39 protein-coding genes (1 of these 39 only partly in view) are annotated in these 50,319 nt (G+C 75.4%); 28 read left to right on the top strand and 11 right to left on the bottom strand.

Annotated features, from left to right (window positions below):
* Positions 1 to 196 precede the first annotated feature (196 nt).
* From ACFU9A_RS15515 to ACFU9A_RS15485, 7 genes are all read left to right on the top strand, one after another.
* A complete protein-coding gene (locus tag ACFU9A_RS15515; RefSeq protein ID WP_430576174.1) occupies positions 197 to 919 on the top strand; it encodes a metal-dependent transcriptional regulator in 723 nt (240 codons plus the stop codon).
* Positions 920 to 1,031: 112 nt separating this feature from the next.
* Positions 1,032 to 2,237: an MFS transporter gene (locus tag ACFU9A_RS15510; RefSeq protein WP_430576173.1), complete on the top strand. Its 1,206-nt coding sequence runs from the start codon at positions 1,032 to 1,034 to the stop codon at positions 2,235 to 2,237.
* A 102-nt stretch (positions 2,238 to 2,339) separates the two neighbouring features.
* On the top strand, positions 2,340 to 3,005 hold the full coding sequence (locus ACFU9A_RS15505; RefSeq protein WP_430576172.1) for a vitamin K epoxide reductase family protein: 666 nt from the start codon (positions 2,340 to 2,342) through the stop codon (positions 3,003 to 3,005).
* Between the two features lie 43 nt (positions 3,006 to 3,048).
* Complete coding sequence (leuS, locus tag ACFU9A_RS15500; protein WP_430576171.1) at positions 3,049 to 5,985, top strand: leucine--tRNA ligase; 2,937 nt, start codon at positions 3,049 to 3,051, stop codon at positions 5,983 to 5,985.
* A gap of 2 nt (positions 5,986 to 5,987) precedes the next feature.
* Positions 5,988 to 7,574: a DUF3375 domain-containing protein gene (locus ACFU9A_RS15495; RefSeq protein WP_430576170.1), complete on the top strand. Its 1,587-nt coding sequence runs from the start codon at positions 5,988 to 5,990 to the stop codon at positions 7,572 to 7,574.
* Positions 7,571 to 8,293, top strand: coding sequence for a DUF4194 domain-containing protein (locus ACFU9A_RS15490; protein ID WP_430576169.1), 723 nt, complete (start codon positions 7,571 to 7,573; stop codon positions 8,291 to 8,293). The genes ACFU9A_RS15495 and ACFU9A_RS15490 overlap by 4 nt, the downstream gene beginning before the upstream one ends.
* Positions 8,290 to 11,691 carry an ATP-binding protein gene (locus ACFU9A_RS15485; protein ID WP_430576168.1) on the top strand — a complete coding sequence of 1,134 codons (3,402 nt, stop codon included), beginning with the start codon at positions 8,290 to 8,292 and terminating at the stop codon, positions 11,689 to 11,691. The genes ACFU9A_RS15490 and ACFU9A_RS15485 overlap by 4 nt, the downstream gene beginning before the upstream one ends.
* 25 nt (positions 11,692 to 11,716) lie before the next feature.
* Here ACFU9A_RS15485 and ACFU9A_RS15480 read toward each other — a convergent pair whose 3' ends face one another.
* The gene (locus ACFU9A_RS15480; RefSeq protein WP_430576167.1) at positions 11,717 to 12,358 is read right to left on the bottom strand and encodes a TetR/AcrR family transcriptional regulator; all 642 of its coding nucleotides are present in this window, start codon (positions 12,356 to 12,358) and stop codon (positions 11,717 to 11,719) included.
* A 190-nt stretch (positions 12,359 to 12,548) separates the two neighbouring features.
* On the opposite strand from ACFU9A_RS15480, the gene ACFU9A_RS15475 reads away from it, so the two are divergent.
* Complete coding sequence (locus ACFU9A_RS15475; protein WP_430576166.1) at positions 12,549 to 14,057, top strand: MFS transporter; 1,509 nt, start codon at positions 12,549 to 12,551, stop codon at positions 14,055 to 14,057.
* Positions 14,058 to 14,156: 99 nt separating this feature from the next.
* Complete coding sequence (locus tag ACFU9A_RS15470; RefSeq protein WP_430576165.1) at positions 14,157 to 16,628, top strand: glycogen/starch/alpha-glucan phosphorylase; 2,472 nt, start codon at positions 14,157 to 14,159, stop codon at positions 16,626 to 16,628.
* A 6-nt stretch (positions 16,629 to 16,634) separates the two neighbouring features.
* Here the strand turns inward: ACFU9A_RS15470 and ACFU9A_RS15465 are convergent, their stop codons facing one another.
* The gene (locus ACFU9A_RS15465) at positions 16,635 to 18,521 is read right to left on the bottom strand and encodes a helicase HerA-like domain-containing protein (protein WP_430576164.1); all 1,887 of its coding nucleotides are present in this window, start codon (positions 18,519 to 18,521) and stop codon (positions 16,635 to 16,637) included.
* A 183-nt stretch (positions 18,522 to 18,704) separates the two neighbouring features.
* Between ACFU9A_RS15465 and aztD the strand changes: the two genes are divergently transcribed.
* From aztD to holA, 5 genes are all read left to right on the top strand, one after another.
* Positions 18,705 to 20,057, top strand: coding sequence for a zinc metallochaperone AztD (gene aztD / locus ACFU9A_RS15460; RefSeq protein ID WP_430576163.1), 1,353 nt, complete (start codon positions 18,705 to 18,707; stop codon positions 20,055 to 20,057).
* 60 nt (positions 20,058 to 20,117) lie between these two features.
* A complete protein-coding gene (locus ACFU9A_RS15455) occupies positions 20,118 to 20,996 on the top strand; it encodes a DegV family protein (protein WP_430576162.1) in 879 nt (292 codons plus the stop codon).
* An 82-nt stretch (positions 20,997 to 21,078) separates the two neighbouring features.
* Positions 21,079 to 22,176: a ComEA family DNA-binding protein gene (locus ACFU9A_RS15450; protein ID WP_430576161.1), complete on the top strand. Its 1,098-nt coding sequence runs from the start codon at positions 21,079 to 21,081 to the stop codon at positions 22,174 to 22,176.
* Positions 22,173 to 24,794 carry a ComEC/Rec2 family competence protein gene (locus ACFU9A_RS15445; protein WP_430576160.1) on the top strand — a complete coding sequence of 874 codons (2,622 nt, stop codon included), beginning with the start codon at positions 22,173 to 22,175 and terminating at the stop codon, positions 24,792 to 24,794. The genes ACFU9A_RS15450 and ACFU9A_RS15445 overlap by 4 nt, the downstream gene beginning before the upstream one ends.
* Positions 24,795 to 24,829: 35 nt before the next feature.
* Positions 24,830 to 25,864 (top strand): DNA polymerase III subunit delta, encoded by a 1,035-nt coding sequence (gene holA, locus ACFU9A_RS15440; protein WP_430576159.1) that lies wholly within the window; start codon positions 24,830 to 24,832, stop codon positions 25,862 to 25,864.
* A 166-nt stretch (positions 25,865 to 26,030) separates the two neighbouring features.
* Here the strand turns inward: holA and rpsT are convergent, their stop codons facing one another.
* From rpsT to ACFU9A_RS15420, 4 genes are all read right to left on the bottom strand, one after another.
* The gene (gene rpsT / locus ACFU9A_RS15435) at positions 26,031 to 26,291 is read right to left on the bottom strand and encodes a 30S ribosomal protein S20 (RefSeq protein ID WP_380315990.1); all 261 of its coding nucleotides are present in this window, start codon (positions 26,289 to 26,291) and stop codon (positions 26,031 to 26,033) included.
* 240 nt (positions 26,292 to 26,531) lie between these two features.
* On the bottom strand, positions 26,532 to 27,080 hold the full coding sequence (locus ACFU9A_RS15430; RefSeq protein ID WP_430576158.1) for a type II toxin-antitoxin system PemK/MazF family toxin: 549 nt from the start codon (positions 27,078 to 27,080) through the stop codon (positions 26,532 to 26,534).
* 21 nt (positions 27,081 to 27,101) lie between these two features.
* On the bottom strand, positions 27,102 to 27,932 hold the full coding sequence (locus tag ACFU9A_RS15425; protein WP_430576157.1) for an alpha/beta fold hydrolase: 831 nt from the start codon (positions 27,930 to 27,932) through the stop codon (positions 27,102 to 27,104).
* Positions 27,933 to 27,997: 65 nt separating this feature from the next.
* Positions 27,998 to 28,801 carry a maleylpyruvate isomerase family mycothiol-dependent enzyme gene (locus ACFU9A_RS15420; protein ID WP_430576156.1) on the bottom strand — a complete coding sequence of 268 codons (804 nt, stop codon included), beginning with the start codon at positions 28,799 to 28,801 and terminating at the stop codon, positions 27,998 to 28,000.
* Positions 28,802 to 28,925: 124 nt separating this feature from the next.
* On the opposite strand from ACFU9A_RS15420, the gene lepA reads away from it, so the two are divergent.
* Positions 28,926 to 30,800 carry a translation elongation factor 4 gene (gene lepA / locus ACFU9A_RS15415; protein WP_430576155.1) on the top strand — a complete coding sequence of 625 codons (1,875 nt, stop codon included), beginning with the start codon at positions 28,926 to 28,928 and terminating at the stop codon, positions 30,798 to 30,800.
* Positions 30,800 to 32,056, top strand: coding sequence for a radical SAM family heme chaperone HemW (gene hemW / locus ACFU9A_RS15410; protein ID WP_430576154.1), 1,257 nt, complete (start codon positions 30,800 to 30,802; stop codon positions 32,054 to 32,056). The genes lepA and hemW overlap by 1 nt, the downstream gene beginning before the upstream one ends.
* A gap of 24 nt (positions 32,057 to 32,080) precedes the next feature.
* Here hemW and ACFU9A_RS15405 read toward each other — a convergent pair whose 3' ends face one another.
* Positions 32,081 to 32,542: a DUF4870 domain-containing protein gene (locus tag ACFU9A_RS15405; protein ID WP_430576153.1), complete on the bottom strand. Its 462-nt coding sequence runs from the start codon at positions 32,540 to 32,542 to the stop codon at positions 32,081 to 32,083.
* 122 nt (positions 32,543 to 32,664) lie between these two features.
* On the opposite strand from ACFU9A_RS15405, the gene ACFU9A_RS15400 reads away from it, so the two are divergent.
* Positions 32,665 to 33,228, top strand: a complete 564-nt coding sequence (locus tag ACFU9A_RS15400) for a DUF4282 domain-containing protein (protein ID WP_430576152.1) — start codon at positions 32,665 to 32,667, stop codon at positions 33,226 to 33,228.
* A 39-nt stretch (positions 33,229 to 33,267) separates the two neighbouring features.
* Here the strand turns inward: ACFU9A_RS15400 and ACFU9A_RS15395 are convergent, their stop codons facing one another.
* From ACFU9A_RS15395 to ACFU9A_RS15380, 4 genes are all read right to left on the bottom strand, one after another.
* The gene (locus ACFU9A_RS15395) at positions 33,268 to 34,149 is read right to left on the bottom strand and encodes a DUF3097 domain-containing protein (RefSeq protein WP_430576151.1); all 882 of its coding nucleotides are present in this window, start codon (positions 34,147 to 34,149) and stop codon (positions 33,268 to 33,270) included.
* A 158-nt stretch (positions 34,150 to 34,307) separates the two neighbouring features.
* Positions 34,308 to 34,502, bottom strand: coding sequence for a hypothetical protein (locus tag ACFU9A_RS15390; protein ID WP_430576150.1), 195 nt, complete (start codon positions 34,500 to 34,502; stop codon positions 34,308 to 34,310).
* Positions 34,503 to 34,626: 124 nt separating this feature from the next.
* Complete coding sequence (locus tag ACFU9A_RS15385) at positions 34,627 to 37,626, bottom strand: ATP-binding protein (protein WP_430576149.1); 3,000 nt, start codon at positions 37,624 to 37,626, stop codon at positions 34,627 to 34,629.
* Positions 37,623 to 37,823 (bottom strand): hypothetical protein, encoded by a 201-nt coding sequence (locus ACFU9A_RS15380; RefSeq protein ID WP_430576148.1) that lies wholly within the window; start codon positions 37,821 to 37,823, stop codon positions 37,623 to 37,625. The genes ACFU9A_RS15385 and ACFU9A_RS15380 overlap by 4 nt, the downstream gene beginning before the upstream one ends.
* A gap of 255 nt (positions 37,824 to 38,078) precedes the next feature.
* Between ACFU9A_RS15380 and ACFU9A_RS15375 the strand changes: the two genes are divergently transcribed.
* The 11 genes from ACFU9A_RS15375 to leuA all read left to right on the top strand — a co-directional run.
* The gene (locus ACFU9A_RS15375; RefSeq protein ID WP_430576147.1) at positions 38,079 to 39,167 is read left to right on the top strand and encodes an HrcA family transcriptional regulator; all 1,089 of its coding nucleotides are present in this window, start codon (positions 38,079 to 38,081) and stop codon (positions 39,165 to 39,167) included.
* A 72-nt stretch (positions 39,168 to 39,239) separates the two neighbouring features.
* A complete protein-coding gene (gene dnaJ, locus ACFU9A_RS15370; protein ID WP_430576146.1) occupies positions 39,240 to 40,364 on the top strand; it encodes a molecular chaperone DnaJ in 1,125 nt (374 codons plus the stop codon).
* A gap of 1 nt (position 40,365) precedes the next feature.
* On the top strand, positions 40,366 to 41,157 hold the full coding sequence (locus tag ACFU9A_RS15365; protein ID WP_430576145.1) for a 16S rRNA (uracil(1498)-N(3))-methyltransferase: 792 nt from the start codon (positions 40,366 to 40,368) through the stop codon (positions 41,155 to 41,157).
* Between the two features lie 76 nt (positions 41,158 to 41,233).
* Positions 41,234 to 41,584, top strand: coding sequence for a histidine triad nucleotide-binding protein (locus ACFU9A_RS15360; protein WP_430576144.1), 351 nt, complete (start codon positions 41,234 to 41,236; stop codon positions 41,582 to 41,584).
* A 94-nt stretch (positions 41,585 to 41,678) separates the two neighbouring features.
* Positions 41,679 to 42,776, top strand: a complete 1,098-nt coding sequence (locus tag ACFU9A_RS15355) for a PhoH family protein (RefSeq protein WP_430576143.1) — start codon at positions 41,679 to 41,681, stop codon at positions 42,774 to 42,776.
* Positions 42,773 to 43,225: an rRNA maturation RNase YbeY gene (ybeY, locus tag ACFU9A_RS15350; protein ID WP_430576142.1), complete on the top strand. Its 453-nt coding sequence runs from the start codon at positions 42,773 to 42,775 to the stop codon at positions 43,223 to 43,225. The genes ACFU9A_RS15355 and ybeY overlap by 4 nt, the downstream gene beginning before the upstream one ends.
* A 16-nt stretch (positions 43,226 to 43,241) precedes the next feature.
* Positions 43,242 to 44,609 (top strand): hemolysin family protein, encoded by a 1,368-nt coding sequence (locus ACFU9A_RS15345; protein ID WP_430576141.1) that lies wholly within the window; start codon positions 43,242 to 43,244, stop codon positions 44,607 to 44,609.
* On the top strand, positions 44,606 to 45,574 hold the full coding sequence (gene era / locus ACFU9A_RS15340) for a GTPase Era (RefSeq protein WP_430576140.1): 969 nt from the start codon (positions 44,606 to 44,608) through the stop codon (positions 45,572 to 45,574). Before ACFU9A_RS15345 ends, era begins: the two co-directional genes overlap by 4 nt.
* 126 nt (positions 45,575 to 45,700) lie before the next feature.
* Complete coding sequence (locus tag ACFU9A_RS15335) at positions 45,701 to 47,266, top strand: alpha/beta hydrolase family protein (RefSeq protein WP_430576139.1); 1,566 nt, start codon at positions 45,701 to 45,703, stop codon at positions 47,264 to 47,266.
* Between the two features lie 128 nt (positions 47,267 to 47,394).
* Entirely contained in the window at positions 47,395 to 49,086 is a 1,692-nt protein-coding gene (locus ACFU9A_RS15330) for a hypothetical protein (RefSeq protein WP_430576138.1), read from the top strand.
* 190 nt (positions 49,087 to 49,276) lie between these two features.
* Positions 49,277 to 50,319, top strand: partial view of a 2-isopropylmalate synthase gene (gene leuA, locus ACFU9A_RS15325; RefSeq protein WP_430576137.1) — the 5' portion only. The gene runs 727 nt beyond the window's last position; 1,043 of the gene's 1,770 nt are visible here — the first part of the coding sequence; it begins with the start codon at positions 49,277 to 49,279; its stop codon lies off the right edge, out of view.

Below are 50,319 nucleotides of genomic sequence, written 5' to 3'. Positions count from 1 at the left end.
GGGCCCCGGGCCCCCGGGCCCCTAGCCCGCGCCGCCGCCGCCCCCCGCGCGGCCCCGGGCCCCGCACCCCGGCTCGCGCGGCGGCTGTCCGGGTGCGGGTCGGCAGTTCGAACTGCCGACCCGAACCCGAACTGCCGCGCTGGATAGGCGGCTCCCACCGGGGACGTGTCCGGAACGCGCCGGATAGGCTCGGGACGTGCCCGAACCTGCGCTGCCCGCCCGTGCCGAAGACCCCGCCGTCGACCCCGACGAGCTGACCCCCGTCGCCCAGGACTACCTCAAGGCGGTCTGGTCGGCCCAGGAGTGGTCCGACGAGAAGGTGACGACCGGGCTGCTGGCGGACCGGCTGGGCGTGGGGCCGTCGACGGTCTCGGAGACGGTGCGCCGCCTCACGACGCAGGGCCTGCTGGGTCACGAGCCGTACGGCGGCGTGTGGCTGACCGAGCTGGGCCGCCGCTACGCGCTGGTGATGGTGCGGCGCCACCGGCTGCTGGAGACGTGGTTGGTGCGCGACCTCGGGTACGGCTGGGACGAGGTGCACGACGAGGCCGAGGTGCTGGAGCACGCGGTGTCCGAGCGGCTGGTCGAGCGCATCGCGACGCGCCTCGGCCACCCGGAGCGGGACCCGCACGGCGACCCGATCCCGTTCGCCGACGGCCGCGTGGTGCGCCCGGACGCCGTGCCGCTGGTCGACCTCGCGGCGGGCGCCGGGGGAGTCGTGGCGCGCATCTCGGACGCCGACCCGGAGGCGCTGCGCTACCTGGCGGACCTGGGCATCGACCTGGACCTGCCGGTGCGGCTGACGTCGCGGCGCGAGTTCGCGGGCACGGTCGGCGTCGCGTGGGAGGCCGACGGCCGCGAGGTGTCCGTGGACCTCGGCCTGCTGGCGGCCTCGCGCATCTGGGTCGTGCCCGCGTAGGCTGACCCGGTTCCCCGACGACGTGCTCACGGCTCATCCGTGTCACGTCGTCGAATCGTTTCGAGCCGCGACGTGTCCCGGCTCGGGCCCGACCGCCGAGAGCGAGTGCACCGTGACCCAGACGACCGTTCCCCGGGAGGCGACCTCCCGCGGACCCCGCCCGGAGCACGTCGGGGCGGCGCTGTTCGCGCTCGCCGTCGGCGGGTTCACCATCGGCACCACCGAGTTCGCCACGATGGGCCTGCTGCCCCAGATCGGGGCGGACCTGGGGGTCAGCGACCCGGTAGTGGGCCACGCCATCACCGCGTACGCGGTCGGCGTGGTGGTCGGGGCTCCGCTGCTGACCGTCGCGGCCGCGCGGATGTCCCGCAAGCGCCTGCTGCTGTGCCTCATGGGCTTCTACACCGTGGCCAACGTCGTCTCGGCGGCGGCACCGGGCATCGAGTCCCTCGTCGTGGGCCGGTTCCTCGCCGGGCTGCCGCACGGCGCCTTCTTCGGCGTCGGTGCGGCCGTCGGCGCCGCGGTGGCCGGGCCCGGGCGGCGCGGGCACGCGGTGGCGATGATGATGACCGGCCTGACGGTCGCGAACGTCGTGGGCGTGCCCCTGTCCACCGCCGTCGGCCAGAGCCTGGGGTGGCGCGCCGCGTTCGTCGTCATCGGGGCCCTCGGGGCCGTGACGCTGCTGGGCATCTGGCGCTTCGTCCCCGAGCGCGGGCCGGTCGACTCCAGCGTCCGCCAGGAGCTCGCGACGCTGCGCAACGGGCCGCTGTGGATCTCGTTCGCCGCCGGCGCGATCGGCTTCGGCGGGCTGTTCGCCGTCTACACCTACGTGGCGCCCACGGTCACCCGCGTGGCCGGCCTGTCCGAGAGCGCCGTCCCGTGGGTGCTCGCGGTGTTCGGCGTCGGCATGACGGTGGGCACCCTGCTCGGCGGCCGCCTCGTGGACCGGAACGTGCTGCGCACCGTGGTGGGCGGGTTCGTCGCCACCGCCGTCTCCCTCGTCGTGTTCGCCCTGACCGCGACGTCCCCGGTGGCCGCCGTGGCGGGCCTGTTCCTGCTGGCCGTCGCGTCGCAGGTGCTGGGCCTCGCGATGCAGACGCGGCTCATGGACCTCTCGCCCCGGGCCCAGTCGCTCGGCGCCGCGCTGTGCCACTCCGCGCTGAACATCGGCAACGCGAGCGGCGCGTTCTTCGGCGGCCTCGTCATCGCCGCCGGGTACGGGTACCTCGCGCCCGCCTGGGTCGGACTCGCACTCACGGTCATCGGCCTGGCGATGGTGCTCGCGTTCGGCCGTCAGCGGGTCGCGCACGCGGGCTGACCTGCGCCGCGGACCGTGCCCGGCACCCTGCCCGGCACCCTGCCCGGCACCGTGCCCGACGTCGGTCCGCCGCCCCCAGGATCGTGCGGTACGGTCGCGCTCGTGAGCCCGAGCGTGCGCGACGAGACCCACGACACCCCTGACGGCGACGCGGCCGAGGTCGCGCCCGCGGCCGGCCCCCGCGGCCTGTCGTCCCGTGCCTACGGCACGCTGCTGACGGTGCTGGGCGCGATCGGATTCGGCGCCGCGTCGTGGCTCGCCATCGAGGAGTACCTCAAGCTGCTGGACCCGAACCGGGTCACGACCTGCAGCTTCAACGTCTTCCTCGACTGCGGCGTCGCGATGATGTCCTGGCAGGGCACGTTGCTCGGCTTCCCGAACCCCTACCTGGGCGTCGCGGCCTTCCCCGTGGTGGTCACGACCGGCGTCGTGCTCCTGGCGGGCGCGCGGCTGCCGCGGTGGTACCACCTGGCGCTGCTCGCCGTGACCGCGGTGGCGCAGCTGCTCATCTTCTTCCTCATGTGGACGAGCTTCTACGCCCTCGTCCGCCTGTGCCCCGCCTGCATGGTCGTGTGGACCATCCTCTGGCCGCTGCTGTGGTTCCAGGTGGTGCACGCGGTCCAGGAGCGGCACCTGCCCGTGAGCGACGGCCTGCGCCGCGCCGTCGTGCGCAACCGGGGCCTGGTGCTGATCATCGGCTACGTCGTGGCGGTGGGCTGGCTGCTCGCGGCCGTCGGCGGCCCGCTCGTCGAGTCGTTCGGGGTGTGAAATACCGGCCGGGGGCGACAGCCCCGGCCGGTAGACTCGCCGGGTGAGCACGCCCGACACCGCACCCGCCCGAACCGAGGCTCCGACCGAGCCCACCTTCCGCTACACGCCCGCCCTCGCCCAGCAGATCGAGGAGCGCTGGCAGGACCTGTGGGAGGAGCGCGGCACCTTCTGGGCGGCGAACCCGACCGGCGCGCTCACGGACGGCGACGGCGAGCACGGCTCCGGCAAGCCGTTCTTCATCATGGACATGTTCCCGTACCCCTCCGGGGCGGGGCTGCACGTGGGCCACCCGCTGGGCTTCATCGCGACGGACGTCGTGGGCCGGTTCCGCATGATGAGCGGCGACAACGTGCTGCACGCGCTGGGCTACGACGCGTTCGGCCTGCCCGCCGAGCAGTACGCGGTGCAGACGGGCCAGCACCCGCGGGTCACCACCGAGCAGAACATCGTCACGATGAAGCGCCAGATGCGCCGCCTGGGCGTCGCGCACGACGAGCGCCGCACGTTCGCCACCATCGACCCGGACTACGTGCGCTGGACGCAGTGGATCTTCCTGCAGATCTTCGACTCCTGGTACGACACCGAGGCGGACGGCGGCACGGGCCGCGCCCGCCGCATCGCCGAGCTGGAGGCGGAGTACGCCTCGGGCTCCCGCGCGCTGGAGGACGGCCGCGCCTGGTCCGCGCTGACCGACCTGGAGCGCCGCGACGTGCTGGACGCCCAGCGCCTGGCGTACGTCGACGAGTCCGTCGTGAACTGGTGCCCGGGCCTGGGCACCGTGCTGGCCAACGAGGAGGTCACGGCGGACGGCCGCTCCGAGCGTGGCAACTTCCCCGTCTTCCAGCGCGAGCTGCGCCAGTGGAAGATGCGGATCACGGCGTACGCCGACCGCCTGACCGACGACCTGGCCCTGATCGACTGGCCCGAGAAGGTCAAGTCGATGCAGCGCAACTGGATCGGCCGCTCCACCGGCGCCAACGTCCGGTTCGACGTCGTCGGCACCGCCGACCACGACGCGGTCGGCGCGGGCGCGCAGGTCGAGGTCTTCACCACCCGCCCCGACACGCTGTTCGGCGCGACCTTCATGGTCGTGGCGCCCGAGCACCCGCTGCTGGACGAGGTGCCCGCGGCCTGGCCCGACGGCACGCGCGGCGCGTGGACCGGCGGGCACGCCACTCCCATCGAGGCCGTGGCCGCGTACCGCCGCGAGGCGGCGTCGAAGACCGCCGTCGAGCGGCAGGCCGACGCCGGCAAGAAGACCGGCGTCTTCACCGGCCACCTGGCCGTGAACCCCGTCAACGGGGCCACCGTGCCGGTGTTCACCGCCGACTACGTGCTGATGGGCTACGGCACCGGCGCCATCATGGCGGTGCCCGGCGGCGACCAGCGCGACTTCGACTTCGCCGAGGCGTTCGAGCTGCCCGTGATCCGCACCGTGGAGCCCGCCGGCGGGCTGCCGGCGGACTTCGCCGGCGCGTACACCGGCGACGGCGTGACGGTGAACTCCGCCAACGACGAGATCAGCCTGGACGGGCTGGGCGTGGCCGAGGCCAAGGAGAAGGTCGTCGCGTGGCTGCAGGCCCGCGGCGCCGGCGAGGGCACCACCACCTACCGCCTGCGCGACTGGCTGTTCAGCCGTCAGCGCTACTGGGGCGAGCCGTTCCCCATCCTGTGGGACTCCGAGGACCGCCCGGTCGCGATCCCGAGCCACCTGCTGCCCGTCGACCTGCCCGAGGTGCCGGACTTCGCGCCGCGCACGTTCGACCCGCAGGACGCCGACTCCAACCCCGAGGCGCCGCTGGGCCGCAACGAGGAGTGGGTGCACGTCACCCTGGACCTGGGCGACGGGCCGAAGACCTACCGCCGCGACACCAACACGATGCCGAACTGGGCCGGGTCGTGCTGGTACTACCTGCGCTACCTGGACCCGACGGACTCCACCGACGGGCCGTCGGAGGGCACGGCCGTGGTCGACCCCGCGCTGGAGTCCTACTGGATGGGCCCGCGCCACAACGCGACCTCCGGCCCGGCCGGCGGCGTCGACCTGTACGTCGGCGGCGTCGAGCACGCCGTGCTGCACCTGCTGTACGCGCGGTTCTGGCACAAGGTGCTGCTGGACCTGGGCTACGTCTCCTCGGTGGAGCCCTTCGGCAAGCTGTTCAACCAGGGCTACATCCAGGCGTACGCCTTCACCGACTCCCGCGGGTTCTACGTGCCCGCCGGCGAGGTCGAGGGCGACGAGCAGACCGGCTTCACGTACCAGGGCGAGGCCGTCACCCGTGAGTACGGGAAGATGGGCAAGTCCCTGAAGAACGTCGTCACGCCGGACGAGATGTACGAGCAGTACGGCGCCGACACATTCCGCGTCTACGAGATGTCGATGGGCCCGCTGGACCTGTCGCGGCCGTGGGAGACGCGCGCCGTCGTCGGGTCGCAGCGCTTCCTGCAGCGCCTGTGGCGCAACGTCGTGGACGAGGAGACGGGCGCGCTGGTCGTCACCGACGACGAGCCGGACACCGCCACGCTGCGGGCGATGCACCGTGCGATCGCGGACGTGCGCGTCGAGATGGAGCACATGCGTCCCAACACGGCGATCGCGAAGCTCATCACGTACAACAACCACCTGACGTCCCTGGACCGCGTGCCCCGCGCGGCCGTCGAGCCCCTGGTGCTGATGGTCGCGCCGATCGCCCCGCACATCGCGGAGGAGCTGTGGGGCCGGCTCGGCCACGAGAGCTCGCTGGCCCGCCGGCCGTTCCCGGCCGCCGACGAGCAGTACCTGGTCGAGGACACGGTGACCTGCGTCGTGCAGGTCAAGGGCAAGGTGCGCGGTCGCCTCGAGGTGCCGCCGTCCATCTCGGACGCCGACCTGGAGGCCGCCGCCCTCGCCGAGCCGAACGTGGTCCGCGCGATCGACGGTGCCCCCGTGCGCAAGGTGATCGTGCGCGCGCCGAAGCTCGTCAACATCGTCGTCTGAGCTTGTCGACGCCGCGCACGGGATCCCGGCAGGCGGGCTCTCGCCTCGAGGGCGCCCTGGCACGCAGCCAGGGCGCCTTCGGCACGCCCGCGCTCGCCCTGCTGCACCGCAAGGAGGGGCCGCTGGTCGTCGCGCTCCTCTCCCTGATCTTCACGCCCGGGCGGGCCACGGTCCCCACCGAGCAGATGCACGTGGAGGTCGAGGACCTGCTCACCGAGGCGAGGTCGGCCGGCCACGACGTGCCCGACGACGCCGCGCGGGCGCTGTGCTCGCGGTGGGTCGCCGGCCGGTGGCTGGTCCGCGCGCTCGACGACGACGGTGTCGAGCAGTACCAGGTGAGCTCGCACGCGGCCGAGGCGCTGGCGTTCGTCGACCGCACCCAGGGCGCGCGCGCCCTGGTCAGCGAGTCGCGCATCCGCACGCTGCTGGTCGCCCTCGACGGCCTCGCGCGCGACGCCCGCCCCGACCGCGAGTCGCAGCAGCGCGCGCTGCGCGAGCAGGCGGCCCGCGCGCGCGACGAGATCGCGGCCGCGGAGGCCGAGCTCGCCCGCCTCGAGGCGGGCGGCGAGGTCGTGCAGGCGCCGACCGAGCGCCTCGTCGAGCAGTTCGACAACGTGGCCGCCCTCGTGCGCGAGCTGCCGGCCGACTTCGCGCGCGTCGCCGAGTCGATCGCCGAGCTGCAGCGCAGCATCGTCACGAGCCTGCGCCAGGACGAGCGGCCCACGGGCGAGGTGCTGGGCGCCTATCTCGAGGCGTCCGACTCGCTCATGCAGCGCACGCCCGAGGGGCGGGCGTTCTCCGGCGCGATGGAGCTGTTGCGCGACCCGCTGCTGCTGGGCCAGGTGGACGAGCGGGTCCGGGCGGTGCTGGCGCACCCGTTCGCGGCCGGCCTGCCCGCGGACCGGCGCGAGGCCGTGCGGGCGCTGTACTCCCAGCTCCTGGCCGCCGTCGACGGCGTCCTCGACGCCCAGGCGCGCGCGTCGCGGACCATCACGCAGCAGCTCACCGTGCACAACCCGCTGCGCGACCGCGAGCTCGACGCCGCCCTGCGGGAGGCGACCGCCGCGATGGCGGAGTGGTTCCCCGGGTCCGGCCGCGCCGCGCGGGTCGAGCCGCTGCGGTGGCTGGAGCGGGCGCGCCTCGGGCGGTTCCGCGCCCAGCTCCACGACCTGCGCCCCGAGACCCTCCCGGACGCCCTGGCCGACCTCGACGACCCCGCTCACGACGCGGGCGGCGAGCCCGGCCAGGTCCTGGGCGGCCTGCGGGGCATGGGCGGACCCCGCTACGAGGAGACCGTCGCGCACGCCGCGCGCGTCCTGCGCGAGCGGGGCGGCGCGACCGCCGACGAGGTGTTCGCGGCGGCGCCCGCCGAGCTGCGCCGCCCCGTCGAGCTGCTGGGCTACCTGGAGCTCGCCGCCCCCGGCGCGCTCGACGACGCGCTCGGCGACGGCAGCGGGATCGGCGACGTGCCCGCCGCCCGCCTGAGCCGCGTCACGACCGTGCGCGCGGACGGCAGCACCCGCGAGCTGGTGGTGCCGCGCGTGCCGATCGAGGTGCCGGGCACCGACGACATGGAGGACGACGCATGACCGACACGGCGCTCGAGACGCACGACGAGGCGGGCACCTTCGTCGAGGCCCCCGCGATGGCGGACGACGACGCGGCGCTGTTCGCGGGCGACACGGGCGTGCTGCCGTACGAGGCGCGCCGTGCGCTGGCGCTGGTGCTGCAGCGCCGCTACCTGTCGGCGGCCGCGCACCCAGTTGAGTGGAAGGCGCTGCTGGCGCACCAGAACGCCCTCGCGTCGCGCTGCCACGACCTCTTCGTGGAGCTCGTCGTGGACCGCGACTACGAGATCGCCTACAAGCGGCAGGTGCGCGAGGCGGGCCTCAGCATCCCCGTGCTGCTCAAGGACGAGCCGTACAAGCGGGTCGAGACGCTGCTCATGCTGTTCGCGCGCAACCGCTTCCGTCAGGAGCAGGGCGCGGGGGAGCGGGCCGCGCACGTCGACGCCGAGGAGCTGGTGGACTACGCGCTCGGCTTCCTCGCCGCGGACGAGACCAACCTGGCCGCGCGGCGGCGCGAGATCGACAACGCGGTCGCGACGCTCGTGCGCGAGCACGTGCTCGACGAGGTCGCCGAGGGGCGCTACCGGGTGCAGCCCGTCGTGGAGATCCTGCTGCCGGTGGAGCGGCTGCGCGAGCTGACGGCGTGGCTGCGCGACCCCGCGGCGGCGGACCTGAGCAGGACCGAGGCCGGGGACGACGAGACCGACGCGGTCGACGAGGACGAGGAGGCCCGCGCGTGACGATCACGAGCGACCCCGCGGAGCAGACCGCTGCCCCGCGCATGCAGCAGTCGCTGTTCGGGCTGATCCCGACGGCGTCGGACGGGCGGCAGTGGACGGCCCGCTCCATGCAGCTGGTGAGCTGGGGCGGCTACCACGGCTTCCACGAGGTGCGGTTCGCGGGCACGACGACGCTGCTCACGGGCGCGTCCGGGTCCGGCAAGTCGACGCTGCTCGACGCGTACATCGCGCTGATGATGAGCCACACGACGCCGTTCAACGGCGCGTCGAACACGGCGACCAGCGGCCGGGCGCGCGGGCTGGAGCAGCGCAACGTCGTCTCCTACGCCCGCGGCAAGCTCGACGAGGAGCGCAGCGCCGGGTCGGCGCGCGCCAAGGACCGCGTGCTGCGCGGCGAGACGTCGGACACCTGGTCCGCGATCGCGATGACCTGGTCCTCGCAGTCGGGCGAGCGGTTCACGGCCCTGCGCGCCTGGTACGTGCCCCGCGGGGCGCAGCGCGCCGACGAGACGGTCGCGGTGCGCGCCGTCGTCGACGCGGACTTCAGCCTGCGCGCGCTCGAGCCGCTCGTCGCGCAGCGGTTCGCCAAGCCCGGGCTCACGGCGGCGGGGCTGGCGACGTTCGACACCGACAAGGCGTTCGCCACGCGCCTGCACGCCGCGCTCGGCATCGGCGCCGCCGGCGACGGCGAGAAGGCGATGCAGCTGCTCGGCCGGATCCAGGCGGGCCAGCAGATCACCACGGTCGACTCGCTCTACAAGGCCATGGTGCTCGAGGAGCCGGAGACGATCCGCGTGGCCGAGCGCGCCGTCGAGCACTTCGACGAGCTCAGCGAGGTGCGCGCCGAGATGACGACGGCGCAGCGCCAGGTGGACGTGCTGCGCCCCATGCTCGAGCACCGGGCCGCGATCGACGAGGCCGCCGCGGCGGCTCGCCTGGTGGAGGCGCTCGGCCCCGACGGCGGTCCCGACGGGGCGGTCACGCCCTTCACCGCCTGGCGGGACCGCACCCAGCTCGACCTCCTGCGGGCGGCCGAGTCGGAGAACCGGGCCCAGCACAAGGCGGCCGCCGAGCGGGTCGCCGTCGCCGACGAGAGGCTCGGCGCGGCCGACGCCGAGCTGGAGCAGGTGCGCGCGGACCAGCGACGCAACGGCGGCGACGCCATCGAGGCGGCGGAGCGCGACGTGCGGACCGCCGAGCAGCGGCTCGCCGAGGTGCGCCGCGCCCGCGCCGAGCTCGAGGGCCACCTGGCGCCGCTGGAGCGGGAGGTGGGCACGCGCCGCGAGCTCGACGCGCTGCACGCCGACGCCCGCCGCTACCTCGAGGCGCGCGACGGGCACACCGACGCGCTGTCCGAGGCCGTCGTCGAGGCGTCCGCGCGCGAGAAGGACGCGATGCGCGCGCTGGCCGACCTCGAGCGCGAGGAGGCCTCCCTCAAGGCGCGCCGGGGCAACGTGCCCCGCGAGCTGCACGAGGCGCGCGAGGCACTGGCCCGCGCCGCCGGGCTGCGCGCCGAGGACGTGCCGTTCGTCGGCGAGCTGCTCGAGGTCCGGGGCGAGTACGAGCCGTGGCGCGACGCGATCGGCCTCGCCCTCGGCGGGTTCGCCGTGACGATCCTCGTCGACGACGCGCGCCTCGACGCGTTCCGCGCGGCGATCGACGCCGTGCGCTCGCCGGTCCGCGTCCGCTTCGAGGGCGTACCGACCGGGCTGCCCCTGCACGAGGAGGCGGACCGCGCCCTGCTGCCCGGGCGCCTCGAGGTGAAGGCGGGGCCGTTCGGCGGCTGGCTCGCCGGCCGGCTCGCCGAGCGCTTCGCGCACGTCTGCGTGGACGACCCGACCGAGCTGCACCGCCACGACCTGGCGCTCACCCGCTCCGGGCAGACGTCCGAGGGGCGCCGCGGCGCGCACGGCGGCCAGGGGCGGTCGTCCGCGCTGGGCTTCAGCAACCACCGGCGGCTGGAGCAGCTCGCCGAGCAGATCGGCGCGGCGCACGCCGAGCTGCGGCAGGCCGCCGAGTCCCTCGCGGGCGCCCGGCTGCGGCAGAAGGGCGAGGCCGACCACTTCGTCGCGTACAGCCAGGCCCTGCGCGCCGCGTGGGACGACGTCGACGGGCGCGGCGCCGAGGACCGGCTCGCCGAGCGGCGCGACCGGCTCGAGACGCTGGTCGCGGGGTCGGACGTGCTGCGCGCGCTCAAGGCGGACGAGGACGCCCTGCGGGCGCGGGTGACCGAGCTGCACCGCGAGCGCGCCGCGGCCCAGCACCGCGTCACCGAGCTGGGCTCCGCGTGGGAGCAGATCAGCGACCAGGTGGACCAGGTGGCGGACGCCGTCGAGCGCGCCGACGCCGACGAGGTCGAGCCCACCGCGGAACAGGAGCGGCGCCTCGCCGACCTCATGACCCAGGTCGGCTGGTCGGGCGTCGCGGGCGGCCCGGGCGGCGGGCTCGCCGACCTCACCACCGCGGTGGCCGCCGTCGTGCGCGAGCTGCGCCACGAGCAGGAGACGGCCGCCGACGCCGAGCGGGCGGCCCGAGCCGCCCTGCAGGCACTCTTCGAGCGGTTCAACGACACCTGGCCGGACCCGAACCGCACCGCCGACCCGGACGCGGCCTATGCGGACTTCCAGCGCATCTTCGAGGAGCTGGAGTACCAGCAGCTCTACCGGCTGCGCGACCGCTGGTCGGCGCACCTGCGCCAGATGTCCGGCGACCAGCTCACCCGGCTCAACAACGGCATCGCGCAGGCGGTGGCGGAGATCCGCGACCGGATGGAGCCCGTCAACGCCATCCTCGCGACGCTGCCGTTCCGCGACGACGAGCACCGGCTGCGGATCACGGCCACTCCCGTCGAGGGCAACGACGTGGCGTCGTTCCGCCGCCTGCTGCGCGAGCTGGCCACCGCCCCGGCGGGCGACGTGCCGCTCGCCGAGCACGAGCGCCGCTACGCGCGGATGACGCGGCTGATCGACCGCATCCGCCCGGACAGCCCCGAGCGGCGCCGCCTGGTGGACGTGCGCGACCACGTGCGCATCAGCGCCGAGTGCGTGGACCTCGAGGGGAACCACGTGAGCGTCTACGACCACATCGCCGGGAAGTCCGGCGGCGAGTCGCAGGAGCTCGTGGCGTTCATCGTCGGGGCCGCGCTGCGCTACCAGCTCGGCGACGCCGGGGCCGAGCGGCCCCGGTACGCGCCGGTCTTCCTCGACGAGGCGTTCATCAAGGCCGACGCCCGGTTCGCCGGCCGCGCCGTGGGCGCCTGGCGCGGGCTGGGCTTCCAGCTCGTCGTGGGCGCGCCGCTGGACAAGGTGAGCGCGCTGGAGCCCCACGCCGACGTCGTGCTGCAGGCGATCAAGGACGCGACCGGCCGCTCGCGGCTGGTAACCCTCGTGGGGGAGTGAGGCCCCGTCCCCGCGGGCGCAGCCGTCAGGGCGTGGTGGGTGCGGTCGCGAGGGGGATGAGGATCTCGCGCAGGAGGCGCTCCACGTACGCCGGGGTCACCTCGACGCCCTCGACCACCTTGCGGTAGGAGATGAGCGCCGGCACCACCGTGCTCACGAGGTCGAGGTCGCGGTCGGCGGGGACCTCGCCGCGGTCGCGCGCACGTTCGAGGAGCGTGCGCATCTGCCGGATCTTGGGCCGCACGAAGCTCGCGTGGAACTGGCGCGCGAGCTCGGGGTCGTGGCGGACCTCCGCCATCAGGCCGGGGATGAGGCGGTCCGTGGCGGCCGACTTGCGCGCGCGCCGCAGCTCCTCCAGCGCCAGCAGGTCGCCCTCGAGCGAGCCGGTGTCCGGGATGTCGGCGGGGTCCAGGTCGTGGCCCAGCCCGCAGGTGACGGCGTCGACGGCGAGGTCCGACTTCGTCGTCCAGCGCCGGTAGAGCGTGGCCTTGCTGGCGCCCGCGCGCCCGGCGACGGCACCCATCGTCATCCCGCCGTAGCCGACCTCGGCGAGGAGCTCGCGGGCGGCGTCGAGGATCGCGACGTCACGGGAGGCGTCGCGCGGGCGCCCGCCGCGCACGGCGGGGGCGGGGGGCGCGTCGTCGACGACGTCGTCGGCGGCCTTCATGGTGGTCCTTCCGTCCGTTCCTCGGGTGCCACGGCCGATCACCGCGGGCGACGTGTTCGCCGTCGGTGAACCCGAGGTTAATTCCGGTACTCACCGGTTTCGAAACCGGTGGGTACCGCTTAGTGTCGATCCTACCCGCGCCGGCCCGTCCGGCGCCCCGGTCCCCTCCGCCTCCTCGGGAGCACCCTCCATGACCACTCCTCCGGCGCCCTCGCGCGCCACGGACCCCCGCCGCTGGCTGGTCCTGGCGACGGTCGCCATCGCCCAGCTCATGGTCGTGCTCGACGCGACCATCGTGAACATCGCCATGCCCTCCGCCCAGGCCGAGCTCGGCTTCAGCGACAACGACCGCCAGTGGGTCGTCACCGCCTACGCGCTCGCCTTCGGCAGCCTGCTGCTGCTGGGCGGCCGGCTGTCCGACCTCCTCGGTCGACGGCGCACCTTCCTCGTCGGTCTCGTCGGGTTCGCCGTCGCGTCCGCGCTCGGCGGCGCGGCGCAGAGCTTCGAGATGCTCGTCGCGGCCCGCGCGCTGCAGGGCGTCTTCGCGGCCGTCCTGGCACCCGCCGCGCTGTCCGTGCTGACCACGACCTTCACCGAGCCCGCCGAGCGCGGCCGCGCCTTCGGCGTCTTCGGCGCGATCGCCGGGGTGGGCGGGGCCGTGGGCCTGCTGCTCGGCGGCTTCCTCACCCAGAACTTCGACTGGCGCTGGAACCTCTACGTCAACCTCGTCTTCGCGGCGATCGCCGTCGTCGCCGGGCTCCTGCTCCTGCCCCGCGGCGAGCAGGGGCGCCGGCAGCGGCTCGACGTGCCCGGCGTCGCCCTGGGCTCCGGCGGGCTGTTCCTGCTGGTGTACGGCTTCTCGCAGGCGGAGCCCCAGGGCTGGGGGTCGGCCTGGACGTGGGGCTCGCTCGTGGCCTCGGTGGTCCTGCTCGTGGCCTTCGTGGGCTGGCAGCGCCGCGCCGCGCAGCCGCTGCTGCCGCTCTCGATCGTGCGCGACCGGGACCGGGCGGGCTCGTACGTCGCGATCTTCGTGGCGGGCGTCGGGATGTTCGGCGTCTCCCTCTTCCTCACCTACTACCTCCAGGCGACGATGGGCTACGACCCGATGCGCACCGGCGTCGCGTTCCTGCCGATGGTGCTGGCCCTCGTCGCGACGGCCCAGGTGTCCAACAACCTCACGCTGCCGCGCCTCGGCGCGAAGGTCCTGGTCCCGGTCGGGCTCGCGGTCTGCGTGGTGGCGATGCTCTGGTTCGCGCGGCTCGACGTCGACAGCACCTACGCCACCGGGGTCCTGCCCGCGCTCGTGCTCCTCGGGATCGGCATGGGCAGCGTGATGCCGCCGTCGATCCAGACGGCGACCGTCGGCGTCCAGGGCCCCTACGCGGGCGTGGCGTCCGCGATGGTCTCGACCTCCCAGCAGGTGGGCGGCGCGGTCGGCACCGCCGTGCTGAACACGCTCGCGGCGACCGCCGCGACCACCTACGTCGCCGACCACCTCCCGGCCACGCCCGGCGTCCTCGCGCAGGCGGCCGTGCAGAGCTACGACCTCGCGTTCACCTGGTCGGCGGGCATCTTCCTGGTGGGCGCGCTGCTCACCGTGGCCCTCTTCCGCACGCGCGCCGCGCGCGAGCGGCGCACGACGACGGCGGTCGGGGTCCCGGCCGGCGCCCTCGCCGGGCTGCGGCCCGTCGAGGCCTGACCCGCGGTCGTCCCCCGACGTCCCCCGACGGCCCCCGACAGCCGCCGGCCGGCGCCCGCACCCCGGGCCGCCGGCCGGCGGCGTGTGTAGGGTCGGGACGTGACCGAGACCACGCCTCTGATCACCACGCCGGAGCACTCCGTGGAGGGGTTCGTGCGCGAGTACCTGCGCGAGCTGAACTACTCCCAGGGCACGATCCTGGAGCGGGCCACCACCAACGACGAGTACCTGGCGCTCGCGCGCACGGTGCGGCACTACCTGATGTCCCGGTGGATGCAGACCACGGTGAGCCAGTACCGCACGCAGGCCAAGGCGGTGGCGTACCTGTCGGCGGAGTACCTGCTGGGCCGCCAGCTCGACAACGCGCTCATCGCGACCGGGCTCGAGGAGATCGCGGGCGAGGCGCTGGCCAGCCTGGGGATCGACCTCGACGAGCTGCGCGCGGTGGAGGTCGAGCCGGGCCTCGGCAACGGCGGTCTGGGGCGGCTCGCCGCCTGCTTCGTCGACTCGCTGGCGACGATGAGCGTGCCGGCGATCGGGTACGGCATCCGGTACGAGTACGGCATCTTCCGGCAGAGGTTCGAGGACGGGCGGCAGGTCGAGGAGCCCGACACCTGGCTCGACAACGGGGCGCCGTGGGAGTTCGCCCACCCGGAGCACGAGGTGACCGTCGGGTTCGGCGGGCACACGGAGAAGTACACCGACGACGACGGCCGCGAGCGCTCGCGCTGGGTGCCCGGCTGGCAGGTGCTCGGCGTCCCGTACAACTACATGGTGCCGGGCTACCGCAACGGCCGGGTCAACACGCTGCGGCTGTGGAGCGCGCGGGCCACGCACGCCTTCGACCTCAAGATCTTCAACTACGGCGACTACGCCGAGGCGGTGCGGTCCCAGACGTTCGCCGAGAACATCTCCAAGGTCCTGTACCCGGAGGACTCCACGCCGCAGGGCAAGGAGCTGCGGCTGCAGCAGCAGTACTTCTTCGTGGCGTGCTCGATCCGCGACTTCCTGGACCAGCTGCTGCCGCCGGGGTTCGACCTGCACGACCTGCCCGACCGCATCGTCTTCCAGCTCAACGACACCCACCCGGTCATCGCGATCCCCGAGCTCATGCGCATCCTCGTGGACGAGCGCGGCTTCGAGTGGGACGACGCCTGGCAGGTCACCCAGCGCTGCTTCGCGTACACGTGCCACACGCTGCTGCCGGAGGCGCTGGAGGTCTGGCCCGTCGAGCTGGTCGGGCGCCTCCTGCCGCGCCACCTGGAGATCATCTACCGCATCAACGACGAGTTCCTGGCGCAGGTGCGCGAGCGCTCGGGCGGGGACGAGCTGCTGGTGCGGCGCATGTCGATCATCGCGGAGCACCCCGAGCGGTCGGTCCGGATGGCCTACCTCGCGACCGTGGGCGGCTCGAAGGTCAACGGCGTGGCCGAGCTGCACTCGCAGCTGCTGCGCGACAAGGTGCTCGCCGACTTCGCCGCCTTCTGGCCGGAGAAGTTCACGAACGTCACCAACGGCGTCACGCCGCGACGCTTCGTCAAGCTCGCCAACCCGGGGCTGTCGGGGCTGATCACGGAGGCGATCGGGGACGGGTGGGTCACCGACCTCGACCGGCTGCGGGAGCTCGAGCCGCTCGCGGACGACGCCGAGTTCCGGCGCCGGTTCCGCGAGGTCAAGGCCGCGAACAAGGACCGCCTGGTGTCGCTGCTCGCCGCCCGCGACGGCATCGCCGTCGACCCGGCGACGATGCTCGACGTCATGGTCAAGCGCCTGCACGAGTACAAGCGACAGCTCCTCAAGCTGCTGCACGTCGTGACGCTGTACGACCGCATGACCTCCGGCGAGCTGGCGATCGGCGACGTCACGCCGCGCACCGTCGTCTTCGGGGCGAAGGCGGCGCCGGGCTACGTGATGGCCAAGGAGATCATCGCGCTGATCAACCACGTGGGGGCGGTGGTCGAGGCCCACCCCGACGTCTCGCGGGTGCTGCACGTGGCGTTCCCGGCGAACTACAACGTCACCGTCGCCGAGACCTTGATCCCGGCCGCGGACCTGTCGGAGCAGATCTCGCTGGCCGGGAAGGAGGCGTCCGGCACCGGCAACATGAAGTTCGCGCTCAACGGCGCGCTGACCATCGGCACCGACGACGGCGCGAACGTCGAGATCCGCCGGCTCGTCGGCGACGAGAACTTCTTCCTCTTCGGGCTCACGGAGCCGGAGGCGAGCGCCATCGCCGAGGCGGGCTACCGCCCGGCGGCGTACTACGAGGAGAACCCGTCGCTGCGCCGGGCGCTGGACCTGGTGGCGCGCGGGACGTTCTCCGGCGGCGACGCCTCCGTCTTCGAGCCGATCGTGTCCAACCTGCTCACCGAGGACCGGTTCATGGTGCTCGCGGACTATCAGGCCTACCTCGACGCGCAGGAGCGGGTGGAGCGGGCGTACGCCGACCCGGACGCGTGGAGCCGGTCGGCCGTGCTCAACGTGGCGCGCTCGGGCTTCTTCTCCTCCGACCGCTCGATGCGGGACTACCTCGACCGCATCTGGCACGCGGCGCCGCTCACGACCGCCTGACGCGGGTCAGCGCCGGCGGCGCGTGCCGAAGACGCTGCGGGTGATCTCCCGCGCCAGCGTGGTGCCGACGGTCGTGAGGATGGCGTCCATCGGGTTCCGGGCGCTGCCGCGCGAGGAGCCCGACGAGCGTGAGGTCTTCTGCGCCCGGCGTGCGTCGGCCTCGGCCTCCTTGCGCGCCTGCGCCGCCTCCTTCTCCAGCTCGGCGGCGCGCTCGGCCGCCTCCCGCGTGGCGGCGTCCTGCGCGGCGCGCGCCTGCAGCAGCTCGTAGGCGGACTCGCGGTCGACCGCGGCGCCGTAGCGCGCCTGCCCGGGCGACGCGGCGACCGCCGCGTCCAGCACCTGCTGCGGCGCGGGGTCCATCGAGGCCTGCGGCGCGCGCACCCGCGTCCACGCGACGGGGGTCGGCGCGCCCTTCTCGTCGAGCAGCGTGACGACGGCCTCGCCGGTGCCCAGCGACTGCAGCAGCCGCTCGAGGTCGTAGGGCGACGTCGGGAAGGTGCGCGCCGCCGCCCGCAGCGCCGTGGCGTCGTCGGGGGTGAAGGCGCGCAGCGCGTGCTGCACGCGGTTGCCGAGCTGGGCCAGCACGTCGGCGGGCACGTCCTTGGGGGACTGGGTGACGAAGAAGACGCCCACGCCCTTGCTGCGGATCAGGCGCACCGTCTGGACCACCTGCTGGAGGAACTCCTTCGAGGCGCCCGTGAACAGCAGGTGCGCCTCGTCGAAGAAGAACACGAGCCTGGGCTTGTCGGGGTCGCCCACCTCGGGGAGCTCCTGGAACAGCTCGGCGAGCAGCCACATGAGGAACGTGGAGAACAGCGCGGGCCGGTCCTGCACGCCGGGCAGCTCGAGCGCGGAGACGAGCCCGCGCCCGTCCGGGGCGGTGCGCAGCAGGTCGGACGTCTCGAACGCGGGCTCGCCGAAGAACACGTCCCCGCCCTGCGCCTGCAGCCCCACGATCTCGCGCAGGATGACCCCCGCCGTCGCCGCGGACACGCCGCCGATGCCCTTGAGCTGTGCCTTGCCCTCGTCGGAGGTGAGGTACGCGATCGTCGACTGCAGGTCCTTGAGGTCGAGCAGCGCCAGCTGCTGCCCGTCCGCCCAGTGGAAGATCAGCTCGAGGCTGGAGGACTGCGTGGCGTTGAGGCCGAGCACCTTGCTCAGCAGCAGCGGCCCGAAGTCGGTGACGGTCGTGCGGATGGGGACGCCCGTCCCGAGGCCGCCGAGCGAGTAGAACTCGACCGGGTACGACGTCGGGGACCACTCCTGCCCGATGCTCGCGGCCCGCGCCGCGACCTTCGGGTTGTCCGGGCCGGCGACGGCCAGGCCCGACAGGTCGCCCTTGACGTCGGCGAGGAACACGGGGACGCCCTGCGCCGACAGGCCCTCGGCCATGCCCTGGAGAGTCTTCGTCTTGCCGGTGCCCGTCGCGCCCGCGACCAGGCCGTGCCGGTTGAGCGTCGCGAGGGGGAAGCCCACCTGGACCGTCGCGTCCGGGGTCGGGTCGCCGCCGAGCGCCCCCGACAGCAGCGCGCCCAGCGGGAGCGTCGGGCCGTCCGAGGCGTAGCCCGCGCGCACCTCGTCCGCGTACGAGGCCGGCGCCGCGGCCTCGCCGTCCGGCGTCTCCGCCGTGGGGGCCGCCGCCGGCTCCGGTGCGGGCTCCGGTGCGGCCGTCGTCGCAGGCCCGGGCTCGGCGGCCGGTGCGTCGGCGGCCGGTGCGTCGGGGGGCGGCGTGGCCGGTGCCGACGTCGTGGTCCGGCTCGCGGCCTCCGCCGCCTCGAGGGCGGCCTGCGCCGCCGCGGCCTTGGCCTCGGCGGCCTCCGCCGCGGCCTGGGCGGCGGCCGCCCGCAGCGCGGCGAGCCCGGCGTCGTCGGTGGGCGGTGTCCCCTCAGCCATGGGCCGCACGCTAGCGCGCGGCCGGGAGGGCTGCGCGGCGAGCGGGTGCCGCCGCCGGGCTACCGGGAACGCCGCACCCGGCGCGCGCGAGAGTTGAGAACGATTCTCACATCTGCTTCACTGATCGCGCACCTGAGAAACGTTCTCATTTGCGTCCTCGACCGTCCGACCCTGGAGACACCCATGCCTTCGCCCACCCGTCACCGCCCGAGCGCCCGCCGCCTGCCGGCGCTCGGGCTCGCCCTGTCCGTGCCGGCCGTGCTCGCCGGCTGCGCCACCGCCGACCCGGCCGCCGACGCCGCCGGGTCGCCGGAGACGACGTCCGGGCCGGCGACCGAGGCGCCGGCGCCCACGCCGCGCCTCGCGCTCACGTACGACGGGGGCGTCGTCGTCCTCGACGCGCAGACGCTCGACCAGGTCGCCGACCTGCCGCTCGACGGCTTCACCCGGCTCAACCCCGCCGGCGACGGGCGCCACCTGCTGGCCTCCACCACCGGCGGCTTCCGCGCCCTCGACCTCGGCGCGTGGGGCGAGGCGCACGGCGACCACCACCACTACTGGCGCGCCGAGCCGCGGCTCACCGACGTCGCCTACGACGCCCAGGAGCCGGGGCACGTGGTCGTGCACGAGGGGCGCACCGCCCTGTTCGACGACGGGACCGGCCGGGTCACCGTGCTGGACGCCGCGCACGTCGCCGACGGGGAGGCGCGGGTGCGCGAGCTCACCACGCCGTCGGCCCACCACGGCGTGGCCGTGGCGCTCGCCGACGACACGCTGGTCGTCACGGAGGGCACCGAGGAATCGCGCTCCGGCGTGCGTGTCCTGGACTCCGACGACCACGAGGTGGCTGCGAGCGACGCGTGCCCGGGCGTCCACGGGGAGGCGGTCGCGGCCGACGAGGCCGTCGTGCTGGGCTGCGAGGACGGCGTCCTCGTCTACGCGGGCGGCGAGCTGACCAAGGTCGCCGCCCCCGACGCCTACGGCCGCATCGGCAACCAGGCCGGCTCCGCGGCCTCCCCGGTCGTGCTCGGCGACTACAAGGTGGACCCGGACGCGGAGCTCGAGCGGCCCACGCGGGTGTCCCTGGTCGACACGCGCACGGCGACGCTGACGCTGGTCGACCTGCCCGCCAGCTACACGTTCCGCTCCCTCGCGCGGGGCGACGACGGCGAGGCCCTGGTGCTCGGCACGGACGGCGCGCTGCACGTCGTCGACCCCGAGAGCGGCGCCGTGGAGGCGTCCATCCCCGTGATCGACGCGTGGGAGGAGCCTGCCGAGTGGCAGGAGCCGCGGCCCGCCGTGCTCGCCCTCGACGGGTCGGTCTACGTGACCGACCCGGCCACCCGGTCCGTGCACGCCGTCGACGTCGAGTCCCGCTCCGTGTGGAAGAGCGCGACGCTGGACGTCGTGCCGAACGAGATCTCCGGCGTGCCGGGCGGTGCCGAGGAGCCGGGGCACGACTCCGGGCACGACTCCGGGCACGACTCGGGGCACGGGGAGGGGCACGACGAGCACGGGGCGCACGAGCACGACTGACCGCCGTCGCCGCCCGGTGCGCCCTGGTGCGCCCGGGCGGCGTCGGTAGACTCCCCGCCGATGCCCACCGACCCGCCCAGCGTCCGCGTCGTCACCGACTCGACCGCGTGCCTGCCCGCCGAGCTCTCCGGCTCCGACGCCCCCGTCGTCGTCCCGCTCCGCGTCGTGGCGGGGGAGGAGTCGTGGCGCGAGGGCGTGGACATCACCCCGGAGGAGGTCGCCGCCCGGATCGCCGCGGGCGAGCGGCTGAGCACGTCGCAGCCCGCGCCGGCGGAGTTCGCGGCGGTCTACCGGGACCTGGCCGCCGACGGCGCGCGGGCGGTCGTGGGGGTGCACCTGTCGGGCGACCTGTCCGGCACGGTCCGGGTGGCGGCGGGCGCGGGGCAGCGCAGCATGATCCCGGTGCAGGCGATCGACTCCCGCACGGTGGCGATGGCGCTCGGGTTCGCCGCCCAGGAGGCCGCCCGGTGCGCCGCCGACGGCCACGACGCCGCGGCGGTCGCCGCACGGGCGCGTCAGGTGGCGGCGTCGAGCACCACGATCTTCCTCGTCGACTCCCTCGACCACCTGCGCCGCGGCGGGCGTCTGTCCGCCCCCGCGGCGGCGCTCGGCACCGCGCTCGGGGTGCGGCCCATCCTCGCCGTCCGCGACGGGCGCCTCGAGATGGCGCAGCGCGTGCGAACGCGCCGGGCCGCGACGGACCGGCTGGTCGAGCTGGCGCTGCGCCGCGCGGAGTCGTGCGAGGAGCCGGGCGTCGCCGTGCACCACCTCGGCGCGCCGGAGCGGGCCGCCGACCTCGCCCGGCGGCTCCGGGACGGGTGCGGCGCCGAGCCCGTCGTCACGCCGGTGAGCGCGGTGCTGGGCGCGCACGCCGGGCCGGGGGCGCTCGCCGTGGTCGTCGCCGAGCTCGGAGGACACTCGCACGGCGCCACGGGCTGAGGAGCCTGCCCCCAGGTCGGCGTCGTCCACAGACGCCTTCTCGGCCGGTCGAGTGAGGGCCCCGCGAACCTAGCGTCGCGGCGTGACCTCGACCCTTCCGCACCACACCGACGGCGCCGCACCCCTCGGCCCGGACGACGCCGGCCGGCACGACGGACCGTCCGACGGCGCCCGGCCCGACGCGCGCGCGGCGTCGCCGTTGGACGAGGCGGCGGCGCGCCTCGCTGCCTGGCACGCCGTCCGGGGGCCCGCGGCGGCAGGCGCCGGCGACGGACCGGGTGCCGACCCGTGGGGCCACGGAGGGGACCTGGGCGGGCCGCCCGGCCCCGAGCACGACGCCGAGGACGAGCTCGCCGCGCGGCTGCGCGCGCGCCGGTCGGCGCGCCACGTCGCGGCCGCCTATGCCGCTGCGCACGGGCACGCGCAGCTCGACGACCACGCAGACCACGACGGCGGCCGGCCGCGGTGGTCCCTGGGCCTGCGTGCCGCCGTGGTCGCGTCGGTGGCCGTGCTGCTCGTGGCGGTCGCCGTCGCGGTCGTGGCGACGCTGCGGCCGGGCGAGGTGGTCACCCTCGCGGGTGCCGGGGACGCCGGGAGCGCAGGGGCCGCCTCCGCCGCGGCGTCCCCGGCCGCGTCGGCCCCGGACCCGCCCGCGACCCCGGGGCCGGCGGGCCACGGGGACGTGACGCCGGGGCAGGACGGCGACGCGGAGGGTGCGGCCGGTCCGGGACCCGGCACCGTCGTCGTGCACGTCGTGGGCGAGGTGCGCGAGCCCGGCCTGGTGACCGTGCCGGTCGGGGCCCGCGTGGCGGACGCGGTCGCGGCGGCGGGCGGAACCACGAAGCGGGCGGACCCCGCGGCGCTCAACCTGGCCCGCGCGGTCGTGGACGGCGAGCAGATCCGCGTGCCTCGCCCGGGCGAGCAGCCCGAGGCGGAGGGCGGCGGCACGAGCGACGCGGACCCCGGCGCGGGCGGGGCGGACGGCGGCGGGCTCGTGCCCCTCAATTCCGCCGGGGCCGCGGAGCTCGAGGAGCTTCCCGGCATCGGGCCCGCGCTGGCCGGGCGGATCGTCCAGTGGCGCGACGAGCACGGCCCGTTCACGAGCGTCGACGAGCTGGACGAGGTGTCGGGCATCGGCCCGTCCGTGCTGGGGCAGGTCCGCGACCTGGTCCGGCTGTGACCGTCGCGACCGCCCCCGACGAGCGGGCGGGCCGGCCCGCGGACGACGTCACCGCGGCGGCCGGTCCTGGCGCTGCCCTGGGTGGTGGTGGCGCCGCGCGGCCGGGGCCGCCGGCCCGGCGCGTGGACCTGCGCCTGGTGCCCGCGGCGCTGGCGTCGTGGGGAGCGGCCTGGGCGCTCACGGGGCCCGCCGCTCCGTGGGCGGGCACCGCCGTGGTGGTCGCGGTGGTCGCCGCGGCCGGCGGGGGAGCGGCGCTCCGGTGGGCAGGGGCGGCGGCCCGCCGCCGCCCTGGCGCGGGGACCGGGACGGGATCACGGGTGCGGCGGGTCGCCGTGCAGGCGGTCCTGGTGCTGGTGTGCCTCGCGGCGGTGGCTCTCGGCGCGCACGCCCAGGCCGCCCGCCAGGCCCCGCTGCGCGAGCTCGCGGCGCAGGGCGCCCGCGCCGAGCTGGTCGGCCGGGTCGTCTCCGAGGCGCGGGCGTCGGCGTTCGGCGGCGGGTCCCGCTGGGTGGTCTCCGTCCGCGAGGTCGCGGGACGCGGCGTGACGACGGGCGCCGCGGGGCTCGTCGAGATGACGGCCGACGGCACGGCGCCGCGGTACGGGGCCACCGTCGCGGCGACCGGTGTGCTGCGCCCCGTGGCCGGCGGCGACGGCCCCGTGGCGCGGCTGGCCGCCTCGGGGCCCGTCGCCGAGCGGGCGCCGCCGTCCGCCGTGCTGCGCGCGACGCACACGCTGCGGTCCGCGCTGCTCGACGTCACGGCGTCGCTCTCGCCGCAGGCGCGGGGCCTGGTGCCGGGCGTCGCGGTCGGCGACACGAGCCTGGTGCCGGACGACGTCGACCAGGCGATGCGCGCCACGAGCCTCACGCACATCACGGCCGTCTCGGGCGGGCACTTCGCGATCGTGGTCGCGACCCTCACCGCCCTGTGCGCGCTGGTGCGGGCGCCGCGGGGCGTGCGGGTGGCCGTCGTGGCGCTCGCGGCCACCGCGTTCGTGCTCCTCGTGCGGCCCGAGCCCAGCGTGCTGCGCGCGGCGTGGACGTGCGCGGCGGCGCTGCTCGGGCTCGCGCTCGGGCGGCCGTCGTCGGGCGCGCCCGCGCTGGCGGCCGCGGCGACGGCCCTGCTCGTCGTGGACCCCTGGCTGTCCCGCTCCTACGGGTTCGTGCTGTCGTGCGCGGCGACCGCCGGGCTCGTGCTGCTCGCCGGGCCGCTGGCACGACGGCTGGCCCCGTGGACAGGTCGCCCCCTGGCGTTCGCGCTCGCGGTGCCGTGGGCCGCGCAGGCGGCGTGCGGCCCGGTGCTGCTCCTCATCGACCCGCACGTCCCGCTGATGTCCGTGCCGGCCAACCTGCTGGCCACCCCCGCGCTGGTGCCGGCCACGGTGCTCGGCCTCGTCGCGACGCTGCTCGCGCCCTGGGCGCCCGGGCTCGCGCTCCCCGTGGCCTGGCTCGCGGGCGGCGCGACGGCGTGGATCGCGACGGTCGCCCGGGCGTTCGCGGCCGTGCCCGGGGCCCGGCTCCCGTGGCCCGGCGGCCTGGCGGGCGCCGCGGCGCTCGCCCTGCTGACGGTCGCCGGGCTGGTCCTCGTCCTCCGCCGCCCGCCCGGGGAGGGCTGGCGGCGTGAGTGGCGCGAGGCCGGCCCGCGCACGGTCCGGCGCGTGCGGCGGCGGGTCCGGCGGGCGGCCGCGCGCCACGGACGTGGCCGGACCGCGGCCGTCGCCGGCCTCGCTGGGCTGGCGGGGGTCGCCCTCGTCGCCGCCCTGGTGCTCGCGGTCCCGCGGCTGGTCGCCGCGGGGCACCGGGCGCCGCCGGACTGGCAGGTCGTCGCGTGCGACGTCGGGCAGGGGGACTCGCTCGTCGTGCGCACGGGACCGGCATCGGCGGTGGTCGTCGACGTCGGGCCGGACACCGGCGCGGCCGGGACCTGCCTGGACCGGCTGGGCGTCACGCGGGTCGACCTGCTCGTGCTGACCCACTTCCACGCCGACCACGTGGGCGGTCTCGCCCCCGTCCTCCGGGGACGGACGGTGACGTCCGCGCTGGTCTCGCCGCTGGACGACCCCGCCGCGCAGGCCGCCGCGGTGCGGTCGCGGCTCGCGGAGGCCGGCGTGCCGGTGCGCGACGCCGCGCCGGGCGCCTCCGGGACGGCGGGTTCGGTCGCGTGGCAGGTCCTGGCCGCCGCGGGGGCCGCCGGCGGAGGGGGCCCGGCGGGAGACGGGTCCGGACGCCGTCCGGGCGCCGGGGCCGGCGGGGCGAACGAGGGGAGCGTCGCGCTCGAGCTGTGGACGTCGGGCGGCCTCGACCTGGTCGCCCTCGGGGACCTGGAGGAGCCCGGCCAGGACGCGCTGGCCGCATCGCTCGCCGCGTCGGGCCGGGCGGCGGACGTCGACGTCGTCAAGATGGCCCACCACGGCTCGCGGTCGCAGTCGGAGGCGCTGGCCCGGCACCTGTCCCCGCGGGTGACGCTGGTCAGCGTGGGCGCGGGCAACACGTACGGACACCCCACCGACGACGCCCTGGACCTGTACGCCTCGGTCGGCTCCGCCCTGGTCCGCACGGACGAGTGCGGCACGGCCGCCCTGGTGCCCCGGGGAGCGGAGATCGGCCTGGCGTGCGGGTGACCGGGCGCGTCGGTCGTTCGTGGCAGGCTGGGGGCGTGCCCGCCGCCCCCGCCTCCCGCCAGTCCCGTTCGCCCCGTCGAGGCGGCCGCTCCACGGCGGCGAACAGCCGGCCCTGGGACGACCCGACGCTGGCGCCCGTGCTGCTGGTGCGCGGCCCGGAGGGGCTGCTCGCCGAGCGCGCGGTGGACGGCGTCGTGGGCCTGGCGCGCGAGCGTGACGCGACCACGGAGAAGGCCGAGCTCGAGGGCGGCACCTACACCGCCGGTCAGCTCGCCGTCGCGGCCAGCCCGTCGCTCTTCGGCGAGCCCAGCGTGGTCGTCGTGCGGGGCGCCGAGGCGGCCACCGAGGACCTGGTGGCGGACGTCGTCGCGTACGTGGCGTCGCCCGACCCGGAGACGGTCGTCGTCGTGGTGCACGGCGGCGGGCAGCGCGGCAAGAAGATGCTCGACGCGATCGTCGCCACCGGCGCCCCGGTGCTCGAGTGCGACCCGATCACCAAGGACGCCGACAAGGTCCAGTTCGTCACGGCCGAGTTCCGGGCGGCGCGCCGCCGGGCCGACGCCGCGGCGGTCCGCGCGCTGGTCGACGCTCTCGGCACCGATCTGCGAGAGCTGGCGTCCGCGTGCTCCCAGCTCGTCGCCGACACGACCGGCACGATCAGCGAGGCCGTCGTCGACCGGTACTACGGCGGCCGCGTCGAGGCCACGGGCTTCAAGGTGGCCGACGCTGCGGTCGCGGGCGACGCCGGGGGAGCCGTCGCGCTCCTGCGGCACTCCCTGGCCACCGGCGGGGACCCGGTGCCGATCGTCGCCGCCCTCGCGCTGCGGCTGCGCACGCTCGCCCGGGTCGCGGCGATCCGTGGCGGCGCCGTCACCGCGCGCGAGCTCGGGCTGCAGGACTGGCAGGTGCGCAACGCGCAGCGGGACCTGTCGCGCTGGACCCCCGAGGGGCTGGCCACCGCCATCGGCGCGGTGGCGCAGGCGGACGCCGACGTCAAGGGTGGCGGGCGCGACCCGGTCTACGCCGTCGAGAAGGCCGTGCTGACCATCGCCCGCTCGCGCCGGGGCTGACGCTGTCCCGCGGTGAGCGGGACCGTGGCCGTCCGTCTCCGCGCCCGGGCGGGCCGTCGCGCGGCGCGGCACGTCGCCCGGGGACGCGCGAAGGGCGCCGCACCCTCAGGTGCGACGCCCTTCGAAGTCTTGCCGGCCCGCCGTCAGGCGGACGGAGCGCGACGACTCAGAGAGCCTCGACCGACTTCGCGATGGCCGACTTGCGGTTCGCGGCCTGGTTGGCGTGGATGACGCCCTTCGAGACAGCCTTGTCGAGCTTGCGCGACGCGGCCGTCAGCGCGGTGGTGGCGGCCTCCTTGTCGCCCGCGGCGACGGCCTCGCGCACCTTGCGCACGTAGGTCTTCAGCTCAGACTTGACGGCCTTGTTGCGCAGGCGCGCCTTCTCGTTCGTCTTGATGCGCTTGATCTGGGACTTGATGTTTGCCACGTGTGGACTTCCTGGTGTGTTCGCCTGCCGGCGAGCGGATAGGTCGTAGAGGGCGGCCACAGCTCCGGGACTGGGGTGGGGAACCCGTGGAGAGGAACTGCGGCGGTGCCCGCCGACCTGGGCGGACACGCAAACATCAACGATAGCAGAGGCACCCTCGGCCGGAGAACCGTCGCCGGCTGTGGCGTACCGCACCGGGTCGGGGCCCGGTCGGGCTCCGACCCGGCCCCGGCGCGCAGGTCAGCGCCGCGCCTCGGCCATCGCCCGCGCCACCCGGTCGAACGTCCGGCGGTCCATGACGGCGCCCTCGCGGCGGACGGCGCCCGGGTCCACCCGGACGACCCGGTTGAGGCGCACCTCGCTGGGGCGCTTCTGGGAGTCCCACGCGCCGGTGCCGACGTCCATCCACAGCCGCCCGTGACGGGCCTCCTGCGCGGCGTCGCGGTCGTGGTCCTTGCTGGTGAGCTGCAGCGCGAGCAGCCACGGCCCGTCCCTGCCGACCAGCAGCACGGGGCGGTCCTTGCCGCGCGCGTGGTCCTCCTCGAACGGCACCCAGGTCCACACGACCTCGCCCGGGTCCGGGTCGCCGTCCGGCCGCGGGGAGTACACGGGCTTCACGATGCCCGTGAAGTCGCCGGGATAGGCGCCGGCGCCGGCCGGGCCGCGGCCGGGCGTCGGCGTCCCGCCTCGCGGGCGGGGCGTGGTGGACGGGCGGGACGTGCCGCGCGACGACGGCCGCGTCGCCGATCGCAGCACGTCCACCAGCAGGTTCAGCCATCGGTTCGCCACGGCCGACAGCCTACGTGCGGGTCAGGCGAGCACGAACCGGGCCAGCCGTGCCGCCATCGGCTCCGGGTCCCACGAGTGCTCGGCGCCGGCCAGCGTCTCGGCCGAGCCCTGGGGGACGGCGGCCGCCAGCCGCGCCGCCGCCTCGGGCATGCCGGGGAAGGTCTCGGTCCCGGTGAGGGCGAGCAGCGGCACGGGCACGCCGGCGAGCCCGCCGTCCGCCACGGCCCGGGTGGCCCAGGTGAGGGCCTGCGCGTCGGCGCGCTGCGAGACGACGGACGCGGCGATCGCGGGCCAGTCCGGTGACGCCTTGGCGCCGGCCAGCCACTCCGGGGGCATGTCCTTCATGAAGTGCTCGGTGGCGCCCTCGAGGTCGCCGGCGTCCATGCGGCGCTCGATCTCCGCCGCCCACGCGCGGGTCTCCTCGGCGCCGAGCTCCAGGGGCGCCTCCCACAGGACCAGGCCGGTCACGGGCAGGCCCCGGTCCGCCGCGCGGAGGGAGATCGCGCAGCCCGACGAGTGCCCGCACAGCACGGCCGACCCGCCCGCGAGGTCGATCGCCGCGGCGACCGCGTCGAGCTCCCGGTCGAGGTCGAGCCGACCCGGGGCGGGGGAGTCGCCGCGGCCCAGCCGGTCGAAGACGACGGTCGTGGTGCCGGCGTCGGCGAGGAGCTCCGCCGTCCGGGTGGTGATCGGGTCGACGGCGCGGAACGGCCCGGCGCCGGCGACGAACACCACCCCGGGGCCGGAGCCGCGCACGTCGGCGGTGATGCGGTCGCCGCGCGCCGTCCTGCCGGTGGTCGTGGTGGTGGACGCGGGCGCGGCGGCCGTGCCGCCGGTCGTGTTCTGGGTCATGGCGGGTGGACCGGGCGGTCCGGGCGGACTCATCGGTCGAGCGCGTCCCGTGCTGCCGCGCGAGGTCAGGGGACGAGGGGCGCGTCCAGCACGCGACGCGCGGCGGCCCCGTCGCCCTCGACGACGGCGCCCGCCTCGGCGAGGGTCAGGCGGCCCCACAGCAGCAGGGCGAGCCCGCGCGCCGGTCCGCGGACGACGGCCCCGGGTGCGGCGCCGAGCGCGCCCGCACCGAGCGTCCACGACCAGCCGAGGTCGTCCGCCTCGAGGCGCAGGACGTCGGCGAGCGGGGCCATCCGGCCCAGGCGCACCTGCCGCGGCTGGAAGAGCGTCACGACCTCGTCCACGGCGTCGGCCCAGACGTCGGGCCCGACGCCGACCGCGCCCAGGGCGGCCGCCCCGGAGCCGGCGCGCGCGGCGTGCAGGTCGTGCAGGTGCACGAGCGTCTCGTAGCCCTGCCGCCGCCACCAGAACGACGCCGGCCCGTCCCCGACCAGCGTGACCGCCGCGCCGTCGGGCCCGGCGACGTCGAGCGCGGCGAGCAGCGCGGCCGCGTGCCGGCGGTAGAGGGCCGCGAGGGCGGGCGCGCCGCCGTCGGGCTCGGCCAGGTCCTCCGAGCGGGACGTGTCGCCCTGGGCCATCCCGGCGGCCCAGTGGTGGACGCCGGCGAGGTGCACGACGAGCTCGCGCGCCCGCCAGTCGCCGCACGCGGGCACGCGGGCGTCCGGGTCGACGCCGGGCACCGCCGCGGCGAACTCGTCCTGCAGCCGCGCGAGGAGGGCGAGGCGGTCGGGCTCGGGCCCGCCGTCCGTGCGTCGCCCGCTGCGCGGGTCGACCTCGGGGCGGGGCGTCGGTACGGCGGTCTCGCGCATGGCGCCGAGGCTAGCGGGGTGGCGAGCGTCGGGGGAGGTCCGGGCCGTGGCGGGCATGGGACAATGGCCGGGCCTCGCCACCACCGACGGCACCCACCCAGCGACCTGACGGAGCGAGATCGCGTTGCCCATCCCCGGACCCGCGCTCAGCGCGCGCATCGAGCCGAACGCCACTGCGCCGGAGCTCATCCGCAACTTCTGCATCATCGCGCACATCGACCACGGCAAGTCGACGCTCGCCGACCGCATGCTGCAGCTCACCGGCGTGGTCGAGCCGCGGGCCATGCGCGCGCAGTACCTCGACCGCATGGACATCGAGCGCGAGCGCGGCATCACCATCAAGTCGCAGGCCGTGCGGATGCCGTGGCAGGTGGCCGAGGAGCCGTTCGCGCTCAACATGATCGACACGCCGGGCCACGTGGACTTCACCTACGAGGTGTCCCGGTCGCTCGCCGCGTGCGAGGGCGCCGTGCTGCTCGTGGACGCCGCGCAGGGCATCGAGGCCCAGACGCTCGCCAACCTGTACCTGGCGATGGAGAACGACCTGGAGATCATCCCGGTCCTCAACAAGATCGACCTGCCCGCCGCGCAGCCGGAGAAGTACGCGGAGGAGCTCGCGAACCTCGTCGGCGGCGACCCGGCGGACGTGCTCAAGGTCTCCGGCAAGACCGGCGCCGGCGTCGAGGAGCTGCTCGACCGCATCGTCGAGCGGGTCCCGGCGCCCGTCGGCGACGCGGACGCCCCGGCCCGCGCCATGATCTTCGACTCGGTCTACGACACCTACCGCGGCGTGGTGACGTACGTGCGCGTCGTGGACGGCAACCTCAGCCCGCGCGAGCGCATCGCCATGATGTCGACCCGCGCGACGCACGAGCTGCTCGAGATCGGCGTCATCTCCCCGGAGCCGATCATCACCAAGGGGCTCGGCGTCGGCGAGGTCGGCTACCTCATCACCGGCGTGAAGGACGTGCGCCAGTCGAAGGTCGGCGACACGGTCACCAACATGGCCAAGCCCGCCGACGAGGCCCTCGGCGGGTACAGCGACCCGAAGCCGATGGTGTTCTCCGGCCTGTACCCGGTGGACGGCACGGACTACCCGGCGCTGCGCGACGCCCTCGACAAGCTCAAGCTCAACGACGCGGCGCTCAACTACGAGCCCGAGACGTCGGTGGCGCTGGGCTTCGGCTTCCGCGTCGGGTTCCTCGGCCTGCTGCACCTGGAGATCGTGCGCGAGCGGCTCGAGCGCGAGTTCGACCTCGACCTCATCTCGACGGCGCCGAACGTGGTCTACGACGTCACGCTCGACGACGGCACCGAGGTGAAGGTGACCAACCCGTCCGAGTTCCCCGGCGGCAAGATCAAGGAGGTCCGCGAGCCCGTCGTGCGCGCGACCATCCTTGCGCCGAGCGAGTTCGTGGGCACGATCATGGGCCTGTGCAACGACCGCCGCGGCCAGATGCTCGGCATGGACTACCTGTCGGAGGACCGGGTCGAGCTGCGGTTCACGCTGCCCCTCGCGGAGATCGTGTTCGACTTCTTCGACCAGCTGAAGTCCCGGACCCGCGGCTACGCGTCGCTGGACTACGAGCCCACGGGCGACCAGGCGGCCGACCTCGTGAAGGTCGACATCCTCCTGCAGGGCGAGCAGGTGGACGCGTTCAGCGCCATCGTGCACAAGGACAAGGCCTACGACTACGGCGTCATGATGACGGCGAAGCTCAAGGAGATCATCCCGCGCCAGCAGTTCGAGGTGCCGATCCAGGCCGCCGTCGGCGCCCGGGTGATCGCCCGCGAGACGGTGCGCGCGATGCGCAAGGACGTGCTCGCCAAGTGCTACGGCGGCGACATCAGCCGCAAGCGCAAGCTGCTGGAGAAGCAGAAGGAGGGCAAGAAGCGCATGAAGAACATCGGGTCCGTCGAGGTCCCGAAGGACGCCTTCATCGCCGCGCTCTCCTCCGACGGCGCCGGCGGCAAGGAGACCAAGGACAAGAAGAAGTAGTGCCCGCGCTGCCTGACGGCGTCCCCGTCCCGGCCGACGGCGCCCTGCCGCCGTGGGTGCGCCCGGCCGCGGCGGGCGCGGAGCCCCGCCCGTTCGGCGTCTACGTCCACGTGCCGTTCTGCTCGGTGCGCTGCGGGTACTGCGACTTCAACACCTACACGGCGGCGGAGCTGGGCGGCGGCGCCAACCAGGCGGCGTACGCGACGACGGCGTTGCGCGAGGTCGAGCTGGCCGCGCGCGTGCTCGACGACGCGGGCCTCGGCGGGCGCCCCGTCTCCACCGTGTTCTTCGGCGGCGGCACGCCCACGATGCTGCCCGCCGCCGACCTGGCGCGGGTGCTGCGCGGCGTCGACGACGCGTGGGGGCTGGCCGACGACGCGGAGGTGACCACCGAGGCGAACCCGGACTCGGTGACGCCCGCGTCGCTGCGCGTGCTGGCCGACGCCGGGTTCACCCGGGTCTCGTTCGGGATGCAGTCGGCGGTGCCGCACGTGCTGGCCACGCTGGAGCGCACCCACGACCCGCGTCGGGTGCCCGATGCGGTGGCCTGGGCGCGCGACGCCGGTCTGGACGTCTCCCTCGACCTCATCTACGGCACGCCGGGGGAGTCCCTCGACGACTGGCGCGCGTCGCTGGAGGCGGTGCTGGCCACCGGCGTCGACCACGTGTCGGCGTACGCGCTCGTCGTCGAGCCGGGCACGAAGATGCACGCCCAGGTGCGTCGCGGGGAGCTGGCGCTGCCCGACGAGGACGACCAGGCCGCGAAGTACGAGCTGGCCGACGACCTCCTCACCGAGGCGGGGCTCGGCTGGTACGAGGTGAGCAACTGGGCCCGCGGGCCCGAGCACGCGTGCCGGCACAACCGCGCGTACTGGCGCGGGGACGACTGGTGGGGCGTGGGCCCCGGTGCGCACTCCTACGTCGCGGGGGCGGGCGACGGCGAGCACGCCGGCGTGCGCTGGTGGAACGTCAAGCACCCGCGTCGCTATGCGGCGCTGCTCGAGGACGGCGCGTCGCCGGGCGCCGGGCGGGAGCTGCTCACGCCCGCCGAGGCCCAGCTCGAGCGCGTGCTGCTCGGGGTGCGGGTGCGCGAGGGCCTCGACGTCGACGCGCTGGACCCCTCGCGCCGCGCGGCGGTCGCCGGGCTCGTGGCGCGCGGGCTGCTCGACGGCGTCGCCGCGGTTCGCGGCCGCGTCGTCCTCACCCGCCAGGGTCGCCTGCTCGCCGACTCCGTCGTCCGCGAGCTCACCGCCTGACGGCACGCTCGATGCGTCCGCCGGTCAGGAGACCATGCGGATGTTGATGGGGTAGCGGTACGCCTCGTGCCGGTTGACGGCGACCGCGGCGAGGATCCCGAAGACGATCGACAGCACCCAGACCGCGATCCAGAGCACGAACCCGATGAAGACGAGGAACAGGACCACCGAGATCGCGTAGCCGATCAGCAGCGTGATCTGGAAGTTCAGCGACTCCTTGGCCTGGTCGCCCACGTAGGCGCTGCGGTCGCGCAGGAACAGCCAGACCAGCAGCGGCGTGAGGAACCCGAGGAACCCGAAGCTCAGCAGCGACAGGACCGGCGGGCCCAGGTGCGCGACCATCGCCCAGGTGCGCTCGTCCGACGGCGACAGGGGCAGCGGGCCGTACCCGTAGGGCGGGTGCCCGGGCGGCGGACCGGCCGGGGGCTGGCCCGGCGGACCGGCCGGGGGCTGCTGCGGCGGGGGCCCGTACGGCGGCTGGCTCATGACCCCATCCTCGCGCATCCGTGGAGGTCACGTGCGGTGGCGACGCGGCACGGCTCGGGCCACAGTGGGCCTAGCCGGCCAGACCCCGCCGGGTGAGTCACCTGGACGACTCAGGAGGAACCATGAGCGAGAACACGCCGCAGCAGCCCGGCGACCCGCAGGAGCCGCCGCACCAGCCGCCGCAGCAGCCGCCGCCCGCCCGGCCGGGCCCGGCGCACGGTCAGCCGCCGGCCGGGCCGCCGCCGCACGGCGGGCAGCCGCCGTACGGGGACCAGCCCTACGCGCCGGCGCAGCAGCCGTACGAGGGACAGATGCCCGACCCCGGCCTGTACGGGGGGTTCGAGTACCCGCCGGACCGGTCCGCGGGCCCGCACATGCCGGGCGGCGGGCAGGGGAGCGGCTTCCTGTCCGCGATGTTCGACTACTCCTTCGGCCGTTACATCACGCCGAGCGTGGTGAAGGTCGTCTACATCATCGTGACGGTGCTGGTCGCGATCGCCTGGCTCGGCGGGATCGTCGCCGCGTTCCAGGCGTCCGTGTGGGCCGGCATCCTCTACCTGGTGTTCGGGTGGATCATCGCGCTGGTCTACCTCGCGATCGCGCGCATCACGCTGGAGTTCTTCATGGCCGTGATCTCCGTGTCGGAGCGGGTCAACGCCTACGCGAAGCGGGACGGCATCATCTGAGCCGGGGCGGCCCGGGCACGGTGCGGCGCGGGCCGAGCCTCACGCCGTGACGAAGTCGATCAGCTCCTCGACCCGGCCCAGCAGGGCCGGGTCGAGGTCGCGGTAGTCGCGGACCGTCCCCAGGATCCGCTGCCAGGCGCGGCCCACGTCCTCCGTCGACGACGCCGGCCACCCCAGCTCGCGCAGGATGCCGCGCTTCCACTCCGTGCCGCGCTCGATCCTCGGCCACGACGCCAGACCCAGGCGCTCGGCCTTCACCGCCTGCCAGACGTCGACGTACGGGTGGCCCAGGACCAGCACGGTCCCGCGCGGCACCCCGCGCAGCGCCTCGTCGGCGAGGCGGCGCTCCTTCGACCCGGGCACCAGGTGGTCGACCAGCACCCCGACGCGGCGCTCGGCCGTCGGGGCGAACTCGTCGAGGGCGTCCGCGAGGTTGTCGACGCCGTCGAGCATCTCGACGACCACGCCCTCGACCCGCAGGTCGTCGCCCCACACCTTCTCGACCAGCTCGGCGTCGTGCTTGCCCTCCACCCAGATGCGGCTGCCGCGTGCGACGCGCGCCCGCTGGTCGTGCACGGCGACGGAGCCGGACGCGGTGCGCGTCGGGCGTCCGGGGGCGCGCCGCGTGACGGGGGCGGTGAGCTCGACGGGCTGCCCGTCCACCCAGAACCCGGGCCCGAGGGGGAACGACCGGGTGCGGCCCCGCCGGTCCTCGAGCACCACCAGGTGCATGCCGCCCGACTTCTCGACGCGCACGACGGCGCCCACCCATCCGGACGTGACCTCCTCGACGACGAGGCCGTGCTCCGCCGGTTGGGGCCGCGACACCGGCCGGCGGCGGTGGTGGGCGGAGCCGTCCGGCGCGCCGGGGGCGCGGGAGCCGGCGGAGGACAGGATGTCGGAGCCGTAGCGGTCGTGCACGGCCGCGAGCCTACGGTCGGGCCCGGGCCCGGGACGGTCCCGACACGCGGCACGCGCCGCCCGGTCGGGACCGGGCGGCGCGTGCGGGGCGAGCGGGTGGCTCGTCGACGGCTCGAGGACGGCGGGCGGTCGGTGCGGCCGACCGTGCGCCTGGTGGGTCAGGCGTGGCGCGGCAGGCCCAGCGACGCGGCCGCGGCGCGACGCCGGGGCTCGCGGGGGGCTGGTGCCACGGCATCGTCCCGGAGCGCCCGCCGCGAGGCGCGGAGCTCGTGCGCCAGACGGCGCAGGGCGACCTCGCGCTCGAGCTCCTCCTGCCGGCGCTCGAAGAGCATGTCGTACACGTGCGGATCCATGATGGCCTCCCAGCCGGGTGTGGTGACACGGCTAGAGAGGGGGCACCCGGGCGGTCCGTACACGACTGCTCAGGGCATGTGTACAGGTGCGTCGGGCGACGTCAGCACGGTCGCCGGGAGCTCGTCACGGGGTCTCGGAGCGCGCGACGACGGCGGCCTCGGTGCGGCTGGCGACGCCGAGCTTGCGCAGGATGGCGGACACGTGGACCGACGCCGTCTTGCGGCTGATGAACAGGCGCTCGGCGATCTGCCCGTTCGTCAGCCCCTCGGCGACGAGCGCGAGCACCTGGCTCTCGCGCTCCGTGAGCGCCCGCTCCGCCGCCGGGGCGCGGCCGCCTCGGCCACGGACGCGGCCGAGGCCGGCGCCGTCCAGCAGTGCCCGCGCCTGGTCGGCGACGAGCCCGCAGCCGATGGCCTCGGCCGCCTCGACCGCGGCCTCGAGGCGCACCCTGGCGGCCTGGCGGTCGCCCGTCGCGAGCAGGGACCCGCCGTCGCGGAACAGGGCGTAGGGCCGCAGGGACGCCGGCCCGTCGGCGGCGAGCACGGCCTCCCAGGAGCCGTCGCCGAGCTCCGCCGCGAACACCGCCGCCCACGTGGGGTAGGTGGGCCACGACGCGCAGGTCGCGAGCGCGGCCCGGTACGGGGCGACGTCCACGGGCCGGCCGGCGGCGCGCGCACGGTCGAGCACCCGGGCGGCGACCGCCAGCACGGACAGGCGGTAGTAGGAGGACAGGGAGCCCTCCTCGAGCGCGATGGACACGAGGTCGAGCGCGTCGTCCAGGTCGTCGCGCAGGAGCGCGAGCTCCGCGAGCGTCCCGGCGACGCGTGCCCGGATCTGCTCCTCGACCCGGCCGAACCGGAGCCAGGTCGCCCGGTGCGCGAGGGCCCGCGACTGGGCCGCCCCGACGTCCCCGCGCCACATCGTCAGCCACGTCCACCGCTCACCCAGGTAGACGGAGTAGTCGCTGAGGTCGATCAGCGGCACCGACCGCTCGTACCAGTCCGCGGCGTCGGCCCACCGCCCCAGCTCGATCCAGGCCTCGGCCACGTTCCCCTCGAGCATCGCGCGGGTGGCCCACCCCGCGCCGAGGGCGCGCGCCAGCCGTGCGCCGGTCTCGGCCAGGGACTCCGCCGCCGCGTACTGCCCGAGCTTGAGCCGGATGTCCGCGGCGTTCGTGTAGTAGTGGCACTGGGCGCGCCAGTCGTCGCCCGCGACCACGCCCGACAGCTCGAGCTCCTCGAGCCCGTCGAGGTCCCCGCCGTTGATCCGGCTCATGGCCCGCATGTTGAGGGCGAGGGAGAAGTTCTTCTCGTCCCCGGCCGCCCGCGCGGCGGCGAGCGCCTCGCCGGCCACAGCGACCGCCTCGACGTCGCGCGCGTCCATCATCGCGTTGCGGGCCTTGAGCCGCAGCAGCGGCGCCCGTCCCGCGTGGTCGTCCGCGGGGAGGAGGGCCAGCGCCTCGTCGATGAGGCCGTCGGACGCGGGGTCGCCCGCCTTGCCGAGGATGTGCGCCAGCGTCGAGAGGGCCTGCGCCCGCCCGGCCGGGTCGTCGGCGGGCCACTCCGCGACGGCCTCCCGTGCGAGGCCGGCCCCCCGGTCCACCTGTGCGGCGTCCTGCAGCGCGGCGGCGACGTGCCGCAGGAGCGACGCGCGGTGCTGCCCGGCCACCCGGTCCGCGTCGGGCACCAGGTCCCACAGCTCCAGCGCGCGCTCGCCGGCCGCGACGGCCGTCGACGTGGCGCCGTCCGGCTCGGAGGACGTGACGACCTGGACCGCCGCGGCCAGCGCGCGGTCGGGCACGCGGGCCCGCCACCAGTGGTCGGCGGCGGCCGCGGCGTCCGCGAGCGTGCGGCCGGTCTCCTCGAGGGAGCGGGCGCACGCGGCATGGAGGCGGCGCGCCTCGCCGGGCAGCAGCTCGTGGTCGACCGCCTCCTGCATGAGGGCGTGGCGGAACCGGTAGCCGTCGCCGTCGGCCACGAGCACGTGCGCCTCGACGGCCTCGCGGGCGGCGTCCTCGGCGTCCTCGAGCCCGTCCTCGCCGAGCATCGCGGTGAGCAGGCCGTGGGGGGCGTGCGGGCCGGCGGCCGCCACCGTGCGACAGAAGGTCTGGGCGGCGTCGCTCAGGGCCGAGTAGCGCAGCAGCAGCAGGTCGCGCAGGGACACCGGCATCGCCTCGCCCGCGAACGCCGCGAGCTCCTCGGCGTAGAACGGCACGCCCTCGGAGCGCTCGGCGAGCTCGCCGAGCACCGGGCCGGGCAGCTCGCGGCCTCGGCCGCGCGTGGTGACGAGGGTCGTGACCAGGCGGGCGGCGTCGGCGGCGTCCAGGCGGGCCAGCTCGACGCGGGCGGCCAGGCGCGAGCGCTCCAGCTCGGCCAGGGTCGTGCGCAGCGGGTGGCGGCGCCCGACGTCGTCGCTGCGGTAGGTGGCGACCACCAGGAGGGTCGACCGCGGTGCGGACCGCGCCAGCCGGGCGACGACGGTCCGGGTCACGTCGTCGGACCAGTGCAGGTCCTCGAGCACGAGGACGACCGGCCGCGTCGCGGAGACGGCCGAGACGAGGTCGGCGAGCACCTCGGGCAGGCGGCCGTGGTCGACGTCGCGCCGCACCTCGACCAGCCCGGGGGCGAGCGTGCCGAGCGCGTCGGCGGCCGGCCCGGCCGCCTCGAGGGTGCCCTCGGGGCCGAGCGCGTCCAGCACGTCGGCGAGGACGCCCGTGAGCGCCGCGTAGGGGAGCGGGCCGGAGCCGGAGTCTGCGCACTGCCCGTGCAGCACGAGGGTGCCGGCGCCCGCGGCGTCGGTGAGCCCGGTGAGCCCGGCGAGCCCGGTGAGGAACTCGGCCACGAGCCGGGTCTTGCCGATACCGGCCTCGCCGCCCACCACGACGGTGCCGCCGGTGCCCCCGAGGGCTGCGGCGAACGCGTCGCGAAGGGCGGCGAGGTCGGCCTCGCGACCGATCATGGGCGGTCGCGAGGGGAGGGTGGGGTGCGGCCCGAGGGCCGACCCGGTCGAGGTGGCGGGCACCTCGTCATCGTGCCAGGCCGGCGGTGCGCCCGCCGGGGTCGCGCCGACCGGCGAGACGTGGTCCGCGGCGGGCGCCGCGGCCGCCGTCACCGGGTCGGTCACAGCGTCCAGGACCGGCTCAGGCCCGCGGGCAGCAGGCCCCAGGCGCGACGGTCGGCCCGGCGACGGGCCGCGGCACGGCCGCGCCCCCGCCGGTCGCCGCCGGTCATGGCCTCCCGACGCTCGACGTCCTGGAGCAGCGTCTGCTCGGCCTCCGCCTCGCGGAGGCGGAACTCGTCGTAGTACAGGAACTCGTTCATCACGGATCTCCTTCGCCGGAAGCCCCGGTGGCTGCCGGTGGTTCCACCTTCGGCTCCTGAGGTACGGCGGCGGATCGGTCAGGTGCCGCATCTTCGGGCGGAGGGGTACCTCAGACGGGGGCCGGGGTACCTCAGACGGGGGCCGGGGCATGCCGGGCGGGCCTCCCGCGGACCTGTCGTGACCCCGCGTAGGATGGCACTCGGGATACGAGAGTGCTAAGCGTCGTGCACGCGCGCGCCACACGAGGGAGGACCGTGAGCGAGGAACGTCGGCTGGCCGTGCTGCGCGCGATCGTGGAGGACTACGTCCACACGCGCGAGCCGGTGGGGTCGCGCATGCTCACGGAGCGGCACGGCCTCGGCGTCTCGCCCGCCACGATCCGCAACGACATGGCCGCGCTCGAGGAGGCCGGGTACATCGCCCAGCCGCACACCTCGGCCGGCCGCATCCCCACCGACAAGGGGTACCGCCTCTTCGTCGACCGCCTCGCCGAGGTGCGGCCCCTGACCAGCCCGCAGCGCCGGGCGATCGAGACGTTCCTGTCCGAGGCGATCGACCTGGACGACGTGCTCGGCCGTGCCGGGCGGCTCATCGCCCAGCTCACCGGGCAGGTCGCCGTGGTCCAGTACCCGTCGCTGCGGGTGTCCGGCCTGCGCCACCTGGAGATCGTCCCCGTCGGGGGCGCGCGCCTCCTGGTCGTCGTGATCACGGACACCGGCCGCGTGGAGCAGCGCTTCCTCGACGTCGGCGCGGGGCCCGGCGCGGAGCCCGCCGTCGTCACGGTGGACTCGCCGGCCGGCCCGGCGCCCGACCTGGGTGCCCTCGACGAGGGCACGCTCGGCGAGCTGCGGGGCCGCCTCAACGCGGCGGCCGCGGGCCAGCGGCTCGTGGACCTGCCGGACGCGTTCGCGCGCGTCGTGGGCGGGCTGGACGCCGAGCTGGCCCCGCTGGCCCGCGGGATCGCCGACCTCGTGGTCGACACCCTCGGCGCACAGCGCGAGGACCGCATCGTCCTCGCCGGCACCGCGAACCTCGCCCGCGCCGAGATGCGCTTCGAGCAGGGGCTCAGCCCCGTGCTCGAGGCGCTCGAGGAGCAGGTGGTGCTGCTCGGGCTCCTCACCGAGCTGGCCGCGGAGCCCGGCCCCGGGGTCGGGATCCGCATCGGCCACGAGAACCGTCTCGACGGCCTCATCGAGACCTCCGTCGTCGCCTCCGGCTACGGGACCGACGGCGACACGGTGGCCATCCTGGGGTCGATCGGCCCCACCCGGATGGACTACCCGGGCACGATCGCCTCGGTGCGCGCCGTCGCCCGCTACCTGTCCCGGGTGCTGCCCAGCTGACGGCCCCCGGGGAACCCCCGAACCAGACGACCTGACCGTGCACGTCACCGACACGTCACCGAAGAGAGACCTGTGACCGACTACTACGAGATCCTGGGCGTCCCCCGCGACGCCTCGGCCGAGCAGATCAAGAAGGCGTACCGCAAGCTCGCCCGCGAGCTGCACCCCGACGTCGCCGGCGAGGCCGGCGAGGACCGCTTCAAGGACGTCGCCCGCGCCTACGAGGTGCTGTCCAACCCGGACAAGCGCCAGCAGTACGACATGGGGGTGGACCCGAGCTCGCCGTCCGGCGGCGCCGGCGCCGGCTTCGGCAACGGGTTCGGCTTCCAGGACATCTTCGAGACGTTCTTCGGCGGCGGCGGGGCGCCCGCCGGCCCCGTGCCGCGCGCCCGCCGCGGCCAGGACGCCCTCGTGCGCATGGACATCGACCTCGCCGAGGCCGCGTTCGGCGCCAAGCGCGAGCTGCAGGTGGACACCGCCGTCGTGTGCGGCACCTGCGGCGGCAACGGCTGCCGGCCCGGCACCGACCTCAAGACCTGCGAGGTCTGCCAGGGCCGCGGCAACGTGCAGCGTGTGGCGCGCTCCTTCCTCGGCCAGGTCATGACGACCGCGCCCTGCGCCGCGTGCCAGGGCTTCGGCACCGTCATCCCCGAGCCGTGCGCGGACTGCTCCGGCGAGGGGCGCGTGCGCTCGCGCCGCACCCTCACGGTCAACGTGCCGGCCGGCGTCGACACGGGCACGCGCATCAAGCTCACCTCGCAGGGCGAGGTCGGCCCCGGCGGCGGCCCCGCCGGCGACCTGTACGTCGAGATCCGCGAGAAGCCGCACGACACGTTCGTGCGGCGCGGCGACGACCTGCACTGCACGCTGCAGGTGCCGATGACGGCGGCCGCGCTCGGCACCGTCCTCGACCTGGAGACGCTCGACGGCGAGCAGGAGATCGACCTGCGCCCGGGCACCCAGCCGGGGCAGGTCGTGACGCTCAAGGGCCTGGGCGTCGGCCACCTGCACGCGGGCGGGCGCGGCGACCTCAACGTGCACGTCGACGTCCAGGTGCCCACCGCCCTGGACGAGGAGCAGACGGAGCTGCTGCGCTCGCTGGCCACGCTGCGCGGCGAGGAGCGCCCGGAGCCGCGGCTGACCGCGGCGCACCCGGGGGTCTTCTCGCGGCTGCGCGACAAGCTGAGCGGCCGCTGAGGTGAGCGCGCCCGTCTTCCTCGCCGAGGGCGGCGCGCTCGGCGCGCTGTCCGCGGGCGACGTCTACGTGCTCGACGGCGCGGAGGGGCGGCACGCGGGTGTCGTGCAGCGCCGCGGCCCCGGCGAGCGGCTGGACGTCGTCGACGGCGCGGGGACGCGGCTGCGCTGCGTGGTCGACGTCGTCGAGGGCGGCGAGGTGCGCCTGCGCGTCGACGAGGTGGTCGCGGAGCCCGCGCCCGCCGTCGTGCTCACGCTGGTGCAGGCGCTGGCCAAGGGCGACCGGGACGAGCTGGCCGTGGAGGCCGCCGTCGAGGTCGGGGTCGACGCCGTGGTGCCGTGGCAGGCCGACCGGTCCGTCGTCGTGTGGCGCGGGCAGCGGGCCGCGAAGTCGCACGCCAAGTGGGTCGCGACCGTGCGATCGGCCGTGAAGCAGGCGCGGCGCGCGTGCCTGCCGCCCGTGGCAGAGCCGGTCACCACGCGCCAGCTCGCCGCCCGCGTCCGCGAGGTCGTCGCGGCGGGCGGGGCCGCCGTGGTGCTGCACGAGGAGGCGACCGTCCCGCTCGCACGGGTCCCGCTGCCCGCGGGGTCGCCCGGGGCGGGGACGGACGGGGCCGGCGCCCCGGCGGTGCTGCTCGTCGTCGGTCCTGAGGGCGGCATCGCCGACGCGGAGGTCGCCGCCCTCGAGGAGGCGGGCGCCGTCGCCGCGCGGCTGGGCCCGCACGTGCTGCGGACGTCCACCGCCGGCCCCGTCGCCGTCGCGCTGCTGTGCGAGCGCCTCGGGCGCTGGTCCTGACCCGACGCGTCCGGAGCGGCACCCCCGGCCGGCGCGACCGCGCGGGGAGGCACCGCGGCGCGGTAACGTCCGGGGCATGACGAGCGCCACCACCGACTGCCTGTTCTGCAAGATCGTCGCCGGCGACCTGCCCGCGGACGTGGTCGCCAGCTCGGACCGCGTGATCGCGTTCCGCGACATCGACCCGAAGGCCCCGGTGCACGTCCTCGTGGTGCCGAAGGAGCACCACGGCGACGTCGCGACGCTCGCCGTCGCGGACCCGGCCCTGCTGGCCGAGGTGGTCGGCCTGGCCGACCGCGTGGCCGGCGACCTCGCCGACGGCCAGTACCGCTTCATCTTCAACTCCGGCCCCCGCGCCGGGCAGAGCGTCTTCCACGTGCATGGCCACGTGCTGGCCGGCGCGAAGCTCGGCTGGACCCCCGCCTGACGGAAACGGCGTGCCGGGGTGGGCGCCCGCTCGATAGACTCGTGTCGCCCACGAAACCCGTCTCGCGAAGGAGGGCCCCGGCGCAGCCGGCCCCATGACATCGACACCCCACGCCGCCTCCGGCACCCCCGGCGCGTCGGCCGCGCACGCCGAACGGTCCACCGAGCACCGCATCGTGGTGCCCACGCACGTGCCGATGGTCGCCCTGCTCGGCAGCAGGGACTCCGTGCTGCGGGCCGTCGAGGACGGGTTCCCGGGCGTCGACGTGCACGCGCGCGGCAACGAGATCGTGGTGAGCGGCCCCGCCGGCGAGGTCGCCCTCGTCTCCCGCCTGCTCGACGAGCTCGTCGAGGTGGTCGAGTCGGGCACGCCGTTGACTCCCGAGGTCGTGGCGCGGTCGGTCCAGATGCTCACGGCGGCCTCCGCCCAGCGTCCGGCCGAGGTGCTCACCTTCAACATCCTGTCGAGCCGCGGCCGCACCATCCGCCCCAAGACGGTGGGCCAGAAGCACTACGTCGAGGCGATCGACGCGAACACGATCACGTTCGGCATCGGCCCGGCGGGCACCGGCAAGACCTACCTCGCGATGGCCAAGGCCGTGCAGGCCCTGCAGGCCAAGCGCGTGAACCGCATCGTGCTCACCAGGCCGGCCGTCGAGGCGGGGGAGAAGCTCGGCTTCCTGCCCGGCTCCCTGAGCGACAAGATCGACCCGTACCTGCGGCCGCTGTACGACGCGCTGCACGACATGATGGACCCCGACGCGATCCCGCGGCTCATCGAGGCCGGCACGATCGAGGTGGCCCCCCTGGCCTACATGCGGGGCCGCTCGCTCAACGACTCCTTCATCATCCTGGACGAGGCGCAGAACACCTCGGCCGAGCAGATGAAGATGTTCCTCACGCGCCTCGGCTTCGGCTCCACGATGGTCATCACGGGGGACGCCACGCAGGTCGACCTGCCCGGCGGCACGACGTCGGGCCTGCGGGTCGTCGAGGACATCCTCACCGGCGTCGACGACGTCGAGTTCTGCCGGCTGACCTCGGCGGACGTCGTGCGGCACAAGCTCGTCAGCGACATCATCGACGCGTACGCGCGGTGGGACGTCGCGACGGCGCGACCCGACCAGGGACGACAAGCGCGACAAGGACGACAGGGCCGCGGCCCGTACGAACGAGGGGCACGCAGGTCATGAGCATCGAGGTGGCGAACGAGTCGGGCGTCGAGGTCGACGAGGCCGAGTTCGCGGCGCTGGGACGGTACGTGCTGGACGCGCTGCACGTGCACCCGCGCAGCGAGCTCTCCATCATGTTCGTCGACACGACGGTCATGACGGAGCTGCACGTGCAGTGGATGGACGAGCCCGGCCCCACGGACGTGCTGTCGTTCCCGATGGACGAGCTGCGCCCGGGCCGCGAGGGCGAGGAGGCGCCGCCCGGCACGCTCGGCGACGTCGTGCTGTGCCCGGAGGTGGCCGCCCAGCAGGCGCAGGTCGCGGGCCACTCGACGGCGGAGGAGCTGCTGCTCCTCACCACGCACGGCATCCTGCACCTGCTCGGCTACGACCACGCCGAGCCGGAGGAGGAGAAGGAGATGTTCGCGCTGCAGCGACGCCTCCTGCTCACCTTCCTCGCCGGCCGGTGACGGCGGCGGTGGCCTGATGGACGGACCCGAGCTGCTGCTGGCCCTGGTGGCGCTGGTCGCGCTCGCCCTCGCGGGGATGCTGTCGGCGGGCGAGGCGGCGGTGCTGCGGATCACGCGCACCTCGGTGGCCGACGCGGTCATCGAGGCCGAGACGTCCGAGGAGCTCACGCCCACCGCGCGCCGCACCCGGCTGGCCCGGCTGCGGGCCGTGCAGGGCCTGGTCGTGGACCCGCCGGCGGCGGTGGCGGCGTTCGCCCTCGTGCGCGTCTTCGCCGAGACCGTCGCCCTCGCGGCGGCCACCCTCATGATCGCGGACTGGTTCGACACGTGGTGGCAGGTGCTGCTCGTCGCCGCGGTCGTGGGCCTCGCGGCGGGCGTCGTCTTCGTGCGCCTGAGCCCGCGCGCCCTCGGCCTGCGCCGGCCGCTGCCGGTGCTCCTGGCCCTGGCGGGCCCGCTCTCCGGGGTGCACCGGGGCGCGGCCTGGCTCACCGACCGGACGAGCGAGCGGGCCGCCGGCCGGTCCGGCGAGCGCGACGGCGAGCACGACCCGGGCGAGGACGCGCTGCGCGAGGTGGCCGAGCGCGTGCGCGACAACGAGGCGATCGAGGACGCCGAGCGCGAGCTCATCCGCTCGGTCGTCGAGCTCGGCGGCACCCTGACCCGCGAGGTGATGGTGCCGCGCACCGACATGGTGACGGTGACGGCGGCGACGCCGCTGCGCAAGGCCATGCGGCTCTTCCTGCGCTCCGGGTACTCGCGCGTCCCCGTCGTCGGCGAGGAGGTGGACGACCTGGTGGGCGTCGCCTACCTCAAGGACGTCGCGCGGGTGCTGGAGGGCGAGCCCGGCGCGGGCTCCCGCCCCGTGGTCTCGGTCGCCCGCGACGCCGTCTTCGTGCCCGAGTCGAAGCCCGCGGACGAGCTGCTGCGCGAGATGCAGGCCTCCCGCTCCCACATCGCCCTCGTCGTGGACGAGTACGGTGGCATCGCCGGCCTCGTCACCGTCGAGGACGTCATCGAGGAGCTGGTCGGCGAGCTGACCGACGAGCACGACACCGCGCCCGTCGTCGAGCCGGAGGACCTGGGGGACGGCACGTTCCTCGTGTCCGCCCGGATGCCGGTCGACGAGCTCGGCGAGCTGTTCGACCTGCGGCTCGACGACGACGACGTGGACACGGCCGGCGGCCTGCTCGCGAAGGCGCTCGGCAAGGTGCCGCTCACCGGCTCGACGGCCGACGTCGGCGGCCTGCACCTCGTGGCCGACCGCGTCGAGGGCCGCCGCAAGCAGCTCGCCACGCTGCTCGTGCAGCGCGCGGCACCCACGGACGACGACACAGCAGCGGGCGACGGAGTCGCACCGCCAGACCAGAAGGAAGCACACGCATGACCACCGACCCCGCGCGCCCCGGCGCCGCCCCGCACCGCTCCGGCTTCGCCTGCCTCGTCGGGCGACCCAACGTCGGCAAGTCGACGCTCACCAACGCCCTGGTGGGGGAGAAGGTCGCGATCATGTCCGCGCGGCCGCAGACCACGCGGCACACCATCCGCGGCATCGTGCACCGTGACGACGCCCAGCTCGTGCTGGTGGACACCCCCGGGCTGCACCGCCCGCGCACCCTGCTGGGCGAGCGGCTCAACGCGCTGGTGCAGGACACGCTCGGCGAGGTCGACGTCATCGCGTTCTGCCTGCCCGCCGACCAGAAGATCGGCCCGGGCGACCGGTACATCGCGGCCCAGCTCGCGCCGCTCATGGAGGGCCGGCGCGCGGTGCCCGTCGTCGCCGTCGTGACCAAGTCGGACCTCGTCGACCGCGGCCGGCTGATGGAGCACCTCCTCGCCGTCGACGAGCTCGCCCGCTCGGTGGACCGCGACTGGTCCGCCATCGTGCCCGTCTCGGCGCGCGACGGCTACCAGGTCGACGAGCTCACCGACGTCCTGGTCGCGCACCTGCCCGAGGGGCCCGAGCTCTACCCGGGCGGCGAGCTGACCGACGAGCCCGAGCAGGTCATGGTCGCGGAGCTGGTGCGCGAGGCGGCCCTGGAGGGCGTCCGCGACGAGCTGCCGCACTCCCTGGCCGTCGTGGTCGAGGAGATCCTCGAGCGCGAGGGCAGCGGCGACCCCGCGAAGGGGCGCCCGCCGCTGCTCGACGTGCGGGTGAACCTGTTCGTGGAGCGCGACAGCCAGAAGGCGATCGTCATCGGCAAGGGCGGGGCGCGACTGCGCGAGGTGGGCACCACCGCGCGTCAGGGGATCGAGAAGCTGCTCGGCACGCGGGTGTACCTCGACCTGCACGTGAAGGTCGCGAAGGACTGGCAGCGCGACCCGAAGCAGCTCCAGCGCCTGGGGTTCTGAGCGGTCCGCGTGCTCCGACCCCCGCCGCCCGGGCGGCGGGGGCGCCCCTCGGCACGGGGGACGTCCCCCGAGGCCGCGGGGGATTTCCGGGCCGTCGGCGCAGGCCACGCCGAGTAGCATCGCTACGTGGTGTTCCGGACTATTGCGACGACGGCGGCGATCCTGGTGGGCCTGGCACTGACCGGGGCGGTGGCCGGCCCGCAGTGGGACCCGGTGCCCGTCACCGACCACCTGGTCCCCGCCACGACGGACACCACGATCGGCGGCGTCGACCCCGACGCCGACATCGGGACCGTCGGCGAGTTCGAGGTCCGCGAGACCACCGTGACGATCCCGCTCGACGGCGCCGTCGTGCAGGGCCTGCTGCGCCAGCCCCTCGGCGAGGACGGCGCGCCCCTGCACGACCGCCCCGGCGTCGTCTACGTGCACGGCGCCGGCACGGGCAAGTCCACCGTCGCCTTCATCGAGTCGGCCACGGCGCTCGCGAGCGCGGGCGTGGTCACGCTGGTGCCCGACAAGCGCCTGGACACCTACACCACCCGCGACCGGGACTACGTCGCGATGGCCGGCGACTACGAGCGTTCGGTCCAGCTGCTGCGCACCGTCGACGGGGTGGACCCGGACGAGGTCGGCGTCTACGGCGAGTCCGAGGGCACCTGGATCGTGCCGGTGATGCAGGCGCAGGACCCGACGATCGCGTTCACCATCCTCGTGTCCGCGCCCGTCGTGCCGCCCCGCCAGCAGGCGGCCTTCGCCGTGGACAGCTACCTGCGCAACACCGGCGTGCCCGAGCAGGTGTTCCGCGCGATCCCGCGCGCGGTGGGCATGCAGCTGCCCGGCGGCGGGTTCCAGTACGCCGACTTCGACGTGCGGCCGTGGCTCGAGAAGCAGACCGCGCCCGTCCTCGTGGTCTACGGCACGGCGGACCCGTCGATGCCGATCGAGCAGGGCGCCCGGCAGGTCATCGCCGACACCTCCGTGAACGGCGACCAGGCCCCGGTGACCGTCCGCTACTACCAGGGCGCGAACCACGGCATCAACGTGCCCCAGGACGGCGAGATGCACCTGCACCCCGACTTCGCGCGCGACGTCGCGACCTGGGTGCAGGGGATGCCGGGGACGGCCGCCGCGCCGCCCCGCATCGCCGGCGACACCCCGAACCAGCTCTACCTCGCGTCCGCCGTGCCCCAGCCGCGCTGGTGGGGCAACGGCGACATCGTCGTGGGCGCGGTGATCGTGGGGATCGGGCTGCTGGTCCTCGGGCCGCTGGTCTGGTCGGCGCACGCGCTCGTGCGTCGCGTCGTGCTGCGGCGGTCGACGACGACGGCGCCGCGGCTCGCCCGCGGGCTGCGCTCGTCCCTCCTGGGGCTCGGGCTGGGCACCGTCGCGACGATGGCTGCGCTCGTGTTCTACCTGCTGTCGGTCGCGCGGCTCGCCCTGGACTACCAGCGCGACGACCTCGTCGTGCAGGGCGGCTGGATCGTCGTGCGGCTGCTCGGCGTCGCGACGGCGGTGGCCGGGGCGCTCGTGATCCGGCGGGTGGCCGACGCCCGCGCGGAGCGCCGGGGCGGCGCGGACGTCGCGGTGGCGCGCGGGTGGCCCGCGGTCGTGACCTTCTGGGCCACCCTGGCCGGCGCGCTCCTGCTGCTGTGCACCCTCGCGTACTGGGGCGTGTACCAGCTCGGGATCTGACCCCTCGCGCGGGTGGTGTGACCAACCCACCCGCGCGGGACACGACGCCGGGGCGCCGCGTCGGGTAGAAACGGAGCGGAGGCGTGCACGCGCCGCCGCCCGCCCCGGAGCACCATGGAGAGACCCGCATGACCGATCCCGCAACCACCGACGCACCCGAGCAGGAGCGCTCGCCGTTCGGCGGGGTGCCGGTCCGTGAGCTCGTGCGCGACGTCGTGGCGGCGTTCGCGCTCCTCGTCGCGCTCCCGCTCCCGTGGGACCACGCGCACCGTGGCAGCGACCGCCTCGAGATCGTGCTCGTCACGGTGCTGGCGCTGCTCGCCGTCGCCGCCCCCTACCTGCGCCGCGGCGGTATCGGCCCGTCCTCCTGGGACGTGCTGACCGCGCGCCGCACCGTCGCGATCGCCTGCGTCCCGTACGCGGTCGTCGCCGTCGTGTACCTCGTGCTGGACGCCACCGCGCCCGCGGACGCCGCGGGCGGCGTCGGGGCCGGGCTCGCGGTCGGGCTGGCCGGCGCCGCGCTCGCGGCGGCGACCCGCTGGGTGCACCTGCCCGCCGTCGTCGCCGGGGTCGTCGCGCTCGGCACGCTGGCCACGCCCCTCGCCTCGCTCGTGCAGGGCGCGTCGTGGACGACGTCGGTCGTCGGCACCCTCAACGCCCTCGTGGTGCTCGGCGTCCTGTGGTTCACCGTCGGCACCTACCTGCGGTCCGGCGACCTGTCGGCCGGCTACGTGCTCCTCGCGCTGGGCGGCGCGGTGGCCCTCGAGCTCGTCCTGTTCTCCGGCGGCAACCTGCGCCCGTGGTTCGAGAGCGTGCACGAGCAGCGCCTCGGCCTGCTCCTGCTGCCGGTGGTCGCGGCCGTCACCGCGCGGCGCATCGTCGACGACGGCGCGCGGACGGCCGACGAGCCCGACGACGTGCGGGCGCGGCGCTGGGTCGCGGTGGCCGAGCGGGCCCTCGGCCTGGTGGCGCTCGTCGCGGCGTTCGTGGCCCTGGTCGCCCTGGTCCGGATCATCGACGACGGGGTCGCGGTGGCCCTGGTGCTGCGCCTGGTCGTCGGCGTCCTCATGGTCGCGGTCGCCTTCGCGGCCCGGCGCGCCCTGGAGCGCGACCCGCGCTCGGGCCACGTCACCGCCGTCGGCGCCTCCTGCGTGCTCGTCGTGCTGGGCCTGGTGATCGTCGTCGCGCGCGCCGGCCTGGGCACGCAGTCCAACGTGGAGGAGCTGCTGATCGCCTTCGGGCTGCCGGGCATCGCGCTGGCCGTGCTGCTGGTGCCGCCGTCGGTCCGCGAGCTCGCGGCCTCGGCGCCCGAGGCGCCCGAGCCCGCCGCGGAGCCCCTGACCGAGCCGGCCGCGGAGCGGTCCTTCGGCGAGGCCGTCCCCGTCGCCGTCGTCGCGCCGACGACCGGAGCCGCCCCGGCGGCCGTCACGCCGGACGCGGGCCGGCCGGCGTCCGCACCCACCTCGGTCGCGCCGAGGTCGAGGCCGGCCTCCGCCCCGGTCGCCGCGACGCGGCCCGTCGCGGCGGAGCGCCCGATGGACGCCACCCAGCAGATGGAGCCGGTGCGCGTCCAGCAGGCGCCCGACTCCACGCAGGTGCTGCCGCCGGTCCAGGCGCCGGTGGCGCAGGCTCCCGGCTGGAGCGCTGCGCAGGCGATGGACCCGGCCACGCCGCTCGCCGACCTGGCGCGGATCGCGGCCGAGGCGCCCCACCTGCGGTCGTACGTCGCGGCCAACCCGTCGACGTACCCGGCGCTGCTCGACTGGCTCGGCGCGCTCGGCGACCCGGCCGTCGACGCCGCCCTGCGGTCACGGCGCTGACGGGCCGTGACGAAGGTGTACCGTGGCAGCGTGCATCGCACGGTGAGCCTCCTCCTTCGGTGCCGCGGCGGGGCCCTCTAAGGCCGGACCCCCCGTCGCGGAGGTTGTGGCGCGCCGGCCGACTGGTCACGACCGTCGGTCCCGAACCCGGGACCACGGTCACCGAGCCCCCACCGAAGGACGCGACACCATGACCCACCACCCCGACGGCATCGCCGGCGCCAACCCGCAGCGCCCCTCCGGGATGCCGTACACGCGCTACGTCCCCTTCCACGAGCAGATCCGCGTCGACCTGCCGGACCGCACGTGGCCCGACCGGCGGATCAGCACGGCGCCCCGCTGGTGCGCCGTCGACTTGCGCGACGGGAACCAGGCCCTCATCGAGCCGATGGACGCCGAGCGCAAGCTGCGCATGTTCGACCTGCTCGTGCAGATGGGCTACAAGGAGATCGAGGTCGGCTTCCCGTCCGCGTCGCAGACGGACTTCGACTTCGTGCGCCAGCTCATCGACACGGGCCGCATCCCCGACGACGTGGTCATCCAAGTGCTCACCCAGTGCCGCGACCACCTCATCGAGCGCACCTACGACGCGATCCGCGGCGCCAAGCAGGCGATCGTGCACATCTACAACTCGACGTCGATCCTGCAGCGCGAGGTCGTCTTCCGCAGCGACATGGACGGCATCGTCGACATCGCCCTGCAGGGCGCCCGCCTGTGCCGCAAGCTCGAGGAGACCGTCCCCGAGACGACGGTCTACTACGAGTACTCGCCCGAGTCGTACACCGGCACGGAGCTCGAGTTCGCCGCCCGCATCTGCAACGAGGTGCTGGAGGTGCTGGAGCCCACGGCCGAGCGCCCCGTGATCATCAACCTGCCGGCGACGGTGGAGATGGCCACCCCGAACGTCTACGCCGACTCGATCGAGTGGATGAACCGGAACCTCGCCTTCCGCGAGCACGTCGTGCTGTCCCTGCACCCGCACAACGACCGCGGCACCGCGGTCGCCGCCGCGGAGCTGGGCTACCAGGCCGGCGCGGACCGCATCGAGGGCTGCCTGTTCGGCAACGGCGAGCGCACGGGCAACGTCGACCTGGTGACGCTCGGCATGAACCTGTTCGGCCAGGGCATCGACCCGCAGATCGACTTCTCCGACATGGACGGCATCCGCCGCACCGTGGAGCACTGCAACCAGATCCCGGTGCACGAGCGGCACCCGTACGTGGGCGACCTGGT

This window comes from Isoptericola sp. NPDC057653 (genome assembly GCF_042799955.1).
Lineage (GTDB): Bacteria > Actinomycetota > Actinomycetes > Actinomycetales > Cellulomonadaceae > Isoptericola.
The sequence above is the reverse complement of the archived record's forward strand: the minus strand, read 5'-3'. Positions and strand labels throughout refer to the sequence as shown.

Excerpts from the sequence above, each read along its gene's own strand:
- ACFU9A_RS15480 (WP_430576167.1), bottom strand. The coding sequence starts at position 12,358 with ATGAAGGCCGCCGACGACGTCGTCGACGACGCGCCCCCCGCCCCCGCC.
- ACFU9A_RS15380 (WP_430576148.1), bottom strand. The coding sequence starts at position 37,823 with ATGAACGAGTTCCTGTACTACGACGAGTTCCGCCTCCGCGAGGCGGAG.
- ACFU9A_RS15420 (WP_430576156.1), bottom strand. The coding sequence starts at position 28,801 with ATGCGCGAGACCGCCGTACCGACGCCCCGCCCCGAGGTCGACCCGCGC.
- ybeY (WP_430576142.1), top strand. The coding sequence starts at position 42,773 with ATGAGCATCGAGGTGGCGAACGAGTCGGGCGTCGAGGTCGACGAGGCC.
- ACFU9A_RS15390 (WP_430576150.1), bottom strand. The coding sequence starts at position 34,502 with ATGGATCCGCACGTGTACGACATGCTCTTCGAGCGCCGGCAGGAGGAG.
- ACFU9A_RS15345 (WP_430576141.1), top strand. The coding sequence starts at position 43,242 with ATGGACGGACCCGAGCTGCTGCTGGCCCTGGTGGCGCTGGTCGCGCTC.
- ACFU9A_RS15330 (WP_430576138.1), top strand. The coding sequence starts at position 47,395 with ATGACCGATCCCGCAACCACCGACGCACCCGAGCAGGAGCGCTCGCCG.
- ACFU9A_RS15490 (WP_430576169.1), top strand. The coding sequence starts at position 7,571 with ATGACCGACACGGCGCTCGAGACGCACGACGAGGCGGGCACCTTCGTC.
- ACFU9A_RS15425 (WP_430576157.1), bottom strand. The coding sequence starts at position 27,932 with ATGACCCAGAACACGACCGGCGGCACGGCCGCCGCGCCCGCGTCCACC.
- era (WP_430576140.1), top strand. The coding sequence starts at position 44,606 with ATGACCACCGACCCCGCGCGCCCCGGCGCCGCCCCGCACCGCTCCGGC.
- ACFU9A_RS15405 (WP_430576153.1), bottom strand. The coding sequence starts at position 32,542 with ATGAGCCAGCCGCCGTACGGGCCCCCGCCGCAGCAGCCCCCGGCCGGT.
- ACFU9A_RS15475 (WP_430576166.1), top strand. The coding sequence starts at position 12,549 with ATGACCACTCCTCCGGCGCCCTCGCGCGCCACGGACCCCCGCCGCTGG.
- ACFU9A_RS15360 (WP_430576144.1), top strand. The coding sequence starts at position 41,234 with ATGACGAGCGCCACCACCGACTGCCTGTTCTGCAAGATCGTCGCCGGC.
- ACFU9A_RS15400 (WP_430576152.1), top strand. The coding sequence starts at position 32,665 with ATGAGCGAGAACACGCCGCAGCAGCCCGGCGACCCGCAGGAGCCGCCG.
- aztD (WP_430576163.1), top strand. The coding sequence starts at position 18,705 with ATGCCTTCGCCCACCCGTCACCGCCCGAGCGCCCGCCGCCTGCCGGCG.
- ACFU9A_RS15455 (WP_430576162.1), top strand. The coding sequence starts at position 20,118 with ATGCCCACCGACCCGCCCAGCGTCCGCGTCGTCACCGACTCGACCGCG.
- ACFU9A_RS15355 (WP_430576143.1), top strand. The coding sequence starts at position 41,679 with ATGACATCGACACCCCACGCCGCCTCCGGCACCCCCGGCGCGTCGGCC.
- ACFU9A_RS15465 (WP_430576164.1), bottom strand. The coding sequence starts at position 18,521 with ATGGCTGAGGGGACACCGCCCACCGACGACGCCGGGCTCGCCGCGCTG.